Here is a 57,081-nt window from a genome sequence, read left to right as displayed (position 1 = left end):
GTTATCGTTTCCGTATGCGAGACAGGCAACGGCACTCAGCCCGCTGAGTTCAACGCACAGCTGGAAAAGATGGCTAAGAAGCTTGGCTGCAAATACGCAGACATCACCTCCGCTTCTGCTGACCGTATGCCCTGCGTAAAGGCGTTCAGCCTGCTCAAGAGATTTATGCGCAGCCAGCTCACATTTACCGATGCAATGACAATGGTAAATTATTAAGCAACTTTCCCAAACCAATTCCAACTTCCTTCATATATAAAAGCCCTCAGAAAAGAAAGCAGGTTCTGAGGGCTTTTTATTGCTTTTTTACGACAGTTATGCTATAATATCAGTAATTCGGACGTGTAAGGAGCGCTTTTATGAAAAAATCTGTGTTTTATCATCACATGGCAGAGGCTGCCTCTCAGAAAGGCATGGCAATACAGGATATTATCAGGCAGGTACATTCTCTCGGTATCGGCTGGGCAGAGGTTGATCTTGCCGACCTTAAAAGGGATAATTCTATTGCGGATATACTGAAAAATGAGGGCATGGGAATATCATCTATCTACGGATTTTATGATTTTGGCAGCTCACAGAATGGCTCCGCAGGCTTTGAGCACGTTCAGCTTGCAAAAAAGCTCGGCTGTGAAAAAGTAATGATAATTCCGGGCTTTTACGCCTCCGATGACAAGGCACAGAGTGAGAATGAGCGAAAGAAAATGCTTGCCGCTATGAAGCAAATGTGCGAATATGCGCAGTCAGAGGGTATAATTCCCACTATCGAGGATTTTGACGACTGCAAAAGCCCTATTGCAACGGCGGAGCAGATGATGTGGTTTGCAGAACGCATACCTCAGCTGATGATAACCTTTGACACAGGCAATTTTATGTACAGCGGTCAGTCTGAGCTTGATGCCTTTGAACTGCTGAAAGACAGGATAGTCCACGTTCACTGCAAAGACCGTTCACTTATCGAAAAGCCCCAATGCGAAATGAAAATGACCGTTGACGGCAAGGCAATGTATCCTGCTCCCGTGGGCAGCGGCTGCATAAAAATGAAAGAGATAATAGCCTCTCTTGAAGCACGGGGATATGACGGCATTTACACCATTGAGCACTTTGGTGCGGAAGACCAGCTTATGTACATTAAACGATCGGCAGAATTTTTAGATGGAGTGATCTGATGACAAAAAAGAAAAAGGCAGTGGCAATAGTTTTATCCGCTGTGGCAGCTGTTATAGTGCTGACATTGCTGTATGATATGATTTTTCCCAAACTTTATGTCAGGGCAAAATATCCCGATATGACCGTTACAGCTATCGAAAAGGAAAAAGGCTCATGGTCACTTTTCGGCATAAGTGACCCCGAAATGCGTTACCTTTATTACAAAATGTATGACCCGAAAAATGATCTCAGCTTTACGCAGCAGTTCAGCTACAGCATATTTTTGCCCGTTTATTCCGCAGGCGCTGACCAATACGAAGAAACGCTAAGGAAGCATAATATCAGCATAATGGCAGAAGAGGGCTTCAGAGAAATCGCAGATGAATTCTGCTCTGATTACATTTTTATGGATAATCCCTTTAACGGCGAGGATCACACAGGCTATCTGCTTTTTATAAACGAGCGTGACCCAAAGCTCATAAAGGCGCTGGCTGACAGCCTTGACGGATATGTGGAAGATTTTTTCAGAAAGAAGCAATACGATTACATCACTTACAGCATATACATCTGCACGGATGATGAGACTTATGAAAAGCTGAAAGCTGCGTCAACTAAGGGCGATTTTTCCGCAGGCTTTATTGGTCAGGCGCATTTTACCGATATTATCCCCCAAATGCTTGACTGCAAAGCTACTCGCATAACTGCCGCCAATGACGGCTTTTCGGAGCGAATATTTACCGATATGGGGGATAAATCGGACGACGAATATCAACCACCCGAAAGTTTTGACACGGTGATGTTCTGGTACGACAGCGAGCCGAATGCGGCTTACAGCGGTCATTTTTACCTTTTCGGACTTGATTTTAACGGAGGAAATAACTGATGATAAGAGTTACAGTATGGAACGAATATGTTCATGAACGTGAATATGAGGGCATTGCAAAGGTATATCCCAAGGGAATACACGGCTGCATTGCGGATTTTCTCGGTGTGGAGGATGATATCACTGTCACCTGCGCCACCCTTGATATGGAAAATCAGGGAATAAGCGAGGAGCTGCTGAAAAATACCGACGTGCTTATCTGGTGGAGCCACGCCCGTCAGGAGGACATCACAGATGAAAATGTAAAGCTCATACAGAATAATGTGCTTCAGGGCATGGGCTTTATAGGTCTGCACTCCGCCCATTTCAGCAAGCCGATGAAGGCTCTGCTCGGCACCAGCATGACCCTTAAATGGAGAAATGACGACAGCGAAAAGCTGTGGTGCACTGCTCCCTATCACCCTATTGCTCAGGGTATTGACAGCTGCATAGATATCCCCACAGAAGAGATGTACGGCGAGTTTTTCGATATTCCGAAGCCCGATGATGTGGTCTTTACAGGCTGGTTCAAGGGCGGAGAGGTGTTCCGCAGCGGCTGCACCTTTACCCGTGGCATGGGCAAGATATTTTATTTCCAGCCGGGACATGAGGAATATCCCATATACCATATGCCGCAGATACAAAGGATCATCACCAATGCGGTAAGGTGGGCTGCTCCCACGTCAAGGCTCGGTGAACCGCCTCAGTGCGTAAATCAGTTGCTGTGATAATATATAATTCAATATATATAATTCAAAAGGCTTCCGATATCATTTCCGGAAGCCTTTTTGTTATAGTCTTTGTCCGCTGCGAAACTGTTTGGGAGTCAGTCCCGACTTCTGCTTGAATGTTTTTATAAGGTGGCTGCAATCGGAAAAGCCTGTTTCCTGACTTATATAGGTGAGGTCAAAATCGGTAAAGAGCAGAAATTCTCTTGCCTTGATGTATCGCAGCTCCTCCATATATTCCTTGCAGGTCTTGCCGTATATCCGCAGGAATTTCTTGGCAAAATTGGAATAGCTCATACGGCACATATCCGAAATGTCAGTGACCTTTATGCCCTTGCCAAGATTTTCTTCGATATACTCGGTTATGTTGTAGATATCGTAAACGCCGTCGTCCGCAAAGACCTCGCTGTCGATAGTAAATTTGCTTTCCTGCCACAGCCTCAGCACACCCACCAACAGACAGGATATATCCGAGCGGATAATATCGTTATAGCCGTAACGCCGCACCTGCATTTCTTTTATGCAGTTTTCAAATATGCGTGATGCTTCTATTGCTTCGGTCTGGGAATTGTCAAAATATATGCTCATTCCACGCTGCTCCGCAAAGCTGAAAATGCTCCTGAACTTGGGGGCGTAGTCAGCGGTCATATTTATACAATTTATATCAAGCTTGATAACGCCGTATCTCAGATCATCGGGCGAGTCGGAGGATATGGAATGAACGGCTTTGGGGTGAAAAAGTGCCATGTCTCCCCTGCCTGCCGATATGACCGTACTGCCTGAACGCACCTCAGCATGGCCCTCAAATATGTAGATTATCTCCATAAAATAATGCCAGTGGGGCTTTATGGGGAAGCTGCATCTTGAACCGTAATCCATAAAGCATTCTATCGGCGAATTAAGACTGTCGCTTTTTTCATAAAGAGTATTCATGTCATTTCCCCCTGTGATAGATTTTTACAACTTTAAGATGTATATATTATATCATTTCCAAAATTAAAATGCTATACTTTGTAATAAATTTTTTTGAAAGCTTTACGCTTTGGAAAAGAGGTATTTATGAAAAAGGCAGCTATTTTTACAGATCTTATAGGATATGAAACTATCGGCAGGAAAACTGCTGTTTTAACATCTCAAGCACAGGATTTTACACTTAACGATATAAACGGAAACAGCGTGTTTGCAGGAAAAGTGACACATTTCGGCATGGATAAGCTTTCGGGCGATGATGTTTATATCGCTGATTTCTCTGGCTTTGAGGACGAGGGCGAATATTACATCACTGCCGACAATGGTGCTGTTTCCGAGCGTTTTTTCATCGGCAAAAGCGTTCACAGCAAGGTGCTGGACGACATGACTAAGGCATTTTATTATCTTCGCTGCGGCTGCGGACTTGACGAAAAGCATGCAGGAAAGTTCTCTCACGGCAGATGTCACACTGAACCTGCCATGCTCTGGGAAGATCACTCCGTTTCGCTTGACGTAAGCGGCGGCTGGCACGATGCGGGAGATTACGGCAGATATGTTACCGCAGGAGCCTGCGCACTGGCTCACCTGCTTTATGCTTATGAAATGTTTCCACGGACATTTGACAGGCAGAACATCAACATTCCCGAAAGCGGCGGAGTTTTGCCCGATATTCTTGCGGAATGCAAGGTCGAGCTTGACTGGCTGCTCAAAATGCAGAGGGCGGACGGCGCTGTTTACCATAAGGCGACAACGGCACATCACGCAGCCTTCATCATGCCCGAGGAAGATACTGCGCAGATGTATGTGCTCCCCATTTCTTCCATGGCAACCGCCGATCATGCAGCAGTTTGCGCTCTGGCGGCAAGAATTTATAAGAAATTTGAAGAAGAATATTCCGCAAAGCTGCTTTCCGCTGCCGAAAAATCAGCGCAGTGGCTTATAAACAATCCCGATTTTTACTTTGATAATCCCAAGGAATGCAAAACAGGCACATACGGCGAGGACTCGGACAAAGATAACCGTTTCTGGGCGTGGTCGGAGCTTTTTACCGCTACAGGCAATGAAAAATATCATGACCTTATGAAAACGGCGCTGAAGGACAGCTTCCCCATTACAGCTCTGGGCTATGGCTCTGTCGGAGGTCTGGGTGCGCTGGGGTATTTGCTTTACAGCGGCAACAAAGACGCTGCATTGTCCGACACATTCAAAAAAGCCTTTTCCGATGAAGCCCACCGCCTGAAAACTATTGCGGACAGCTGCGGATACGGTGCTGCCATGGACGAAAAAAGCTACTGCTGGGGCAGCAGCATGAACCTGATGAAGCATGCAATGATATTTGCCATTTCCGACAAGATTTGCGGCGAAAGGAAGTTTTACGACTATGCGGCACAGCAGCTCCATGTTCTTTTGGGGCTTAATGCGCTGGGCTTTTCATACGTATCGGGTGAGGGTGAAAACAGCATGAAAAATCCCCATATGCGCCCCACCGCTGCGGACGGCATTGACGAGTGTATCCCCGGACTTGTAAGCGGCGGCCCTAACAGATATCCATCTGATGAAGCTGCTCGAAAGCTTATCAAAAAGGGCACTCCGCCAATGAAGTGCTATGCCGACGATGTGGGAGCGTATTCTCTCAACGAGATAACCATTTACTGGAACTCCCCTGCTGTTTTCACGGCGGCATATATCATTGACAGTGAAGAATAAAAATATAAAAGCTCTGCGATACATAGCGAACGCAGAGCTTTTTTCATAAGTATAATTCTTTTCGTCTAATACTAAGCACCAATTAAAAACTATACAAAAAATTGAGCATGATCTTGCGTATATGGATTATGCGATGATTTTTTATCTATAGTTTTATTGGTGATTAGTATAAGTGATGTATATGGCTTTTCAGCCCTTATTTCGGAGGCCGATGACATATCTATATCCGCATAAAGCAGCTGCTCGGAATCATCGGCATGAGCTGTGATATTTCCCAACGGGTCAATAACCACAGAACCGCCGCAGAAATCCATGCCCTCCACAGCAGCAAAGACTATCTTTACGCCGCTGTCGAGAACTTCCTTATGAACCTTAAACTCCATTATTTTTGCTGTTCCTGCCTCTGATAGTGTGCAGCGGATCCTTTATGAGAAGATATATGACCCAAACTGTCAGCGCCAGAGCTGTTACCGAAAGCCCGAGGAAACCATCGTTCAGCATATCCTGAGCGGAGGGAACGAAAAATTCCACACCCGCTTCAAGATACTCAACAACAGCATCTACCAGCCACATAAGGGACGCTCCCCAGAACATATACATAAGCAGACTTATCTTCATATTTCTTGCCTTTTCCGATACATACCAGACAAGTGTTGATATGACCGCCGCAAATACGGTTATAAGCAGGGTCATGCGCCTGCCCCCGATCTTGCGGTATCGGTGTCTCTGCTCTTTGATCTTGCCGAAATAAGCACATACACTGCCCATACAGCAGTTACAAGCAGAGCCATTGCCGTTCCGGAAACTGCCATCTCGTGGAGCATTTCCGCTGTCTGTGCAGGGTCGGAAGCGGCTGTAAGGAACGGGAACGAGGGTATTATCTCGCCGTGCCATACGTGCTCGAAAGCGAGCAGACCAGAGCCGCCCCAGAGCAGACCGTTCAGCACACTGAGCTTTTCGGAAAATCTTGATGTCTTTTCCGTGCCGTTATTATCTTCTTTTCTTTTTACTATTTTCTGTACAGCGGTGGTAACTATTGCCTCCGCTGCGGGAACTATAAAGCAAGCCATATTTATAACCTTTTCCTTTTATATTTTTATTTATCCCAGCCAAGAGCCTTTCTCTTTGCCTTCATGTCGGCAACTATCTTTTCGCCCAGCTTTACAGGATCGGTATCAACGTTCATTGTAGAGCCGAGAGTTTCAAGTGTGCCGTATTTAAGAAACTCTATTACGTTCTTTGAGCCGTATATCTGAGCCTCAACACAGTGATAGGAACTGATACCGTTAAGACGGAAGCCCAAAGCTGCATCAATGCCTTTTTCATTGCCCCACTCAGGTGAGCTGAATGCAAAGGGAAGCTCGTACATCTTATGACCGAGAGCACCTGCAATTCCTGCGAATATTCCGCTGGATCTTGTGTTGTCGATACACTCGCCGACGTGCCATACAGGAGGAAGATCAGGCTCCAGGAACTCACGAAGGGACTCCCCTGCCTTTTCCTTGCCAGAGATCGCACAGTAGCCAAGCTTCATAAGCGGGAAGGAAGCACAGCCGTTTGAAAGGATAAGAACGTTGTTTTTCAGCAGAACATCTGCCACGTCAACAATACACTTCTCGTAAAGCACCTTGGGGTTATTGCAGCCGACCATGTTTACGATACCGAGTATCCTGCCGTCTCTTAAAGCGTCTGCAAGGGGCTTCATACTGCCGAAGCGCTTACAGATATATTCTACAGAGAAGCCGACTTCTGCCTCTACCTCATAGGGCGGGATATAAACGGGAATGCCCTTTCTCTGCTCGAAGCTTTCTATTGCACGGCGGACTATCTTTTCAGCCAGCGCCTTTGTTTCGTCAATGTTGGAGTGGTGATGATCGTACTCATATCGCTCCGCACCGGGAAGCCTTGCGGATTCGCTGGTGGTGACAACTGTGGTCTTGAAGCAGTGAGCAACCTCCATGATAGAGGGGAAAACGTCCTGAACATCTGCAACCCACAGGTCAAGTGCACCTGTGCCAAGTACCAGCTCGGCAGATACGGCGTTTGAAAGAGGTATTACGCCTGCATAGCGGTACATTGCGGAAAGACCCGAGCAGCAGATGCCGTAAAATCTTATGCCCTTTGCACCCTTGGACTTTGCAAGCTCGATAAGATCCTCACGCTTGCCCGCCTCAACTATCTGGCTTACCAGCAGAGGAAGATGACCGTGAACGGCAATATTTACATAGCCCTTTTCAAGAGCGCCGATATTTACCTTTGAGGTAACACGGTCGCCTACGCCGAAAAGGCTGTCGGTTGCGATGGAAGCGCCTACTACGCCTGAGAACGTGAACGCAAGTCCGCAGCGCAGGAACTGCTGCATTACCGATTTCCAGTCGCCGTCAGTGGCGCAGCCGGATTTATGATATGCTTCAAATACCTCGTGATATGCGCTGACAGGGAGGATATCAAGATCCTTCCATACCTGCTGTCTTTCGGGAGCAGCGCAGGCGGAAATGGTCTTGTATTCATCGGGAACAGTTCTTGAAAGGTCTTCAAGAAGAGCGTCAGCCAGGTCTCTTGCAACGTTTTTCAGCTGACGGTTCTTCTGCTTGATGCCGAAAGCCTCGGCAGTCGAACGTATCTTCTGCTCGCCCAGGATAGGCACATCAAGCTTGCCCTCAGCAGCCCATTTAAGAGCCAGCATTACTTCTCTTGCGTGCATACCGTGCTGTGCAGCACCTGCGGCAGCTGAACGGAGCAGATTTCTTGCAACGATAAGGTCAGCGTCAGCACCGCAGACACCCTTGGGAGACTTTGCAGTAATACGGCAGGGACCCATATTGCATATCTTACAGCAAATTCCCGCCAGTCCGAAATTACACTGGGGCTTCTGCTGGTCAAATCTGTCAAAGCAGGTATCTATTCCCAGCTGATCCATTCTGAGCAGCATTTCACGCACTGCGGGGTCGGGGGTCTGGTCAATAACGTCCTGCTTGGAGGGATATGTTTTGCGGTATCTGGAAACTGCGTTCATGTAGTCCCTGATAAATGCCTGAGGATCGTCCTCTTCTCCCTCGCCGTGGCTTGCCTTAAGGATTACGGTAGGGATACCGTTTTCATCAAAGCCGATTATATTTCTGTGGGAATGTATATGTGCTGGACCGTGGTCATGGTCATGATGATGCTCATGCTGGTGGTCATGATGCTCATGTTCCTGACATCGCTCGTGTTCATGATCGTGTGTATGTGTATGCTCGCTCATTATATATCCTCCTGAATTTGGTATTAAATGTAGTACTCAATATAGGTATCAGCCTTCATATTGAACAGCTCGAATATCTTGTCACGTACATAGAAGAAATCCTCGGCTGTTCTATCACGGTGAGAGCCCAGAGGGACCTTGACAACGCTTTTTATTTTTCCGGGATTTGCCATCATGACAACAATTCTGTCTGCCAGAAAAACGGCTTCCTCAATATCGTGAGTAACAAATATGATAGTTTTCTTTTCTTCTCTGGATATCCTGAGGATATCCTCCTGGAGCTTCATTCTTGTGATAGCGTCCAGAGCTCCGAAGGGTTCGTCCATGAAAATTATATCGGGGTCAACTGCCAGACCTCTTGCAATGGCAACTCTCTGCTGCTGACCGCCCGAAAGCTGACGGGGGTGACGCTCCTCGAAGCCTTTGAGACCAACAAGGTCGATATACTTGCGTGCGATATCTGCACGCTCTTCCTTGGGTATCTTCTTGGATTCAAGACCAAGCTCCACATTTTTGAGAACATTTCTCCATGGGAGCAGTCCGTAATTCTGGAAAATGGTGATATTGTTGATGGACGGCTCTGTAACTTCCTTGCCGTCGATCTTAACGCTGCCGCTGTTTACCCTGTCAAAGCCGGCAAGGGCATTGAGAAGTGTGCTTTTACCGCAGCCTGAGGGTCCCAGCAGGCAGATGAACTCGCCCTTTTCGATATCAAGGGAAACATGGTCAAGAGCCACAAATTCTTTTCCGTCCTGAACGAACCTTTTGCAGGCGTCCTTTACTTCAATATACATCAGTGAACGCCTCCCCATGATTTAAGTATCTGCTTCTCGATGAGCTTAAGAAGTCCGTCGAGAAGTATTCCTATAACGCCGATAACGAATATGGTCGCAAGCAGGATATCCGCACGGATATTGTTTCTTGCGTCGATTATCTGGTAGCCGAGACCCGACTGAGCGCCGACCATCTCACCTGCTACCAGGAATATCCATGCAGTTCCCAGAGCAAGGTGGATACCGTTTGCTATCTGGGGAAATGCTGCGGGAAGTATTACCTTCCAGGTAAGCTCGGGCTGCTTTATGCCGAAGTTCTTTGCGACTTTAAGATAGATAGGGTCAATGTTTGCCACAGCCCCAACAGTTGAAAGCAGAACAGGAAAAAATGCCGCAATAAAAATGATAACGACAGCAGGCATATCACCGATACCGAAAAGAAGCACTATAAAAGGCATCCATGCTGTGGGAGAAATGGGTCTGAGAAGCTGAACGGCAGGATTTATGTACTGGAACACCTTTGGAAGCCTGCCAAGGATAAGTCCCAGCACCACTGCCACCGCTACAGAGCTTATATATCCCGCAGCAAAGCGGAACATACTTGTTTTGATATTCTCAAACAGTTTGCCGTTCTGTATCATCTCGATAAGAGCGTCAAGCGCCATTTTCGGCGAGGGGAAAAGTGCCGCATCAAAGCTGCTTACCATAAAAAGCAGCTGCCATATCAGAATAAGAATGGCTACGGATATGATCACATTTTTTACTGAAAGCAATTTTTTCATGTTATCACGCCTTATCAGAAATCAGTCTTAACAAAATCGGAATATGCGGGAGGATCATCGGACAGACCGTATTCCTTTACCCTTTCTACAAGCTGGCCATAGGTCTCTTCGGTTATATCAAGGTCGTTGTAGGATATCCACTGAAGAGAGATGTCAAGAACATCATCAGTCTGGCTGAGATATTTCTTTGCAACTTCCTTTGCTTTTTCCTTGTCAAGATTGTTGCCCGCTGCCTTGTAGCTCTGAACGAATTCCTTAGCCTGCTCGGGACGCTCCTCAATGAATTTATCGGTGAGGACAAGTCCGCAGCAGAGAGAATCGGGCCACAGCTCTTCTGAGCTGTAAAGCACCTTTCCTGCGCCAAGTGATACGCCCATTGCTCCGAAAGGCTCCGCAACGCAGTAGCCGTCTATCTGACCGCTGGCAAGTGCGGAAGGCATTTCTGTAGGTGCAAGCTCGGTAACATTTACATCGTCAACGGTAAGACCTGCTGTCGCAAGTGTTTCATTGAGCAGAATATTGTGGGAGGACTGCCTGTGAGGGATAGCAAAGGTCTTTCCCTTAAGATCGGCTGCGGTGTTGATATCGTTTGAAACGATGACCACGTTGCCGTCACGGTGACCAAGTGCCACTGCCTTTAAGCCTATGCCCTCCTGCTTTGATTTCATCGCAAGCTCGATAAGAACGGATGCTCCGTCAACTCTTCCGGTGTTAAGAGCGTCCAGAAGCTCGGGCCATGAGCCGTATTTTACCAGCTCTACCTTGATGCCGTCACCTGTCTCCAGCTCATCGGCCTCTTCAAGAGCGGCCAGTGAATGGGTTATAGGCAGGTATGCTATTTTTACGACATTTTCATCATTGCTGTCGGCCTTGCTTCCGCAGGCTGTGGCAGAAAGTGCCAGTGCAAGTGATAATGTCAATGCGGTTATTTTACGGTTCATAACTCTCATCCTTTCCATCAGCAAATATAGAATTACTGTTTAAAATTCTTAATTACAAGTAATCATATAAATTTACTATGTTTTAGATTATACATCTCTTATCCTACAATGTCAATAGGAATTGAGAAGTTTGAGTAAAAACCGTGTTTATGTATAAATCATATATATAAAACCGCCGCATACATTGTGCATTATCAATAGCAAAATTTACCAAAAAACCTCATTGGAATGATCAGACCTGCTGTTTTACCCCTGCATTCTGCTTATATTCGGTGCCCCATCTTGCCATAGCGTCAAGTATTGGCGACATACTTCTGCCAAGCTCCGTAAGGGTGTATTCCACTCTTGGCGGAACTTCGGGGAATACCTCACGGGAAAGCAGTCCGTTTTCCTCCATATCCCTGAGATTTGACGTAAGCACCTTCTGAGAAATTCTGCTGACTGATTTTTTCAGCTCGCCGAAACGCTTTGTGCCACTCATAAGGTCACGGAGGATAAGCACCTTCCACTTATCGCCAATGAGCATAAGAGTAGTTTCCACAGGGCAGGCGGGAAGCTCAGAGCTGTTTATCATTATAACACCACCTTTCACAGTATCAAATCAGCTGTTAGTTTCCGCAAGATACATTTTAGCACACAGCCGCAAAACTGTCAAGCAAAGCATCTTCATAAAATGTTTACATTTGTTTTTGATACACTCCGATGGCGCAGCTGCGCATTAGTTACCCTGCGGAAACTATAGCACAAAAAAGTGCCTTCTTTACAAGCGCAGACATATGTGATATCATAAAATCACAGAAAGAGATCAGGCGCCCGAATCTCCCGAAAGAATAATACTAATCACCAATAAAACTATAGACAAAAAATCATCGCATAATCCATATACGCAAGATTATGCTCAATTTTTTGTATAGTTTTTAATTGGTGATTAGTATGAATTACAATGACGACAACTGCCGTGCAAATCTTGAGATGAACGACGATTCCGCAAGACCCGCCATTTCAGGCGATATGACCGCTCTTACCGAATATGATACCGTATTTATTGGATATCCTATCTGGTGGGGAACGGCTCCCAGGATCATTGACACGTTCTTTGAAAGCTTTGATATGAGTGGAAAGACCGTTTACACCTTCTGCACATCAGGCGGAAACGGCAAAACCAACTCCGAGCTTGAGCCTTCCTGCAAGGGTGCTGTTCTCAAAGAGGGAAAGCGCTTTGCAGCAAATGCAGGTGAAGACGAGCTGAGAAAATGGGCTGAACAGTTTATAAAGTAATATCCCACACAAAATACAGAAACCCCGTGAATGTCCAAAAGTCGGATGTTCACGGGGTTTTTCTATTATTTTTATATTATTTGTCGTTGTATTCGGAGCAAATCTTATCAAAATCAAGGCAGCCGCCGAAAATATCCAGCGCACTTCCCACAGTAAAATCAATGCGTCCTCTGCCGAGAGCTTTCAGCTTCCGGATATCTTCGTAAGAGCCGATCCCTCCCGCATATGTGGCTGTAATGCCGTCAATGCTGCCAAGAAGAGAAACGATATCGCTTTCAATGCCGTGCTGCTTGCCCTCAACGTCAACAGCATGGATAAGGAATTCATCGCAGTAGCCACGGAGCGTTTCAATGCTTTCGGCTGTGACCTCGGTATCGGTAAACTTCTGCCACCTGTCGGTAACTATGTAATATTTTCCGTCACGCCTGCGGCAAGAAAGGTCAAGGACTACCCTGTCCTTTCCCACAGCCGAGCAAAGCTTTTCGAGGCGCTCAAAGCTAATTTTTCCGTACTTGAACACATAGGAAGTTACAATTACATGGGAAGCTCCATGGCTGATATACTCAGCCGCATTGTCCACATTCACTCCGCCGCCTATCTGCAGCCCCATTGGGTACTTTTCCAGCGCCGAAAAAGCCTGCCTGCGGTCAGCCTCGTAATATTCCGAGCCTGCGGGATTTAAAATAATGATATGTCCCCCTGATAATCCCCTGCTTTTATAAAGCTCCGCATAATATCCGCCGCCGTATTCTGAAACGAAATTCTCATCGGCAGCGGAATTTTTATCCGCCAGGCTTCCGCCCACTATCTGCTTTACGCAGCCGTTGTGTATATCTATACATGGTCTGAATTTCATATTATCAGCCTTTCATCAGTTATTTCCATACCGCCCCATTCTGACTGAGTCGGCTATTTCCTTGAAAACAGGACCGCAGGTAACATTTCCCGAAATGCCCTCTTCTATCATTACCGTGACAGCGTACTGCGGCTCATCGGCAGGGAAAAATCCCGTGAACCAGCAGTTGAGCTTTTCATTGCCGTATTCATCATATGTCCACGTCTGAGCGGTGGAGGTCTTTCCACCTGCTGTGGTAAACTCGGGCACAGCCATGGAATTTTCCTTGTAAACCGTATCTATCATATAGCTTTTCAGCTTATCGGCAGTGGAGCCTTTCATTACTCTGGTAAATCTTGGCGGAGCTGCCGCTGCCTGAACTCCGTTGATGCTGTCCGACGCACCGTGCACCAGTATCGGCTCGGGCATCTGACCGCCGTTCGCTATGGCAGCTGTCATTCGGGTTATCTGCAAGGGAGTGGCAGTGAGCTTTCCTTGACCGAAAGCAAAATTCGCCTTTTCCGCAGGGACAAGCAGCTCGGAATATGAGGTAAGATATCCCGACGATGAGGATATGCCTGCCGTAAGGCGGTTTTCCTTGCCCAAACAAAGCCTCTCCGCAAAGCTGTGAAGAAAATCCGTAGGAATATCTTGGGCAAGGCAGATGAAGTAAGGATTGCAGGATTCCACAATAGCTTTTCGCATATCAAGCTCGCCGTGTCCGCCGAAACGATGGCAGTCAAATTCCTGACCGTTTACTGTTATTGAACCGTCACAGTTATAGGTATATTCATCGGAAATACCATATTCCAGTGCTGCCCCTGCGGTAACAAGCTTGAAAACAGACCCTACGCTGTATGCGGAAAAGGCTCTGTTCACAAAGGGAGAATTATCCGAATCAAGGCTGTTTTCAGGGTGAGAGGGGTCATAGCCGGGCTTGCTCACCACAGCGCATATCTCACCTGTGGAGATGTCCATTACCACGGCTGCGCCCTTTTCCACGTTCCGCATGGCTTTTTCACAAACAGACTGCATGCCGTAGTCAATGGAAGTGCGTATGCCTGTGCGGAAGCTGTCCTCCCAGTGCATGGTCACACCCTGACCTTCAAGCAGTCCGCCGCCTGCGTCAACGCTGTAGCTCAGAGTAACGGAGCTTTTAGGCTGCCTCAGGATATCATCATAGGCACCCTCAAGCCCGCACACTCCGCCGTTTTCTCCGATATATCCGATAATGTGGGTGCAAAGACTGTTATCATAACGCTGACTTACGGGTATCACCGTAACTGAGGGAATCTTATCGCAGTCAATACCGCAGAGGAAAAGTGCATCACCGTCAATACAGCTCTCATACTTTTCCGTGTCGGTGATATGCGGCTCAATTACCTCTCTGTTTACTGCCTTGGGATTTATGACCGCAAGATACTTTTCACTGCGGTTAACAAGCTTGACACCGTTCCTGTCGTAAATATCGCCATAGGAACAGACCACAGTCACCTTTCTGGGAACGGAAACGTCATACCCCAGATAAAAGCTGCGGTTCAGGTGGATATAAAAAAGCCTCCCCATCAGCCCCACGCCGAATATGGCAATAACGGCTGCCGTTATGATTATTCTTCTCCCGATGATCTGCATAGCTATCCCCTCCGCCGTAATTATGGGCAGGATAAGGGATCTTTATACTGTATCAGGCTTATTTTCTGCCCGTGCGCTTCTCCTCTTCTTCAAGGATACGGCGGCGATAGGCAAGGGCTGCCTGCTCGCTCTTGTTCTCGCCGAAATGGTAATACACCCTGTCCTTGATAGGGTCGGGCAGATACTGCTGCTTAACATAATGATTGGGATAGTCGTGGGGATAAAGGTAATGCTGACCCTTGACCTGTGCGTCCTCACCATCGCAGTGCTTGTTCTGGAGATGACGTGGAAAGTCGCCGCATTCTTTGGTACGCACGTCCTCAAGGGCGGAATTTATCGCCATATAGCCCGAATTTGACTTTGGCGCAGTGGCAAGAAGCACCACCGCATCTCCCAGAGGAATACGTGCTTCGGGAAGCCCCAGCTGCATTGCGCTGTCAACGCAGGCTTTTACTATGGGTATCGCCTGAGGGTAGGCAAGTCCCACGTCCTCCGCCGCTATAACAAGGAGCCGCCTTGAAAGGGAGATAATGTCCCCTGCTTCGATAAGGCGTGCGGCATAATGCACCGCAGCATTTTCATCGGAACCACGAATGGACTTTTGCAGCGCCGACAGAATATCATAATGCTGATCGCCGTCACGGTCATAGTGCATATTGCTGCGCTGAGTAAGAGATTTTGCCTCTTCAAGAGTTATCCTTGCTTCCTCGCCGTTATTTTCCGCACCTAAAAAGCACAGCTCGCACACGCTGACAGACTTTCTCACATCGCCGCCGCAGCCACGGGCAATATATTCGCACACGCCCTTTTCTGTTTTTATCTTAACGCCAGACTCCTGAGAGAGAAATCTGAACGCCCTTTCAACGGCAGGGACGATATCTTCTGCCGTAACTGGCTTGAACTCAAAAACGGCGCTTCGGCTGAGTATGGCATTATAAACGTAGAAATATGGATTTTCGGTAGTAGAAGCTATGAGCGTTATCTGCCCGTTCTCGATATATTCAAGCAAGGACTGCTGCTGCTTTTTGTTAAGATACTGTATCTCATCAAGGTACAGCAGAACGCCGTTCATGCCGTCAATGGTGTCCGTATCGGCAATAACGTCCTTGATGTCGGATATTCCCGCTGAGGTTCCGTTGAGCTTGTGGAGCTTCATTCCCGAATTTTCAGCAATAATGCGGGCAACAGTGGTCTTGCCCACTCCAGAGGGACCGTAAAATATCATATTGGGGATATTTCCGCCGTCGATTATTCTCCGCAGATATTTTCCTTTATCCAGCAGATGGCGCTGTCCCACCACCTCGTCAAGAGTTTTGGGGCGTATTCTGTCTGCAAGAGGTGCGGACATTTTCATCACTTCCTTTTACGATATTAAACGTGCCATTTATCAAGTATAGTGGCAAGAGTATCCTTTCTCGCCTGCTCACATTCCTCTGGAAAGTGCTTTTCACGGGGCAGGAACTTTATGCCATGTGTTACTTTCTTGCGTCATAATAAAATTTGTCGGCAGCCTCACGGTCTTTTCCCGTAAAAATAGCCTTTGTAAGGCTGCGGTTCTTTACGAGATACCAGTCACCGAACCGGTCAAACTTTCTGCTGGAGGTAACGATATATGACTTTTTAAGCACGCCGTATTTCTTCCCGCAGCTGTCTCCCAGCTGTTTTAAGCGTATGGCAAAGTCCATATCCTCAACGCTTACCATGCTTTCGTCAAAGCCGCCCAGCTTTTCAAAATCCTCACGATAGCACCAGAACATTCCGCCCATAAGAGCCGTCTTGTGCTTTTTCATTATTGGGATTATCTGCGTGGCGATATAAGCGGAGCTTACTATTATGCCAAGGGACATTCTGTCGAATTTTGCCCGTGTTCCGCCGCCTATAAACTCACCTGATGAGAGCATTTCACGAATTTCAGTTAAGGAACCTTCGGACATACAGCTGTCGGCATCTATAAAAATAAGTATCCTGCCCTTTGCAAGAGCAGCACCCTGATTTCTTACAGCGCTTATACATCTGACAGTGTTTTCGCATACCTCTGCGCCCATTCTGCGTGATATTGCCACTGTTTCATCGGTACAGCGATTGGCGGAAACTATTATCTGAACCGCTTCCTTATCAAAATGAGCGGAGGCTGCTCTTATTGCTTCAATACATTTGCCTATGTATTTCTCTTCATTGTGTGCGGGAATTACTATTGTGAATATGGGAGCGTTCATATGATCTGTCCTCATTTCTGTATATTGTTTATGTTACTGCATCACGATGTCACTTATTTCCATTCCCTGAGCAGGCAGCCGTCATAATTTAAGGCATAATGACAGCCCTGCCAGTCGCACAGCAATATTTCGTCCTTTGTCATCTCAAAGCAGCATTCATTATTGCAGGAAACAAAAATGTCATAACCTGAAAAGGACCATATTTTATTAAAGTCTCTATTAAGTCCGATGATCTCCATCTCGCCGTAAATTATCCAGCCGTTCTCTGCTTTGCACAGCTCAAAGGAACAGCCATAAAGCTCGATTTCCCTGCGGAGAATAATTTCAAGATCATCAAGCCGCAGCTTATATAAATAACAGTCGCACAGAATAACGATCATATCATCTTCCAAAACGGCAGACGGCGTTCCTCCTGCGTAATTATTTGTTATAAGCAAAGCCGTCCTCGGCATATCGCCATAAACCGTAATGCTAAGACATATGCAGTCATTGGGGCGTCTGAGCTGCTCGGGATTGAGCACAATATCATAATTCCTGTTATCAACAGAGCCGAGAGTATATGTATTATCTATTTGAAGATCCACCGTATATCTGTCGCCGCAAAGTGTCATATCATACCTCAAAAAAGAGGCAGGAGACAAACTGCCTCCTGCCTCCGAAATATTCTTATTCGTAAAGAGGGTGCTTCTTGCAGATCTCTGTAACGCCTGCACGGATATTTTCAACATTGCCGTCGAAATCCTTAGCTGCAAGGTACATAAATTCTGCGATCTTCTCCATATCGGAGGTGTCCAGACCTCTTGTTGTAACTGCGGGAGTACCTACTCTTACGCCGCTTGTAACGAAGGGCTTCTGAGGGTCGTTGGGGATAGCGTTCTTGTTGACGGTGATATAAACCTCATCAAGACGGCGCTCGAATTCCTTACCGGTAAGGTCAAAGGGACGAAGGTCAACCAGCATAAGGTGATTGTCTGTACCGCCGGATACAAGGTCAAAGCCCCTGTCAAGAAGACCCTTTGCAAGAGCCTGTGCATTCTCAACGATCTTTCTGCCGTACTCCTTGAACTCAGGCTTGAGAGCCTCGCCGAAGCATACAGCCTTACCTGCGATAACGTGCATAAGAGGTCCGCCCTGTGTACCTGGGAAGATAGCGGAATTGATCTTCTTTGCAAGATACTCGTTATTTGTAAGGATAAGACCGCCTCTGGGGCCTCTGAGGGTCTTGTGAGTAGTTGTTGTAACGATATCGGCATAAGGAACGGGAGACTGATGCTGACCTGCTGCAACAAGACCTGCGATGTGAGCCATATCTACCATAAGATATGCGCCTACAGCTCTTGAGATCTCGGAGAGCTTTTCAAAATCAATAGCTCTGGGGTATGCGGAAGCACCTGCAACGATAAGCTTGGGCTTGCACTTGTTAGCTTCCTTGTAAAGAGCCTCATAGTCTATATAGCCCTCATCATTTGTGCCATAGGGAACAAAGTTGAAGTATTTTCCGGAAATATTTACGGGAGAACCGTGAGTAAGGTGGCCGCCGTGAGCAAGGCTCATGCCCATTACAGTATCACCGGGTGTAAGGAGAGCCACATAAACAGCTGTATTTGCCTGTGCGCCCGAATGAGCCTGAACGTTTGCATACTTTGCTCCGAAAAGCTTCTTGGCTCTTTCGATAGCAATGGTCTCAACGATATCAACGTCCTCGCAGCCGCCGTAATATCTCTTTCCGGGGTAGCCCTCAGCATACTTGTTGGTAAGAACGCTGCCCATAGCAGCCATTACTGCGGGGGAAACGATGTTTTCACTGGCGATAAGCTCAAGGTTTCTCTTCTGACGTGCAAGCTCCTTTGCCATAGCGTCGCCAACTTCGGGGTCAGCCTGCTGAACAAAGCCGATAGTATCAATGATATTCTCGTACATTTTTAACTCTCCTTTGAATTAAGTTTGATGCAGCAGCTCTTTTCCCGTGCCGCTGCGTATAACGATGGTACTATTATACAATATTTCCGAAAAAAATGCAACCGTTTTTGAAAATTTTCTGATGTACCCAAAAATAAAAAGGACTGCACATATAACAGGCAGTCCGAATATTACTTTATTTTGTCACATTCAAGCTCATATATAACGATATCGCCCTTTTCAAAGGTCTTTTTCAGGTCGATTATCCTCTGGTTTTCCGAGCCTCTGAACGCAAGGCTGATGTTCTTCTTTTCCTCTACAAATTCGCCGTCAACAAGAACATCAATGTATGACAGCAACTCATCGGTACACTCGCACCTTGCACGGCTCTCCTCTGTCAGCTCCTCAAAGGTATAACCCGAATAGCACCAAATGTCCTTTTCGGGGAAAAGCAGCTTTACACGCTTGACCAGCGAAAGCAGCGCACGCTGATTATCAGGCTCCATAGGCTCGCCGCCCAGAAGAGTAAGTCCGTTTATATATGACGGACGGAGCATATCGGTAATGCTCTCCTCCGTCTCTGTGGTATAAGGCATACCATAATCAAAATCCCATGTATCGGGATTGAAGCAACCCTTGCAGTGATGGGTACAGCCCGAGACGAAGAGCGTTACTCTTACGCCCTCGCCGTTGGCTATATCACAGTTTTTTATTTCACCGTACCTCATTACAGATGAAGCACCCTCTCCTTGATCTCCTGAGTTCTTCCCTGATTCCAGAACTGGGTGCCAATGTATCCGCAGGTACGTCTGGCAACGTTCATCTTGTCCTGATTACGGTTTCCGCACTGAGGGCACTCCCATACCAGCTTGCCGTCGTCCTCGACGATCTTTATCTCGCCGTCGTAGCCGCATACCTGGCAGTAGTCGCTCTTGGTGTTGAGCTCGGCATACATGATATTGTCATAGATAAATCTGATGACCTGCATTACAGCAGAAATGTTGTGGAGCATATTTGGCACCTCAACATAGCTGATAGCTCCTCCGGGAGAAAGCGCCTGGAACTCGGATTCAAGCTTCAGCTTTGTGAAAGCGTCCACAGGCTCGGTAACGTGAACGTGATAGCTGTTTGTGATGTAATTCTTATCGGTAACGCCCTTTACGATGCCAAAGCGCTTCTGGAGGCACTTTGCAAACTCGTAGGTGGTGGATTCGAGAGGAGTTCCGTAGATACTGTAGTCGATGTTTTCCTCGTCCTTCCACTTAGCGCAGTACTCATTGAGCTTGCGCATTATCTCAAGTCCGAGCTCCTTGCCCTCAGGCTCGGTGAGCTTCTTGCCGATAAGGCTGTAAACGCACTCCCAGAGACCTGCATAGCCAAGGGAAATGGTGGAATATCCATCGTAAAGCAGCCTGTCTATCTCCTCGCCCTTTTTCAGTCGGGCAAGAGCGCCGTACTGCCAGAGGATAGGCGCAACATCGGAAAGAGTACCCTTGAGACGTTCGTGGCGGCATCTGAGTGCTCTGTGGCAAAGATCCATTCTTTCGTCGAATATCGACCAGAACTTGTTCATATCCTTGCCTGCGCTGAGTCCGATATCCACCAGATTGATGGTAACAACGCCCTGATTGAAGCGTCCGTAATATTTATGCTCGCCTTCCTTGTAGTTTCCTGCATTTGCAAGGTTGCCCTTCTTGTAAGAACGGTCGGCGGTAAGGAATGAACGGCAGCCCATGCAGGTGTAAACGTCACCTTTAAGCTCCTTCATCTTCTTTTCGGAAATATAGTCGGGAACCATTCTCTTTGCGGTGCATTTAGCCGCAAGCTCGGTCAGATAATAATACTCGGAGCCTTCGTCAACGTTATCGTCCTCAAGCACATAAATAAGCTTGGGGAATGCGGGAGTTACCCACACGCCTGACTCGTTCTTTACGCCCTGGTATCTCTGCCTGAGAGTTTCCTCGATTATCATTGCAAGGTCTTTCTTCTCACGCTCGTTCTTTGCTTCGTTAAGGTACATGAATACGGTAACAAAGGGAGCCTGTCCGTTGGTGGTCAAAAGAGTTACGACCTGATACTGGATAGTCTGAACGCCTCTTGTTATCTCCTTGCGCAGGCGATCCTCAACTATTCTTGCTCTTGTTTCCTCATCGGGATCACAACCCAGCTCCTTGACCTCGGCATCAAACTCACGCTTTATCTTCTCACGGGATATCTGAACGAAAGGAGCCAGATGTGCAAGGCTGATACTCTGACCGCCGTACTGGTTGGAAGCAACCTGTGCGATTATCTGAGTAGCGATGTTGCAGGCTGTGGAAAAGCTGTGGGGCTTTTCAATAAGAGTCTCGCTGATAACAGTGCCGTTCTGGAGCATATCCTCCAGATTTACAAGGTCACAGTTGTGCATATGCTGAGCAAAATAATCCGCATCATGGAAGTGGATTATGCCCTGCTCGTGAGCTTCTATAATATCCTGAGGGAGCAGCAGTCTCTTTGTAAGGTCACGGCTGACCTCGCCTGCCATATAGTCACGCTGAACGCTGTTGACTGTAGGGTTCTTGTTGGAGTTTTCCTGCTTGACCTCTTCATTGCTGCACTCGATAAGGGTAAGTATCTTATTGTCGGTAGTGTTGGCTTTACGGATAAGGGAACGGGTATAGCGATATCTTACATATCTTCTTGCCAGCTCAAAAGCGCCCTTTGCCATAAGCTGATTTTCCACCATATCCTGGATCTCCTCCACGGATACGGCTCTGTTCATCTTATTGCACTTATATTCAACGTAATCGGCAACGTCCTCTATTTCCTCTGCGGAAATAGCTCCCTTTTCGCACGCCTTGTTAGCCTTTGCAACGGCAGCGGAGATCTTTGAAACGTCAAAATTCTCTTCCGATCCGTTTCTTTTGATAATCTTCATTAAATCTACTCATCCTTTCAAAGCCCTGCCTTCCGATCAGCCCGAGAAGCAGCATAACCCCGTCTCCTTTGATATCGTTCAAGCCTGAACGACATGAATTTCAACTCATTTTATGTCTTGATATATGTTTTGCGTAAAAAAAATCCTGTGTATATCTGCCGTCCCGTTCTTAGGCGGAACACTATATACACGGGTCTGTCATCTGCAAAACCACTATATCTAGTATTATACAACCTTTTTCTATATTTGGCAAGTGTAATTTTTCATACTATTGACGTGCGTTTATTATGCAATCCTACAATTTTTTACAAATAGCTTGACAGGATCTGCGGCTTAAAAAAGCGACTTTTAACAACTGCATAAAAACGTTTTCAATTTGCAGCGAATTTTTGTTGATTATCGCTTAATGCCAAAAGTGATATGTATATAACCGCATATTGGCGCAAAAATAACCTGCACCTGTGCCCACAATATGCACAGATGCAGAATTATATCAGTAATATCCGCTCAGGAAACTTACGCTCCGTAAGCCATTTTCTCAAATTCAGCCAGAGGGACAGGCTTTGAATACAAAAAGCCTTGAACCGTATCGCAGCCGCACTGGGAAAGAAAGCTTGCCTGCTCCTTTGTCTCAACGCCCTCAGCCACCATATCAAGACCGATGTCCTTTGACATTGCAATAGTGTGGGCGATTATCTTCTTGCCCCTTTCGGAAAGCATAAATTCGCTGAAAAACGCCCTGTCTATCTTGATAACGTCAAAAGGAGTGCTTTTGAGAGTATTGAGGGAGGAATATCCCGAACCAAAATCGTCCATCAGCAGCACATAGCCGTTGTCTTTAAGCTCACACACCGCATTTTCCGTTCTGGGATTTTCCACTGTTTCGGTTATTTCCGTCTCAATATACTTCTGGGGAATATCATACTTTTTGATAAGCGCATTGAGCTTGCCGATAAAGTCACCGCTGTCAAGATGCACCCTTGAAATATTTATGGAAATAGTCACAGGTTCACGGACCATATCTATCCACTTGCGCACAGCCTTGCACGCCTGCTCCCAGATGTATTCATCAAGCTTGATGATAAACCCGTTCTGCTCGAACACGGGAATAAAGACAGCAGGGGAAATAAGACCGTACTCGGGGTGCCGCCATCTTGCCAGCGCCTCAGCGCCAACTATCTTATTGGCTTCAATGCTGTACTTTGGCTGAAGATACATCTCAAACTCGTTATGCTCCAGCGCATAATACATTCTTTCCTCTATCTGCCTACGGAGGTTAAGCACATTTTCCTGATTTTTGGCGTAATAGCCCACATTTTTCAGTGCACTGCCCTTTACAGATTCCCTTGCCAGAGCCACACGGTCCATAAGTATGCGCACAGGAGCCGTCTTATCCACTTCATCGGCAAAATACACGCCGAACACAAGCTTATATTCAATGCTGCCGTATCGGCTGAGAAGCCTGTTTATATTTCCGATAAGAACATCTATTTCGTCACGGCTGTTATAAGCCGTGACTATAACAAAAATATCGGCGGCAAGACGAAAATGCACCTGCTTCTCGGCGCATATGACATCAAGGACGTTTCTTATGTGATCAAGTATGTCATTGCCTGTTTTTTCGCTGTATTCGGTGTTTATAAACCTGAATTTTTCAATATCGAACTGTACAAAAGCGGTGTTCGCTCCGCTTTCGAGAATGGAGCGAACTCTGTTTTCATAAACCTTGGGGTGAGTATCATTGGTGAAGCTGTCAACTATATCCTTATTGACAAGCTCCTCGGCGGTCATAATATGGATACAGCCGATAATGCTGTTTATATTGTCATTGCCGTCGCTGCGTGGGATAATATTCATTATCACCCACTCATATACAGGCGACTTTGCTTCCCCTGTATTGAGGCGGAAGCTTATGCTGAGACTGCCGTCACGCTCGGAGACACCTTTGGGCGCCAGCAGCTCGCCGCAGAACATTGACACCATTTCCCTGTCCGCAGGGTGAACGGCATCGCCCTTTTGCAGCTGCACTATGGGATTTATCCCCTCGACAAACACGCTTTTGAAATGCCCCGAGCTGTTTTCAATACTGAAAGTGCCGTCAGAAAGGTCGCAGACAAAGCCGAAGCATCTGTCGCTTTCGCTGATATATTCGCTGAACGCCTCCGCAAATGCCTTGCTCACCGTCTCCTACCTTCCTTCTGCCTTAATGAACGTTGGTATGCTCAAGCGACTTATGAAGCGCTGTTGTAAACGTTGGAATATTTATAACATGAAGTCCGCTCTTGTTGAGATATCCGTTTACCACCTTTTTATCCTTGAAAAAGTCGGCTGCGGAATTTGCCGAAAACTCAAACAGCTCGCCGGTGTTGCTTACAGCAGCATACATCACCGAATCAAAGGGCGACTTGTACTGATTGATAATATAGAATGCAGTAGAGTGCTTTCTCTCTTCATATGTAAGCTTTGCCAGAGCGTGCTTACTGTCGGTTATCTTTACAACAGAATTTTCAAGCTTTGCGTTGTATATCTCACGGTGAACTATTTTCTGGGTTATATCAGCGATATCATACTCGCTGACCGACATACTGTCCTCATCAAATACCACAAAAGATATCTTGCCCTGCTCATCAAGTACCTTGCATATCAGATATTCATTCATCAGCCTTTATCCTTTCTTTGTTGTAGCCAGATGAAACAGCTTAGTACATTTTGTTATACAGCTGCTCATACCATATCCATTTATTATATAATAATAACATAAAAGGCTCTATTTTTCAAGAGCGTTTATGTATTTTTATACAAATTAAATAAAAAATGCCGGTATTTTTTCTATAAAGCTTATTATTGAGGTCTGCTCATGTATAAATGTATATGTGAATATGAATAATTTTATATTTTACAAACAGCATTTTGTGTGATAAAATAAGGCTATGAGGTAATATTTTTGGTGAATATTACAAATATAGTTATCTGCAAATAAATAAGGAGGTTTATTTTATGGCAAGATTTACATTACCGAGAGATATTTACCACGGAAAGGGTTGCCTTGAAACTCTGAAGACTCTCGAAGGAAAGAGAGCTATGATCTGCGTGGGCGGCGGCTCAATGAAGAGAAACGGTTTTCTCGACCGAGCTGTGGAATACCTCAAGGAAGCAGGCATGGAGGTTCAGCTTTATGAAGGCATCGAGCCTGACCCCTCAGTTGAAACTGTTATGAAGGGCGCTGACGCTATGCTCAAGTTCCAGCCTGACTGGATAATTGCTATGGGCGGCGGCTCACCTATCGACGCTGCAAAGGCTATGTGGATAAAGTACGAATATCCCGATGTAACATTTGAGGATATGTGCAAGGTATTCGGTCTTCCCAAGCTGCGCAAGAAGGCTCATTTCTGCGCTATCCCCTCTACATCGGGCACAGCTACCGAGGTAACTGCTTTCTCTATCATCACCGACTACAGCAAGGGAATAAAGTATCCTATCGCTGACTTTGAGATCACCCCCGATGTTGCTATCGTTGACCCTGACCTGGCTGAAACAATGCCCAAGAAGCTTGTTGCTCACACAGGTATGGACGCTATGACACACGCAATCGAGGCATATGTTTCCACAGCACACTGTGATTACTCCGACCCTCTCGCTCTCCACGCTATCAAGATGATCGAGCATGACCTTATCGATTCCTACAACGGCGATATGGCTAAGAGAGATTCTATGCACAACGCACAGTGCCTGGCAGGTATGGCATTCTCCAATGCTCTTCTGGGTATCGTTCACTCCATGGCTCACAAGACAGGCGCAGCTTTTGCCGATTACGGCTCTCACATTATCCACGGTGCCGCAAACGCAATGTATCTGCCCAAGGTAATTGCATACAACGCAAAGAATCCCGAGGCAGCAGACCGTTACGCTGAGATCTCCGACTTTATGAGTCTGGGCGGAAACAGCAAGGAAGAAAAGATACAGCTTCTCATTACATACCTCAGAGGCATGAATGACAAGCTGAACATTCCTCACAGCATCAACCACTACGGTGCTGACAGCTATCCCGCAGAGCAGGGCTTCGTTCCCGAGAACGTATTCCTGGAGAGACTTCCCGAGATCGCAAAGAACGCCATTGCAGATGCGTGCACAGGCTCCAACCCCCGTCAGCCTTCTCAGGAAGAGATGGAAAAGCTTCTTAAGTGCTGCTACTACGACACTGAAGTTGATTTCTGATAAAACAGTTCTGAAATGAATAAAAAAAGCCGCCGCTTCCGAAATAAAACAGAAGCGGCGGCTTTTATTGTTATAACCGATTCATTTATCCTCCAAAAAAAGGGGGGAGCATTATATGTAAAAAGCAGCGAAATGATCTCTGATCGTTTAAACTTATTGCCCCTAAAAGCTCTTTCCGCTTATCAGAAGCTAATGTCAAATATTATAATGACAAAAGGGATTTTTATTGGCAAATAAAAGAATTATTCAATCAGAATTTTCTTCAAACACCTTTTCTATCTTGCTGCGTATCTTTATAAATTCATCTACAAGCTCGGGTTCAAAGTGGCTTCCCGATGATTCTTTCAGAATATCAATGGCCTTATCCACAGAAAATGCGTCCTTATAAACTCTTTTGCTGGTAAGCGCATCAAAAACATCGACTACAGCCATTATCCTTGCGCACAAGGGTATCTGCTCACCCGCAAGCCCCATAGGATAGCCTGTGCCGTTCCACTTTTCATGGTGGTAGAGCGCCATCTGCTCGGCTGTTTCTATATAATCATTGTTTTCAATATTCCTGAGCGTCTGCTCGATTATCTTTGCACCCTCGATAGTGTGGGTCTTGATAACATCAAACTCCTCGGGAGTAAGCCTTCCGGGCTTGTTAAGGATACTGTCAGATATCTTTATCTTGCCGATATCATGCAATGGAGCCGCCTTGTACATCAGCTGCCTGTACTCATCGCTCAGAACCTCGGAATACTCAGGCAGACCTGCAAGATGGGAGCTGAATACTTTGAGATACTCCCCTGTCCGCTTGACGTGCTTGCCTGTGAACTTGTCCCTTGACTCAACCATATCCGCAAAGCTGGAAATGATATTGTTCTGGATATCATTGAGCCTGTCATTTGACATACGAAGCGTTCTCTGCTGAACATACGTGCTCATGCTGGTGTTGAGAGACGCAATGAACCTTTGTGCGTTTCTGATAGACTGAGAGAAATACTCCCTGCGCTCATTGACCGCAAACAATATCATATAGCCGTAAATATTGCTCCTGTCATGCAGCGGCATAAAAAACGGGAGCGAATCCGTGCCTGCAAGCATATCCTTGTCGGGGAACAAATCATTTCTGAGATATCTTCCTGTTTCAACGTTATTCGTGCCATAAAAATATTTGCTGTATATCATATCATCGGTGAACGGTGAATTGCTATAGGTATGCTCCGTATCGTTCATATCATGGAAATCCTTGTTCACACAGACATATGTATTGCAGTTCATGTAGGATTTTAATATCCTTCGTATCTGCTCAATGTCGGTAACATTGGCAAGCTTTGCCATCATATTGTTCATGGAACGGCTGATGCGGTAATCGTCATTTATTCTGTCAAACATCAGATTAAGGGATTTGTTCACATGAGCCTCGGAAATTTCCTTACAGCCGCAGGATTCGGAATAGTCAACGGTGTATGGAAATTTATAGCAGCTTTCGGTCTGACCGCCGTCAAAAAGCTTTTTGAGGATATCCGCTATCATTTGGGCAAACTTGTCCATATCACGGCGGCAGGTGGAAATTCTTGGAAAATTGTACTTTTCCTGCTCAATGCCGTCAAATCCTGTGACAGCTACCTGCTCCGGAACCTTTATCCCTCTCTCGCTGAGCATTTCGCAGACAGTTATTGCCATAGAATCGTTTATGCAGACTATTGCTTCGGGAAGACCGTCGGGGTCATCAAGAAAGCCCTGCATTACCTGCTTGGTGGGATAGGAATAGAAGCAGCCGTAGCCGAAACGCTTTTCCTCAAACGGAATGCCATGCTCAGCCAGCACCTGCTTGTATATTGCCTCACGCCTTTCGGAAATGCTGTTGCCCTTTATGCCCGCAATGCAGTTTATCTTAGTAAAATGGTGCTTTTCCGCCAGATGATCTACCAGCTTATAAAAAGCGTCGGACTCATCAAAAAGCACATTTGTGCAGCCCTCATGCTTCCTGCTGTCATCTACAACAATAACGGGACATGACCTTTTGGCTGCACATTTTATGATATCGTCTATGTAAAAATCATTTTTGAGCGTATTTGCAAATAAAACAACAGCGTCAATCATATTGGAGTCGATAAGCCTGAATATGCCAGCCTCGCCCTTGTCAAACAGATTATTTTCGTACAGATCTGTGGTAGTTGCCAGAACAAGATCCTTATATCCGTTCTTATCCAGTGCCAGATGGAGCGGGTACAGATAGCTCTGAACATCGTCTTCATGGACCTTTGCAGCACAAACGGCAATTATTTTCTGACCGCCTATCACATTAACCCCTCGCTTCCGCACAATATGCAAAACTCATTGCATATATACAATAATTACATTGCTCAGATATTAAATATAGTATAGCAAATTATAGTATGCACGTCAACCGACATATTGTAAATAAAAGGCAATATTTTGCACGCTAATATGAAAAAGTGCTTAACACTTCACGAATGTTAAGCACTTGAAACATCATATCAGGCTTATTTGCCTGCTGCGATATCGGATATTACCTTGTTGATAAGCTTTCCATCAGCCTTGCCTTTAAGCTCAGCCATAACAGCCTTCATATAAGCGCCCTTATTGCCGGAAGCGATAAGCTCGCCGAATTTTCCCTTAATAATGGGATAAAGCTCTTCCTCGCTCATCTGTGCGGGAGCAAAGCTCTTGATTATATCATACTTGCGCCTGTACTCATCGAGCTGCTCGGCATACTCGGCAGGGCAGGTATCCACCTGTTCCTTTGCCACCTTCAGTTCCTTGAGGATAACGCCGTCAACCAGTTCAGATGTGATATTATCCCTTGTGCCTGCGTCGATAGCTGCTTTTTTTACAGCAGCGATAAGGGTCTGCACAGCTTCCTTTCTGTCAGTATCTCTTGCTTTCATAGCGTCCTTGAGGGCGTTCTGCAAATCAGTAAATTCCATAAAAACAATCACCTTTCCGAGAACATTTCGGCCTTTTTGCCGTTGATATAATTATACCACAGTAATTTTCCGCTGTCAATCACAAGTTGATTTTTGCGGCACTGCGCCGAACTGATTTTCATATGCAAATTTATTCTCCTCAAACAGTTGAAAAAAACAAATCAGTATGATATAATAAAATATTATTTTACAAAGGAGCTTCACATAATGAGCGAAGAGAATTTGCCCGCAGTCGATAATGAGGACGAGGGCCGCCCTCCCGTTGACCCGAAAAACAAACTTTATACCGTTATCTCCCTGCTGATATTTGCTGTTCTGTATGCGGGCTGGTACTTTATCAAGGATAATTTTACACTCACATATGCACTTTATGCCGATTCTCTGACCGAGTCTCAGATGGCTCAGGTTATGAATGAGCTGGAGCTTACTGAGCTTCCCGAGGGCGCAGAGCTGAGCTATGCCCGTATGCACAGGAATTTCGATTCAGATACGCTTTACGCAGAGTTTCGCCTGCCGGACGGCTTCACCGAGGACGAGGATTTTACCGAAGTCCTTATCCCCTACGAATATGGAAATATAGCCGAGGACGAGCGCTTCACTGTTTATCCCACGCCCGACATGACCGCAGACTTTGTATATGGCGACAGCTATGTATGTATCGACAATCCCATGAAAAGCTGCCTTATCTATGAGGGCGATGACGGCACATATGCACTGTTCCGCACAGATGACTGTGACCCGTCAGTAAAAACCGCTTTCAAGGACGGAGTAAAGATACCTGTCAAATTCTCTAACCAAAATCTCGGCAGATAATGCCATCGGAAAGGATAGTCCCAAGTAATGCTCAGAAAAATCGGAACGCTTGCTGTTATGCTGGTAATATCCGCAGTATCAGGCACATTCGGAGCCGTATGCTCCGCTGATGACAGAACAGATTTCGGATATCATGCCGACAGCAGCGGTCTGTCAGTTTATATAAAAGACTATGACCCATCACAGCAGTACAGCATAAGCCTCAACGGCGGCAAGGGCTTTATCCCTGTTTACGGAAAAAGCGGCGTGCATTTCACCTCTCTTCCCGAAGGCACATATCAGCTGTGCGCCATGGTAACGGGAAAGCGCTCCACTCTATCCGACACAAAGGCTGTATGTCTGGGCGACAGTGGCATAAATCATGACAAAGAGATTCTCATCAACGTAACAGGCATAAGCGAAGAGCATTACAAAGGCGGAAGCATCAGCATTGATATCGAAAACTATTCTCCATCGGAAGAATACATGATTTCGGTAAACGGCGGCAAAAACTGGCTGAAAGCCGACGGCAAGACAACGGTAAAAAGCGGATTTATTGCAGGAAACTACACCGTTGCAGTAAAAAGCAGGAACGACAGCTCAAAAATATCAAGAAATGTCGAAATAACCGTACCCGTAAAAAATTATGCCCCGGCAGGTCATGTAAGAGCGCCCATGATAAAGCAGCTTCCCGAGCTTCCCACAGGCTGCGAGGTCACTTCCCTTGCAATGGCGCTGAATTTCTATGATCTGAACATAAAGCACACTTCTCTTGCGGACAGCTTTCTTGAAAAAGGCGCATACCGTGAGAGCGATTACCGAAAAGTATTTGTGGGCGACCCCAGAGTTTACAGGTCATACGGCTGCTATGCGGAAGTTATCGTGAACACGGCGGAAAAATTTCTGAAAACCGTTCCCGACAGGAGCTTCAAGGTATATGACCTTACGGGCTGCGAGCCTGACAGGCTGTATTCATACATTGATATGGGCTACCCTGTGATAGTCTGGGCAACAAGCAAGATGATGCCCACCACAAAGGGAGCCACATGGACGGACAGATCCACAGGCAAGACTATCAAATGGATAGGCAATGAGCACTGCCTGCTGCTTACGGGATATGACACTGAAAACAATCTGGTTTTCGTAAATGACCCTCAGGCAGGCACGGGAACATATAAGCTCGACCTTTTTGAAGAGCGCTTTTTTGACCTTGGAAAGCAGGCTGTGGTCATCATCGAGACTACGTAAATTTCTCCTGAAAACTGCACAAAATTTACATAAAATTTTATATTACATATGTTTATTTTAAAATATACTTGCATTATTTCAGAGAATGTGTTATAATGAATTATCAATATGCGCAGCTATGCCATGGCAGCTGCGGAAAAGAACCGGAGGAACTATTTTAATGAAAACATACGGAATCATCTGCGAATACAATCCTTTCCATAACGGACACATTTACCAGATAGAAGAAACCAAGAAGCAGACAGGTGCTACTCACATCGTTGCAATTATGAGCGGTAACTACGTTCAGCGTGGCGAGCCTGCTCTTATGGACAAGTTCAAGAGAGCTGAGATCGCTGTAAAGAACGGCGTTGACCTTGTTATTGAAATGCCCGTTCAGTACTGCCTTGCAAATGCTGAGCTTTTTGCACGCTGCGGTGTTATGCTCCTCGGCTCCCTCAGATGCGTTGAAGGTATCTCTTTCGGCAGCGAAAGCGGCAGCATCGACCAGCTCAAGGAATGTGCAGACGCTGTTATGGCTGTCACCACCCCCGAGAACCTCAAGCCTCTGCTTGAACAGGGTATGCCTTTCCCCGACGCTGTTCATCAGCTGGTAACTTATAAGTATGGCCCCCTGGTAGGCGACGTGCTCAACTCCCCCAACAATATTCTTGCTGTTGAATATCTCAAATCACTGAAAATTCTCGGTCTTATGGATAAGATACAGCCCTTTACCGTTAAGCGTGAGGGTGCTGCTCATGACGGCGAGGAGCACAGCGGAAACATCGCAAGCGGCGAATATATCCGCAGACTTATCGACGACGGCGAGGACTTCTCTGCATTCGTTCCCAAGGACACTGCCGACGCTATCAACGAGTACGATGACAAGGAGCTTCTCTGCTGGTTCGAGAACTTTGAAAGAATACTTATGTACCGCCTGAGAACCATTTCTCCTCAGGAACTGGCAACAGTTCCCGACGTAGGTCAGGGTCTTGAAAACAGGATCTTCCAGGCTGCAAGAATGTCAGGCACACTCGAGCAGCTGCTCAACGCCATCAAGGTAAAGCGTTACCCCATGGCTCGTATCAAGAGAATACTTCTCAACACACTTTTCGGCATCAAGTCCGAAGACCTGAAGGCTCCTCCTATGTACGGAAGAATCCTTGCCCTCAACGACAGAGGAACAGAGATACTCAAAATGGCCGGTTCTCTCCCCGAGGACAAGTTCTCCATTCCTTTCAGCTCCTCTCTCAAGGATTTTGTTGACAGCAACAAGGAAAATCCCAGAGCTATGCGCTCTATCGGCATGACCACCGTTTCCAGTGATATTTACACACTCGGCGCAAGAAATATCCGTCCCAGCGGCATGGATTTCACCGCCAAGATAGCATATGAAAAGCTTGAAGGCTTTGTATCCGAACTTCCCGCTGACCTTAAGACCACTGCTCATGCAGGCACTGTTGAGCAGGTAAACAAGGAAAGAGCTGCTGAGGCTGCTGCCAAGAAGGCTGCCGAAGAAGCAAAGAAGGACGACTCCGCCGAGAAATCAAAGGAGAACTGATTTTATGACACAGGATAAGATCAACCGCATCAATGAGCTTGCTCACAAAGAAAATCTTACTGATGAAGAGAAAGCTGAACAGGCTGCTCTCAGGGACGAGTACCGCAAGAGCGTTATCAGCAATCTGAAAAGTCAGCTTGACAATGTTAAGATAGTTGATGAAGAAGCCGTTGAAGAAGAGCTTGAAAAAGAAGAAAAGACTGACAAGTGATATCATGCTCCGTCCTTGCGGCGGAGCATTTTTTTTCAGAAAGGAGCTTCCAAAATGATGGACTTTGATATAAATTCGCTGAAAACGCCCTGCTATGTCACCGATGAACGGCTGCTTGAAAAGAACATGAAAATTCTCCGCAGCGTTTCCGAAAAGACAGGCTGCAAGGTGCTGCTGGCTCAGAAGGCTTTCTCAATGTACAGCACATATCCCCTAATGGCAAAATATCTTGACGGCACAACTGCCAGCGGACTGTATGAAGCAAAGCTGGGATACGAGGAAATGCCGGGAAAGGAAGTACACATCTTCTCCCCTGCCTATCGCCCCGATCACTTTGAAGAGATAACACAGATATGCGGTCACATTATCTTCAACAGCTTTAACCAGTGGAAGCGCTTCCGCCCCATGGTAAACAAGGCGATATCCGACGGCAGGCACATTGAATGCGGCATCCGTGTTAATCCCGAGTATTCCGAAATAGCAACGGATATCTATAACCCCTGCGCAGGAAATTCCCGTCTGGGAGTTCGTGCTTCCGACTTTGAGGAATCCGAGCTGGAAGGCATCAGCGGTCTGCATTTTCATACCATGTGCGAGCAGAACAGTGACGTTCTGGAGCGCACTATCCCCCATTTTGAGGAGAAATTCGGCAAGTACCTTTCAAAAATGAAGTGGGTAAACTTCGGCGGCGGTCATCACGTCACCAGAGATGATTATGATGTTGACAAGCTTTGCAAGGTCATCAGCTGCATTCATGATAAATACGATGTTCAGGTATATATTGAACCTGGTGAGGCAGCGGCTCTTAATGCAGGCTGGCTTATATCGGAAGTGCTTGAAGTGTTTGAAAGCGGCGAAGTGAGCCATGCCATAATCGACGCATCGGCTGCCTGCCATATGCCCGATGTGCTGGAAATGCCATATCGCCCCAACATCATAGGCAGCGGAAAGGCAGGCGAAAAGCCTTACACCTATCGTCTCGGAGCCGCTACCTGTCTGGCCGGAGATATCATCGGCGACTATTCCTTTGACAAGCCCCTTTCCGTAGGCGACAGGCTTATTTTCTGCGACATGGCAATATACACCATGTGCAAAAACAACACCTTTAACGGCATCGGACTTCCTGCTATTTACCGCATAGACACTGACGGGAAAATCCATCTTGAACATGAGTTTGGATATGAGGATTTCAAGTGCAGGCTTTGATTTAACCGAATATAAACAAAAAAGCTTATGTGCCAAAGTTGATTGGTACATAAGCTTTTGTTTTATTTCATTAAAATTATTTAAGTGCCATCATTGCTCTCTTGCCGATATCGTGACGGTAGTGAGCATTTTCAAAGGATATCTTATCCACTGCCGCATAGGACTTTTCAAGTGCCTCGGGAAGTGTAGCGCCGGTTGCGGTCACGCCAATAACACGTCCGCCGTTGGTGTAGAACTTGCCGTTCTCATACTTGGTGCCCGCATGATAAACAAATGCGCCCTCGACCTGACCCTTATCGTCAAGTCCGTGCATTTCCAGTCCCTTGGGATAAGACTTGGGATATCCGCCCGATGCCATAACAACGCAGGTGCAGTATTCCTTTTTCCACTTGATGTCAACATCTGCAAGAGTGCCGTTGTAAATAGCCTCGAATATCTCGCAGAGGTCGCCGTCCAGCAGAGGAAGAACTACCTGTGTCTCGGGATCGCCGAAACGGCAGTTATACTCAATAACTCTGGGGCCCTTGGGGGTTATCATAAGACCGAAGTAAAGGCAGCCCTTAAAGGTGCGTCCCTCGGCGTTCATAGCGTTGATGGTAGGCAGGAAGATCTTCTCCATGCACTCCTTAGCCACCTCATCGGTGTAATAAGGGTTGGGAGCAACTGTGCCCATTCCGCCTGTGTTAAGTCCCTCGTCATTATCATAAGCACGCTTGTGATCCATGGAGGATATCATAGGAACTACAGTCTTGCCGTCTGTAAAGGAAAGAACTGATACCTCAGGGCCCGTAAGAAATTCCTCGATAACTACAGTTGCGCTGCTTTCGCCGAACTGCTTGTCATCTATCATGGACTTTACAGCCTCAACAGCCTCTTCCTCGTTCTGAGCGATTATAACGCCCTTGCCCAAAGCAAGTCCGTCAGCCTTGATAACTGCGGGATATGTGTTCTGCTCCTTAAGATATGCGATAGCGGAAGCACTGTCGGAAAATACTTCATATCCTGCTGTGGGGATATTGTACTTCTTCATCAGGTGCTTGGAAAATACCTTGCTTCCCTCAATAATAGCAGCAGCCTTGTTGGGACCGAAGGTCATGATTCCCTCTGCATTGAGAGCATCTACCATTCCCAGAACCAGAGGATCATCGGGAGCAACTGCAACCATATCGACCTTGAGCTTCTTTGCAAGAGCCACAACGCCCCCGATATCGGTTGCCTTAACGTCAAAGCACTCGGCATAGCGGGAAATTCCGCCGTTTCCGGGTGTGCAGTAAAGCTTGTTAACACGTGGACTTTCGGCAAGCTTCATTATAATAGCGTGCTCACGTCCGCCGCCGCCTACTACCAGTATATCCATTTTTTTCATCCTTTCAGAAAGTTTTAGTCGATTGTAAAGGAATCTATTATCGCCTGAGCTTCCGACTGTGCGGAATCGAACTGCTCCTCTGCTGCTGTAAGTATTATGCTGTAAAGGCAGCTGTCATCAACAGTGACGATATGCTTTGTGCAGAGAGTCATTCCCTCAGCTTCACGCTTTATCGTAACAAAATAGCCGTCACAGCTTCCTGCCGTGCAGGCACCGCTGTCAGCAACGGTATAGTCAGCCATGCTATTGTACTGCTCTTCCAGAAGAGCGCCTATCTCAGCAACTGAGCTTCCGCCCGTGCCCTCGTTCACCTGAAATATGAGCAGTGTTGCGGCTTCGGTGTCGTTATGAGGATATGCAGGCTGCAATGCGCAGTCGATACCCTCCTGCTGAACATCAGATTTTTTCCATGTATCGGGTATCTCAATGGAATATCCGCTGCCGCTGTATATCACAGGTTCAGCCGCTTCAAAAGCAGAGGTCTCTATCATCACATCGGGATCATCGGCAACAGAGCTGTCAGCCGCACCGCACGCAGTAAGCGCCAGTGCCAGCGACAGCATAATGATAATTTTTTTCATCATTAGTGGTGGAAGAGACGGATTCCTGTAAATGCCATTGCGATATCGTACTTGTTGCAGGTCTCGATAACGTTGTCGTCACGGATAGAGCCGCCGGGCTGTGCGATATACTTAACGCCTGACTTATGAGCACGCTCGATATTGTCGCCGAAGGGGAAGAAAGCGTCGGAACCGAGGCAAACATCGGTGTTCTTAGCGATCCATGCCTTCTTTTCCTCAACAGTGAGGACTTCGGGCTTCTCGGTGAATACCTTCTGCCACTCACCGTCTCTCAGAACGTCCTCATACTCATCGCCGATATAAACGTCGATAGCGTTGTCACGGTCTGCACGTCTTACGTCAGCCTTGAAAGGAAGAGCCATTACCTTGGGGTTCTGTCTCAGCCACCAGTTGTCAGCCTTCTGACCTGCAAGACGTGTGCAGTGGATTCTTGACTGCTGACCTGCGCCGATGCCTATTGCCTGGCCGTCCTTTACGTAGCAAACGGAGTTGGACTGGGTATATTTAAGGGTGATAAGGGAAATGAGAAGATCATTCTTCTTGTCATCGGGGATATTCTTGTTATCGGTAACGATGTTTGCAAGCAGCTCAGTGTTGATATCCAGCTCGTTTCTGCCCTGCTCGAATGTAACGCCGTAAACCTGCTTTCTCTCGATAGGAGCGGGAACATAGCTCTCGTCTATCTTGATGATATTGTAAGTGCCCTTTCTCTTGGACTTGAGAATTTCAAGAGCCTCATCAGTGTAGCCGGGAGCGATAACACCGTCGGAAACCTCTCTCTGGATCATCTTTGCGGTGCAAACGTCGCACACATCGGAAAGAGCGATGAAATCGCCGTAGGAGGACATTCTGTCAGCGCCTCTTGCTCTTGCATATGCGCAAGCCAGAGGAGAAAGTTCGCCCAGATCATCTACCCAGTAGATCTTCTTGAGAGTGTCGGAAAGAGGCTTGCCTACTGCTGCGCCTGCGGGAGAAACGTGCTTGAAAGAGGTCGCTGCGCAAAGACCAGTTGCCTTTTTAAGCTCCTTTACAAGCTGCCAGCCGTTGAAAGCGTCCAGGAGATTGATATATCCGGGCTTGCCGTTGAGAACTTCAATGGGAAGCTCGCTGCCGTCTGCCATAAAAATTCTTGAAGGCTTCTGATTGGGGTTGCATCCATATTTAAGCTGCATTTCGTTTGCCATGATTATTACTTCCTTTCAAAATCATTCGCACTTGGCGTACTTGTTGATGATCCTTGACTCGCACTTGCCTGTTGCGATGTCGATATATCTTACAAAAAGGGATACCTTGTTATCTTCATTAAGAGCGTTCCAAACCTTTGAAGCAAACTCGTCAATGCTGTCATTGCCAAGCTCTACCTTCTTAGGCTCGCCCTCAAAGCTGGGAAGAGGATTGCCATCGCCCATATAGGTGTGGATAAAATGACCAACACCGTTTACAGGTGTACTGTAAGCAAAGGTAAATCTCTCGCAGGAATCGGGGTTGCCGTCTGCAGACTTGAGGATAGACATTGCGTAGTTGTACTCGCCGTTCTCAACGTGCATGATGCCTGAAATTCTGGGGGTGAAGTTGGGAGCGTCGTCCTCGTACTCTCTTGTTCTGAGAGACTGCTCAAAGGTCTGCTGCTTGTCCATAAGCTCGTAGATGGTATCGGTCTGGTCGCCGTTGGTAACGATGGTCTTGTTGCCAAGAACTCTTACGGGAGAGTAGATGATAAGATGGGGATCGGACAGCTTTGAAGGGTCAGCAGCCTCGGTCTTGATGCCGTCAGCTGTTTCAGTGAAAACTCTGTTGCGGGAGTTTACGCTTCTACCCATGATAAAATATGCGGTAACAGCAGTCTTGCCGTCTGCCGATCTGCCTATAACGATTCCTCTGCCGGGATATGCGTTGGAATTAAGCTCGTTTTCAAGTGATAATGTTTTCATTGCTCAATCGTCCTTTCGGTGTTTTATGTGACCAAGATAACAGGTCGTTCTGTATGGTATTGTGACCTTTCCGCCCTTTTCGTATCTTGAAAAAATATCTGTAAGCGCTTGGCGGATATATCCATGCCCCTCCTGCCCCTCATTGGGAACATAGGAACGGGAAAAGTTATCCCCCAGAAAACGCTCAAGGTCATATTCTTCCTCAAAGAAATATTCGGTATATTCACAGTCGGTAAGGAAATCATTCCTTAAAAACCTGTCCCCGTCGCCTGTTGACATAAGCCCTGCATGACCGCCCTTGTAATTGGGACAGGCACGCTTCATAAGCTCATCTCTTTCGTCGATCATGGGGCAGCTTACACGGTCATTGAATATGATCGCTGCAAGCTTTTTATCGGTAAGTATCCTCTCGCACTCTTTTGAAAAGCTCGGGGGATCGAACCAGTGAAAAGCAGTTGCCGCCGCAACAAGTCCCACTGAATTGTCGGGAAGCCCTGTATGCTCGGCAGTGCCGTTTATCACGCTGATGTCCTTATGGGATAATATCTTTCGGAGCATATCTGCGTTGGGTTCAACAGCAGTGACCCTCCATGGCTTGTTCATAAGCAGTCTGGTGAAAATTCCCGTGCCTGCGCCAATATCCGCAGCAGAATCGGTCTGAGCCGTTTCATAAAGATATTCGATAAGCTCCGTGGGATATGACGGGCGGTACCTGGCATAATCGTCAGCCTTGCCCGAAAATTTACCGATATTATTCGGTGACATATGCCACGCCGTCTTTTACCTGCACCTTGTCCTGGCAAAGAAGTGAAACAGCGTGAGGAAGTATCTTCCATTCAGCCTGCTCCATAACTCTTCTCTGGAGTACCTCGGGGGTATCGCCGTTCTTGACTTCAACGGCTTTCTGGAGAATGATAGGTCCGCCGTCGCAAACTTCCGTAACAAAATGAACTGTAGCTCCCGTTACCTTTACTCCCCTTTTGAGAGCTTCCTCATGGACTTTAAGACCATAGTAGCCCTTTCCGCAGAATGAGGGTATAAGTGCAGGATGAACGTTCACCATCTTATAAGGATATGCCTTGCAGACCTGCTCATCAAGAATGGTCATAAAGCCTGCATATACGATGATATCAGCCTTTTCAGCCCGCAGAGTTTCAAGCATCGCCTTGCTGTACTCGTGGCTGTCGGCATAGTCCTTTCTGGGAAGAACAATACCCTTTATGTCGTTCTGAGCAGCTCTTTCAAGAGCATATGCGCCCTCCTTTGAGGAGATAACGCAGGTTATCTTTCCACCCTGAAGCTCTCCACGCTTTTCGGCATCTATCAGAGCCTGAAGATTTGTTCCGCCGCCTGATACAAGCACGACTATATTTTTCATAAGCCTTGTCCTTTCAGGATCTATTCAAAAAATCCATTGTTCTGAGAATCCGATTTTTCAGCTGCTTTTCCGCCCTTGTAGCTTGAAACGGCAGCCGCAATGTACAGTCCGTCGCCTACAAGAGAAAATGCCGCCATGCCGTTGAGCAAATTTGTCATTGCGTTGTGTGAAACGCCCGCAGCCTCGCCCACGAAACTGAACATTCCGCCTGCAAACAAAAGTACGATCGCAAAAAGAATACTTATAACAGTAGCGGCGATATACATTCCCGTTGAAACGTAAGCCATATTTTTTTTGGAATTGCTGTAGGCTATCCACGACACGATAACAGCGATAACTCCGAAAAGGTTGACGGAGGGTATCGTCCAGATAAGCGCTATAGTTCCCAGTATCATTGCTTTTTTCAGCTTGGTGTTATTCATTGTCCTGTTCCTCTTCCAATGTAAAAACATACGGCTGTACAAATTTTTATACAGCCGTATTGTGATGTACTCAGCAGATGATAACGCCCTCATCGCTCTTTACAAGCTCGCCCATAACGTAAGCTTCCTCGCCTGCGTTTCTTACAGCCTCAACAGCCTTGTCAGCGTCGTTCTTGTCAACAACAACGACCATACCAACACCCATATTGAAGGTGTTGAACATATCTCTCTCGGGGATCTTTCCTGTCTTTGCGATAAGGTCGAAGATAGGAAGCACCTGAACTGCGCTTCTGTCGATCTTAGCGGAAATTCCTGCAGGAAGAGAACGGGGAATATTCTCATAGAATCCGCCGCCTGTGATGTGGCTGAGGGACTTTACCTTAACGGAATCAAGCAGGCTCATTACAGCCTTTACGTATATCTTTGTGGGAGTCAGCAGGCACTCGCCGAGGGTAGTGCCAAGGTCTGACTGATGACGGTGAAGGTTCTGCTCGTTAATAGCAAATACCTTTCTTACCAGTGAGAAGCCGTTGGAATGAACACCGCTGGACTTGATAGCGATAACAACATCGCCCTCCTTCTGCTGGGAAGGATCTATGATCTTGTTCTTATCAACAACACCAACGGAGAAACCAGCCAGATCGTACTCGTCCTCAGGCATAAGACCCGGGTGCTCAGCAGTCTCGCCGCCGATAAGTGCGCAGCCTGCCTGAACGCAGCCCTCTGCAACGCCTGATACGATGAAAGCTATCTTTTCGGGAATGTTCTTTCCGCAGGCAATGTAGTCGAGAAAGAACTGGGGCTTAGCGCCGCAGCAGATGATATCGTTGACGCACATTGCAACGCAGTCGATACCGACAGTGTCGTGCTTATCCATTATAAAAGCAAGCTTGACTTTGGTACCTACGCCGTCTGTTCCCGAAACAAGAACAGGGTGCTCGATGCCCTTGAGATCAAGCTCAAACAGTCCGCCGAAGCCGCCGATGCCTGAAAGAACGCCGTTTGTCATGGTTCTGGCAACATGAGCCTTCATAAGCTCTACAGCCTTGTAGCCCGCTGTTACGTCAACGCCGGCTTCCTTGTAGCTTTCAGAAAAACTTTTCATTATCTAATCCAATCCTTTCACCGCAGTCAGGCTGCGGGCTGTTATGAATACGCAGTACCATCTATTTTGTTATTTAACTGCCTTTTTTATTTTTGATTCAAATTTATCCTTGGGTATCTCCTTAGGAACTTCTGACGGATATACACCTGTGAAGCAGCCGTCGCAGAAATCGCAGTCGGAATCAACTGCAAGCTTTTTAACAGAATCCACACTGAGGTAGCCAAGACTGTCAGCACCTATCTCCTTGCATATCTCGGGGATAGTCATGCGGCAGGCAATAAGATTTTCCTTGCTGTCGATATCTGTGCCGAAGTAGCAGGGATTTGTAAATGGCGGGCAGGATATTCTCATATGTATCTCCTTGGCACCCGCTTCCCTGATGAGATTAACTATTCTCTGAGAAGTGGTTCCACGGACAATACTGTCGTCAATGAGAACGACTCTCTTGCCACGGACAGTTTCCCTTATAACATTGAGCTTTATCTTTACGGAGTTGGTTCGCTCTGCCTGAGAGGGCTGAATGAACGTCCTTCCCACATATCTGTTCTTGATAAAGCCTATGCCGTAAGGAATGCCAGATGCTCTGGAAAAGCCCAGCGCCGCATCAAGTCCGCTGTCGGGGACGCCGATAACAACATCAGCGTCAACAGGGTGCTCCTTCCAGAGGTACTCGCCTGCTTTAAGGCGTGCATGATGAACGCACGAACCCTCGATAACGGAATCGGGACGTGCGAAATAAACATACTCAAACACGCAGAGATGAGGCTTGGGAGTGATATGTGTCTCAATGGAACGCAGACCGTTCTCATCAATAACGATTATCTCGCCTGGACGGACATCTCTTACAAATTCAGCACCGATACTGTCAAATGCGCAGGTCTCGGAAGCGACAACATAGGAATTGCCAAGCTTGCCGATGGAAAGAGGTCTGTAGCCGATGGGGTCTCTTGCAGCAATAAGCTTCTGCGGAGACATTACCACCAGCGAATAAGCGCCCTTTATCCTGAGCATTGCCTTTTCGACTGCTTCCTCTATTGAGGAACAGACAAGCCTCTGCTCGGTTATAGCGTAGGAAATGACCTCGGTATCGTTAGTGCTGTGGAAAATTGCGCCTTTAAGCTCAAATTCCGTTCTCAGCTCATATGCGTTGGTCAGATTTCCGTTGTGTGCGATAGCAAGAGGACCTTTCACATGGCGCACTACCAGAGGCTGTGCGTTGGAACGGTTTGAATTGCCTGTTGTAGAGTATCTTACGTGACCGATGGAGATGTTGCCCTCTCCCAGTGCATGGAGCCTGTCCTTATTAAAGACCTCATGAACCAGTCCGAGATCCTTATAGTAGCTGAATACGCCTGCATCGTTAACAACGATTCCGCAGGACTCCTGTCCTCTGTGCTGCAAAGCATACAGACCAAGGTATGTCTGCATTGCAACGTCGGAAGTTTCGGGACTGTATATACCGAAGACTCCGCACTCCTCGTGAATACCGTTAAACATTCGGATCAACCCTTTCCATTCCAGCAATAGCTGCACAGCTTGCAGCCGGGGATGCCCACAGCACGCTCTGTGCCTTCAAGAGACTGAAACTCAAGAGAAGTAAGCTTGAGTCTCGAACAGATCTCAGCCCTGAGCTTCTTTCCACGCTCTGTGTTGGTATTGCTGTACTCTTCGATATATTTAACGCCTTCTGCGCCTTCAAGCTCGTCAATAATTTTTCTTGCGATAAGATCAAGCTCAGATGTGCTTCTGGAGAAGTTCAGGTACTTGCAGCCGTACATGATAGGCGGACATGCAGAACGCATATGAACTTCCTTGGCACCGTTTGAATAAAGGAATTCAACGGTCTCTCTGAGCTGTGTTCCTCTTACGATACTGTCATCCACAAAGAGGAGCTTCTTGCCCTCGATAAGCTCGTGAACAGGCACAAGCTTCATCTTAGCCACCTGATTTCTCATGGACTGGTTCTGAGGCATAAAGCTTCTGGGCCATGTGGGTGTGTATTTGATAAAAGGACGTGCAAAGGGAATGCCGCTTCGGTTGGAATATCCGATAGCATGGGGAATACCCGAATCGGGAACGCCGCAGATATAATCAACATCGGGAAGACATCCGTTCTTGATATCTGCCTCTGCCATTATCTCGCCGTTGCGCATTCTCATAGCCTCAACGTTTACCCCCTCATAAATGGAGTTGGGATAGCCGTAATATGTCCAGAGGAATGTGCAGATGCTCATTTCATCTGTTCCTGGGCTGAGAGTTTCGCAGGAGGTGGGAGTGATCTTCACGATCTCTCCGGGCTTCAGTTCCTTGTAGATCTCATATCCCAGCTTCTGGAAAGCAAAGGACTCAAATGAGTAGCAGTAGCCGTCATCTCTCTTGCCCACGATAATGGGAAGCTTTCCTGCCTTGTCTCTGGCAGCGATTATGCCGTCCTCGGTGAGCACCATGAGTGAAACCGTACCCTTTATCTTCTCCTGAGCATTCCTGATACCGTCAACGAAATTATCCTTCTGAGAAATGAGTGCACCTATAAGCGAGCTGGAATTAACCTTTCCGCTGCTCATGGACTCAAAGCTTGCAAAACAGTCGTTGAGTATCTCGTCTCTTATCTCAGCTGCGTTGTTGATTATACCGATGTTGCATACGGCATAAAGACCAAGCTTTGAGCGGAGAAGAATGGGCTGAGGGTCTGTATCACTTATGCAGCCGATACAGAGATTGCCCTTCATTGTTTCGATATCCTTTTCAAACTTAGTTCTGAAAGGAGAATTTTCTATGCTGTGAATACTTCTCTGGAAGCCAAGCTCGGGAGAGTATGCAGTCATACCTCCACGCTTGGTGCCCAGATGCGAATGATAGTCAGTGCCGAAAAATACATCATTTATGCAGTCATTCAGTGACGCTGCGCCGAAAAAGCCGCCCATTGATTATTCTCCGAAAATACGCTTCATCATTTCCTGATAAGCTTCTTCTACGCCGCCCATATCTCTGCGGAAACGGTCCTTGTCAAGCTTCTCGTGGGTTGTGCTGTCCCAGAAGCGGCAAGTGTCGGGAGAGATCTCATCAGCGAGAATGACCTGACCATGGTATCTGCCGAACTCGATCTTGAAGTCGATAAGGTCGATGTTGTGCTCCTTGAAGAACTTGAGCATAAAGCTGTTTACAGCAAAAGCATACTTGGAGATAGTGTCGATCTCTTCCTGAGTAGCAAGACCAAGACCCAGTGCATAGTAGCTGTTGATGAAAGGATCGCCCAGATCATCGTTCTTGTAGCTGAATTCGAGAGTAGGCTGCTTGAGAGGAGTACCCTCAGCAATGCCGAGCTTCTTGGAGAAACTGCCTGCTGCAACGTTTCTTACGATAACTTCCAGAGGAACGATCTCAACCTTCTTAACGATGGTCTCACGGTCGTTGATCTCCTTAACAAGGTGAGTAGGAATGCCTTCCTTTTCAAGCAGGCCGAACATATAGTTGGTCATCTTGTTGTTAACAACGCCCTTGCCTCTGATAGTGCCCTTCTTTTCGCCGTTGAAAGCGGTAGCGTCATCCTTGTAGTCAACGATAACGTAATCGGGGTTGTTGGTAGCGAATACTTTCTTTGCCTTGCCCTCATAGAGCTGCTCGGTTTTTACAATGTTTTCCATGGTATTTATCCTCCTAATTTTCAAACGGTCTTTCGTGCCGTAAAGATTTTTGATTTATATGTGCAAGCCCTGATATGTAATATCAAAGCTCGTCAACCATTTTCTGAAGCTTTTCGTTCTTTGCGATAACGCCGTCGATCATATCCTTCTTGGACTTTTCCAGCTTAGCGGAAAGCTCCTCGTCGGAAAGTGCCAGCATCTGAACAGCAAGAACAGCCGCATTTTTTGCTCCGTTTACCGCTACAGTTGCAACAGGGATACCCGAAGGCATCTGAACGGTAGCCAGAAGTGCATCAAGTCCCTCGAAAGATGACCTGATGGGAATACCGATAACAGGCAGTGTTGTATGACCTGCAATAACACCTGCAAGATGAGCAGCCATGCCCGCAGCGCAGATTATAACGCCGAAGCCCTCTGCCTTTGCCTTTGAAGCAAACTCGGAAGCAAGTCCCGGAGTGCGGTGGGCAGACATTACCTTTGCCTCAACGGGAACGCCGTATTTCTTCAGCTCAGCGATGCAATCCTTAACAACAGGAAAATCACTGTCCGAGCCCATGATAACAGCAACCTTTTTCAAAACCAATCCATCCTTTCGCAATTTGGCGATACAAACAAAAAACTGCGGCGGTGCCGTTAAGGCTATACCCTGCCACAGTTAAAAAAGAGTGCAGAAATCCCGCTGCACTCGGATCTTCCGACCTGAGCGCTGTGATTATTACCAAACCCATAAGTGCTATGTAACATCACGAAATTCCTCCACTGCATACTTACGCATAATGCGACATATATATTGTAACTGATTTGAAACCAAATTTCAAGTGTTTGGGGAAATTTTTTTTGGAAATAAAAAAATTAACAATTACCTCTTGCTTTTTTTAGATTATATGATAAAATATATGTATAAGGTGAAATGGCTCTATACATATCCGTTTCGCAAAAAATTAGGAGGTACTTACTATGGCTTACAAAATTTCCGACGCTTGCATCAGCTGCGGCGCTTGCGCAGCAGAATGTCCCGTTTCAGCAATCTCTGAGGGTGACGGTCAGTACGTTATCGACGCTGATACCTGCATTGACTGCGGTTCCTGCGCAGACGTATGTCCCGTTTCAGCTCCTGCTGCTGAATAATCAACATACTTAATAAAAAAATAACGGATCTCCTTGCGGGGTCCGTTATTTTTTTGTGCTTATTCACTTATTCGGATAATATATAGTTTTTTGCCGAGCTTGCCGCATTTGCTCCGTCGGAGCAGGCAGTAACTATCTGCCTGAGGGGCTTTGTGCGGATATCTCCTGCCGCAAAAATGCCCTCTGCCGAGGTAACACAGTCCTCCTCCGCTTCAATGCAGCCCTTTTCGTCAAGCTTCACGATATCATTTATAAGTTTGGTCGAGGGCGCCATGCCCACAGCCGCAAAAACTCCGCTGCACTCTGTCCTGCGGCGCTCACCGTTCTGCTCGATGATAATGCCCGTAACACTGCTTTCACCGCATATCTCACGGCATACAGCACTGCGGATAATTTCAATATTGTCCGTCTGTTCGCATTTGCTGAGCTTGTCCGCACTGCCTCTGAAACTGTCCCTGCGGTGGATAAGATACACCTTTCGGCATATGGCAGAAAGATACAATGCGTCCTTGAGAGCCGTATCCCCTCCGCCGATAACTGCAATATCCTTTTCTCTGAAAAATCCGCCGTCACACACAGCACAGTAGGAAACTCCCCTGCCTGCGAATTTATCTTCGCCCTGTACTCCAAGCTTTTTATGCTCAGCTCCGCAGGCGATTATCAGGGTCTTTGCCTGGTATTCCTTTCCGCCTGCAAGTACAGCTTTTGGCTTGCCGTCAGCTATGCGTGTGACCTCCGCAGTTATAAACTCGGCACCCGCTTCTTCCGCCTGAGCTTTGAGATTTTTTGCTATCTCTGAGCCATAGGAGGGGACATATGCGGGAAAATTTGCGATAACATCGGTGAGAAGCATCTGCCCGCCCGTCAAGGGGTATCTCTCGATAACAAGCGTTTTGAGCATCGACCTTGCGCTGTAAGCGGCAGCCGTAAGTCCCGCAGGCCCCGCACCGATAATTATCACATCATACATAGCTATTCTCCGTTATATCTTTTTCTTTCCCATCATAAAGATACCTGCGCCGAATGCCAGGATCTCGGCAGGTGCAAGCCTTACTGCTATGTCAAGAAGCTTGACGGGCAGTGTGGGAAGTATCATAAGCTTATTTTCCCTCATTTTTTTCAAAGCATACACAGCGCACTTCCTGGGAGTTATTCCCTTGGAAATAATGTTTTCAATGCCTGCACGCTTATTGAACTCGGTCTGTACAGGTCCGGGGCAGAGGACTGAAACGTGAACATGGCTCTTTTTCCTGCGAAGCTCTTCATACACAGCCTGGGTCTGGCGGATAACATAGCTCTTGGAGGAATAATATGCACTCATATGAGGCCCTGGAAGCAGTCCTGCTGAAGAACCTACATTCAGGATATATCCCCTGTCCTTCTTCACAAAATCCTTGGTATAGAGCTTGAAAAGTGTGTGCATCGCCTTGATATTTACGTCTATCATCTCCAGCTCCTTGCTGAGAGATGTTTCGGTAAAGTCACCGAAAACTCCGAAGCCTGCATTGTTTATAAGGATATCGGGGTCATACTTTTTGGTCTTTGCATAAAGGTCAATGCAGTTTTTGGTGCTGGTAAGGTCAGCGGGAATAACAGTGCATCTGTCCTTGCCAATCTCATCTCTCAGCTTGTTGAGGGCATCTTCATTCCTGCCTGAGAGGATAACAAAAGTCCCTCTTTTGCTGAGTATGCGTGCAAATTCCGCACCTATGCCTGAGCTTGCGCCTGTGATAACTGCACAGTGCTTACGTCCTATTGCGAAGAAATCTTTTCTCATGGAGCATCTTCCTTTCATTTTTCTTGTATTCCTTTACTGCCGCAAAAGCTTCGCTGTATGCCGCAGTTACAGTCTGTTTGTCGCTGTCATCTGCCTGAGAGCCGCCGTAGGAGCATTTTTCAAGTATGAACACAGCCTTGCTGATGTCGCAGCCTGTGAGCTTTTCAAGTGCCTCCGCAAATTCATAAGGTGTAAGTGACTCATGCTCGGGAATAAGCTTTGCGCATATCCTGCAGCTGAGACGCATATATACCATAACGGCGCTGTCACCTGCCGATGCCTTTTCCAGCCTGCTCATAAACAGCTTTTCGGATATGGCGGGAGCGCAGATAATCACTATCAGAGCAATTATAAACACAATGGCAGCTATCACGCAAAGTACGAAAACAAGGTTATAATCCACCTTGAAGTTTACGCCGCCCTGCGCAGTATCGCTCTCCAATTCGTTATAGCCTGAGGGCACGGTAGGCTCAAACACCGCCCAGCCCATGTTCTGGATATACACCTCGGGATATGCGTGTGAACAGCTGTCGCTTATGGCAAAAACGCTGTCACGGGAGGTAACATCGGGCGAATAGCCCTCCGCATACCTGGCTGTAAGTCCCACAGAACGTGCCATCAGCACAAATGCCGCCGCATAGTCCGAACAGCTTCCACGCTTGCTGTCAAAGAGGAAATACTCAACGCTTGGATCGGGCGCCACATAGTTCAGGTCATAGGCATAGTTATTCTGAATGAAATAATTCTGCAAAGCAGATGCCTTTTCCCAGTCATATGTCAGTCCTGCGGTTATCTGCTGAGCAAGCTCACGCACTCTGTCGGGTATAAGCAGGTCATTTTCCCGGTAGATAGACTTATAGTCCATTGCGTCATTATATACCTGCAAAAATGCTTCCGCAGTGTCAGCCAGATCGTCACGGTTCTGCATAAGCACGGTGTAAAGCTCGTTCAGCATCTCGCCGCACTTTTCATCATCAATATCCGCACCGCCCAGAGCAAACCATCTGTATCGGGTGTAATATTCATCGTAAAATGTAACGGTATATGGCATACCCGCCGCATGGGGCTGCTCACGGTTCCTGAAAACACCGCTTCTTGTTACATATATCTGCTCGGACTGCCCCACGGGAGTTACTGAAACTGCTCTTACAGGAGCAATATAATACACAGCACCGAAATTTTCAGGCTGAATAGTGACTGAAATATAGTCGTCCGTTATCTGCTCATAGTCGGACAGCCCTGACATACCGTACTTTGCCGAAAATCCGCTTTCGTAGCCGTCAGCCGCCTTTATGGCTTTCTGAAGCTGAGCAAGGGAAAGCTTTCCCGCCTGAGCCGTCCACTCATAATCAGTATAATACGGCTCGGAATAACTGTCGTCCGCATACCAGCGGTCATTCTCAAAATCATAGTAATCAAAGGTCTGGCGCTTGAAATATGGGTCCTGAGGGCCGTAAACCGTGTACATACGTCGGTTGGAGAAGCCTCTGAACGAATCTGCGCCGCCGGAAAACTCGCTGAAATAGGTATAATCGGAAAAGAGCCTGTTATTGTTGGAGGTATCCATGAACAGCTCTTCAAATCTGTCATAATACCGTGCATTTTCTTCCTTGGGTATGGCTGCGGAGATTATCAGCAGCACAAAGGTAAATACCGCCGCCGACATCATCGATGCACCCTTGCCCACCACCATTCTGCCGTTTTCACGCTTCTGCCGCACGCTGCTCATCAGTATCGCCACATTAAGCAGGGCAATGAGGGCAACATACACGTTGTCGATATCGGAAAGTACCTTTACATAGACCGCACAAGGTATCAGGCTGATAAGCGTGAGGAATGACATTCGGTAAAGTATCATGGAAAAATAGTAAACCGTCACCGCAAAGAAGGGCACGAAGCTTACCATCAGCGCCAGAAGATAACTTGTCTTTGTCTGCACCTTGTCGGCACCTGTCAGGAACCACTGCTGGAAGGTCTGACCGTAGTCATTGCCTGCAATCAGCACCATAAACCAGTACAGTGCAAACATCAGCACCACTACAAATATCGCTCCGCCGATGAAATGGTGCTTGTCGATGAACCGACAGAACAGGAACATCACCGCAGTGACAAGTATTATACCCAGCGTCCATACGGAAAACAGATTTATGCTGTAAACCGAATAAAGCGCAGAGCTAAGCACCACCGAAAGAATCAGAGGAAGAACAGCGGTCAGGCTGTTCTGAAAGAAATCTGATCTTTTCTTATCCATTCACAGCCGCCTCCTTTCCTTTGACTGTAACATCGGGAGCCACAGCTGCGGCAGACATAACGATGGTCAGTCCGCCCTTGCCATCGGAAGTTCCGCTGAGGTCTGTGGTGTCAGAAAGTGCCTTGTCAAGGTACGGCGTGCAGAGTATAGCCACCGAGCAGGACTTCTGCGCAAGCTCGTCATATGGAAAGCGTGACTTTCCGTATGCGCTTTCAAATTTATAGGAAGCAAGCTCAGTTCTGAGCATGGAAAGGTCATTGTCATCATTGGCAGGATATGATATCCAGCCGTCAGTTGTCATCATCACAAAGCTTACTGCACAGCCGCTTTCCATAAGGGTGCGGACTGTTCCGAGAGAGGTCTCCACCGCCGACTGTGCTATCATAGGAACAACGTCCTCAGCGGTACAGCCTGCAAACATCTCCTCGCCAAGGAATGCAGGCGGGAATATTTTGTCCGAAACGAATGTGCTGTCAAGCACCACCGATATAGCGGAGCAGGCAGTCTCATCATCAAGACGGACAAGCAATTTGCCCATTTTGGCAGACTGCTTCCAGTTCACTCTTTTAAGAGGGTCGCCGGGAACATACTCTCTGTTCTCAAAGCCCGGAAAGCCGCCGAAAGTGTTCATGGAAGCTTCCGTAGTTTCCTCGCTGTCATCGGCAAGCATAGAAGCTATAAGTGCGCTCTTTATCACGTTATCATCTGCCTGAACATCGGCAATATCAGTGATAACCGGCACTGATACAGACAGCTTTGACATATCCGCATTTTTAAGCGGAAAGCTGAACAGCCCGAAAAAATCTGTGACCCATATCTTCTTTACTCCGATATCCGCAGGGCCGCATATCCTTGCTGTAAAATCAAAGGAAACGCTTTCGGCAGAATAAGGCAATACGGATACGGAACAGCCCTTTTTGCCGCAAACCGCACGGGGTGAATCGGACGCATCTATCATCACAGGCGGAGAGGGCAGGAAAAAGTCATTTATGACCCTTATCTCGAACTGACAGCTCTCCCCTTTGCACAGCGCATGAAAATTATTATCACACTCTATGCTTAACCTTGTCATGCAAAGCTTTGTAAGCAGCACCGATATAATTGGGGCGCAGATGAACGCAATAGTTATGAACCAGCCCACACGTCCGCTCATATACAGTGCAAACACTACTGCCAGCGCCACCGCAGCGGCGTAATTTATAATACCGTTAAGTAAAACCTTTATTTTCATATTATTCCACAGGTACGTTTACAGTCTCAAGTATCTTGGCAACTGCTCCCTCGGAGCTTCCGCAGGCAGCCTTTCCCTTAGGGGTAAGGATTATTCTGTGAGCAAGGATATAAGGCGCAAGGAACTTTATATCATCGGGGATAACATACGCTCTGCCCGATATCATGGCATATGCCTTTGCGGTCTTATACAAAGCAATGCTTCCTCTGGGGCTGACACCCAGACTGATGTAATCGGCATTTCTGGTGGCATTTACTATATCAATGATGTACTGCTTGATATTCTCACTGCATCTGATAAGCTTCACCTTATCGCACAATGCGCAGATATCATCGCAGGAAATAACGGGAGTAAGCTCGGAAGATGATATGCTGTTCTCATTCCTGTCAAGTATCTCCAGCTCTTCCTTTGGGCTGGGATACCCCATGCTTATGCGCATGAGAAATCTGTCCATCTGAGCTTCGGGAAGATGATAGGTTCCGTAGGTCTCGACAGGGTTCTGTGTAGCAAGCACCATAAAGGGCTTTGGAAGCGGATATGTGTTTCCGTCAATGCTGACCTGACCCTCCTCCATTACTTCAAGGAGCGCCGACTGAGACTTGGGAGATGCACGGTTTATCTCGTCTGCCAGCAGGAAGTTGCAGAATGCGGCACCCTTTCTGAACTCGCTTTCATGAGTTACGGTGTTTATCATAGTAAAGCCTGTGATATCTGAGGGCATTACATCAGGTGTCAGCTGTATTCTTCCGAAAGCGCCGCCGCAGGAACGTGCAATGGCTGAAACCAGACGGGTCTTTCCCACTCCGGGAACGTCCTCTATAAGAATATGTCCGCCTGTGAGCATTGCGGCAATAACAAGCTCTATGGACTTTCTTTTGCCGACTATTACCTTTTCAACGCTCTCGATAAGCGCTTTTATCTTGTCATTTCTTTCTGCGGGTCTGTCAGTCATTTTCATACTTCCTTTCACAGCTTACTATAAGTACAGCAGCCCGTCTGAGCTGCTGTTTATTTTGATTATTGACGGAATATTCGGATAATAACCGACTACCCGTAAATAACAGTTATTTTTTCTTCTTGTTGTTTACGATAAGCAGAGTGATAGTAACCGCAAGCGCTGCGCAGAGAACTGCTATAACGATAACTGACACAGTGCTGAAGCCCTGGGAAGACTGTGCAGCTGCGGGAGCTGCTTCGGAAACCGCTGAATCGCTTTCAGTTTCAGACGCTGTATCACTTTCAGCATTGGTCTCTGCCGATGTATCTGATACAGTCTCTTCGGAAGATGCTTCTGTTTCATCTGCAGCTTCCTCGGTCTGAGCCTCAGTCTCGTAAACAGGGTCAGCGTCGGCAGACTTGGGAGCAATATACTTGCTGTCCTCGCTGAGATCATATGCAACAGTCACAAAATTGCTTGAAAGAGCGTCAAAGCCCTCTCCGCCGTCATAGGTATGGATAGTTACTTTAAGATTCTGGAAGGCGCTTTCATTGGCGGTGAAAGCGGTCTTGCCATAGTAATAGATATCCGCAAGGCTGTGGCAGTCGGAAAATGCTCCGTCGCCGATATGTGTGACCTGAGGGCCAAGATGAAGCTCAGTAAAGCTGCATTTTGAGAAGCAGTAGTCGGGTATCTCGGTAACAGCCTCGGGGACGGCAAATCCGGAAAGAGCCTTGCAGTCAGAAAAAGCGCCTGTGCCGATGGTCTCGACCTCGGCAGGGATAACAAAGTTCTCCACCTTTTCGCAGCCCTCAAAAGCATAATCGCCTATATTTCTGAGAGTTGAGGGAATGGATATCTTGAGCAGAACTCTGTTGCCTGAAAATGCCCTTGCTCCGATAGTAACGGTATTCTTGGGCAGACTTATGTACTGGAGCTGGTTTCTGGACTGAAGAGCATTCTCGGGGATAACGCCGTCCTCCGTCTCACAGCCAGCAAGCTCGATTATCTCGGTATTGGGATATCCGCAGAGAGCGCCGTAATCGGCAGAGTTAAGGGTTCCGCCCGAAACGGATATCTTCTTTATGAGGTTAAGGTCAGTGCCGTCCTTTGCTTTTTCAATGGCAGCGGAAAGAGCACCTGTATCAAATTCCGTAACGGTAACGGCGGTGTTATCTTCCTCGGCAGCAACGTCCATAGCCAGCGGAAGTATAACAAAGCTAAGTATCATAACGATCGACATAATGAACATTATAACACGTATAACATTTTTCTTGGAATCCTGCTTCATCTTTCTCATAATAAAATTGTCCTTTCTGTGTTATGCGTCTATTTCCGAAAAATGGCCTGCAATGTCTATCCCTGTGGAGCTGAAATGGAAAATGTCCGTAGTAAGCGGGTGAGAAGCCCAGCGGTACTCGCTGACTATCGCCGTTCCCAGCCGTTCAAGCACGTCGTTTGTGACCTCAGACAGCACCAGAAGCGTATTTTTTGAGGGAGCTGCCGCCAGAAAACGTGAGCCTATCTTGGACGAGATGAATTCTCTGAAATCGGAGCACATCATCAGAGCCACCGTAAAATCATTGCCCTCTGCCTTAAAATCAAGGCAGTTTATGTCAATGCCGCAGCTTATCTTTTTTTCGGTGTATTCCGCCTTGGCAAGCATTCGGCACATATTCCTGTCGGCAACGGAGAAAAGCACTTCCTTGGGAACGTCCCACTTTTTCATATAGCTTTCGTCCAGTATTCTTGCACTTACATTGTCGCCAGTGTAGCATATGACACGCCTGAGATTGCCCATAAAATTGTCATACACCATTCCCTTGCCTATCTCTTCACGGCGCATAACGGTATATCTTAAAAATTCCTGACCGTTTGTAAAGGAAATAAGCCGTTCAAGTATGTAAAACTCCCGCTTTATTCGCTCCATAAGCGTGTCGCAGGCGGCAAGATTCTTGTTTTTTATGTAATCGTACTTTTCCAAGGAAATGTCGAACCCCAGAGAATTTTTTCCGTCATTTATGATATAATAATCGCTTGAACCACGTTTTTCAATGATATATTTATTCTTTTTTATAAGATTTCTGAAAAGCCGATTGAATTTTTCATCGCTTTTAGAATCAATAAGCAGCTCGCTCAAATCGTCCATATGTATAATCGGTTGCTCCCTTCCGTATTTCCGCATCGGGCAGATAAACATATTATATCATATTTTTTCTTAGATGTACATACCTTTTTTAATATTATCACAAAATTATCATTAAAAAAGCGGCCCGAAGAATTATCCTCGGACCGCTTGTGATGCGTTTGATTATAATTTAGCAAGAGCAGCCATTTTGTCCTTTACAGCAGGATATATCTCGGTGTAAAGTCTGTAGAACTTTTCATACTGAGGAACATGGTCTGCCACAGGCTCCTGTACCTTATCAACGCCGCAGATCTGCTCGCAAGCCTCGGGAACGGATGCGTAAATGCCTGCCGCTACCATGGCAAGGATAGCAACGCCCAGTGCAGGGCCTTCCTTAGATGCAGATGTCTTTACGGGGCAGCCGTAAAGGTCAGCAAGCATCTGTCTCCACAGAGGTGAGCTTCCGCCGCCTCCGCACGCCATCATATCGGAAACGTTGATATTCATTTCACGGCATATCTCCATGCAGTCACGGAGAGAATATGCAACACCCTCCATAACTGCTCTGAGCATATCCTTTTTGGTGTGCATTGCGGAAAGTCCGAAGAACATTCCTCTTGCATCGGGGTCAAGGTGAGGGGTGCGCTCACCCATGAGGTAGGGAAGATAAAGAAGTCTGTTTGCACCGATAGGTACTGTCTCTGCTTCCTTGTCCATGAGGTAGTACTCGTCCACGCCCATGTACTTTGCGGTCTCCTTTTCCGCATTGCAGAAGTTGTCTCTGAACCATTTCAGAGAAAGTCCTGCGCCCTGTGTAACTCCCATGATGTGCCATGCACCTGGAACTGCTGCACAGCAGGTGTGAACTCTGCCCTTGGGGTCGATGGAGACCTTTGATGTATGAGCAAAAACAACTCCGCTTGTGCCGATAGTTGTGAACGCTCTGCCGTCGGTAACAACGCCTGTTCCAACAGCCGCAGCAGCATTGTCTCCTGCGCCGCCTGCAACAATAGTTCCAGCTTTAAGTCCCGTAAGCTCCGCTGCCTTTTCGGTGATAGTTCCCGTTACCTCGCAGGACTCGTAAACCTTTGCCAGCATGGACATATCAATACCCAGCTTGTCGCAGATCTCCTTGCTCCAGCAGCGGTTGGGAACGTCAAGAAGCTGCATTCCCGATGCGTCGGAGACCTCGGTAGCATACTCGCCTGTAAGCATAAACCTTATGTAATCCTTTGGGAGAAGGATATGGCGGCACTTTGCATAGTTCTCAGGCTCATTGTTCTTTACCCAGAGGATCTTTGCGGCAGTCCAGCCTGTGAGAGCAGGATTGGCAGTTATCTCAATGAGCTTTTCTCTGCCAACCTTTTCGTTCATTTCCTCAACTTCAGCGGCAGTTCTCTGGTCGCACCAGATAATGGACTTTCTGATGACCTCGTTGTTTTCGTCCAGCATTACAAGGCCGTGCATCTGTCCCGAAAGACCAACGCCCACGATATCCTCCTTGGAAACGCCGCTCTTTGCGATAACACCCTTTATGGTATTTACAGCCGCATTGTACCAGTCAGCAGGATCCTGCTCCGCATAGCCGTTCTTGGGCTGATACATGGGATATTCTATTGTCATTGAAGCGATAACAGTGCCCTTTTCATCAAAAAGAACAGTCTTTGTTCCGCTTGTTCCAAGGTCAACTCCTATTACATATCTCATTTTTTTCATTCCTTTCGATTATTGTGCTCGTCGGACTTTTTTACGATAAACAGCAGAAAATTCTCCCACAGTGCAGGCAAAATGAGCCTTAACAGGAACAGCGCCGCCATGACTATAAGAACAGCAGCCGCTATCTTTCCTGCATTGGGGATAATATATTCACTGAAAAATCCAACAATTATGTCAATGATTTTGCCGATATCCATTCATTATTCTCCGTACTTATATGCTGTAAAGAAAAGTCTGGGGAATTTGTAGATGACCTCTCCGTTTTTCTGCATGGGAAGCTCTTCTCTGAGCCTGCTGAGGATATCTTCGCAGAATTCTGCCTGCTTATCCTCGGAAAGCACTCTGAAATAAGGTCTCAGACCCGTTCCCTTATACCATTCTATGATATCATCATATGTTTTCATTCTGTGATAATATACCGTTTCCCATACATTGAAATCATCGGTAAGATTGGAAAGCATATCAAAATACACCTCAGGCTCAAGAGTTTTTATCTTCTCAACACCCTCAAAGCTGCCTTTCCACTTTTCATTGTTTTCAAGCTTCCTTACTATATCATAGATAACAAGCCTGTGGGAAAGAGGCAGCTGAATTGCCATAACTCCCCCGTCGTTTACCATATCAAATACCTTAGGTATCAGCCTTTTATGGTTGGGTATCCATTGCAGGCAGGCGTTGAAGAAAACAACATCATATCGCTTATCGACAGTCATATCGGGCGATATGTTCATCTGCTCAAAATGAAGCGATGTACCCTTATACTTTTCCCTTGCGCTTTCAAGCATATCCTCTGAACTGTCAACGCCAAGGATATCCGCCTCGTGGAAACGGTTAAGAAGATTTTCCGTACTGTTTCCGGGGCCGCAGCCAAGGTCAATAACAGTTTTGGGAGCTGCAAGCCTTATCTGCGCCGCCAGCTCTGCGGAGGGACGTGTCCTTTCATTCCCGAACCTCATATACTGATTACTGAAAACACTCCGTTTACAGCACTGCCCCTGTAAAACAGGGGCAGAAAATAAATGTGATCTTTGAATTAGAGGCTGAACATAATGTTGTTGAGGATAGACTCAAGCATTTCCTGTCTGCCGCTGGTAAGAGAAGCGGTAACTTCGCCCTTTTCAAGAGCGTACTTTTCAAGGTCAGCCATTGTTGCCTTGCCGCTGATGATGTCTGCGCCGATGCCTGTCTTCCAGGAAGCGTAACGATCTTCAACGAACTTGTCAATTCTGCCGTCCTCAATAAGCTTGAGAGCGATCTTGTAACCAAGTGCGAATGTATCCATACCTGCAATGTAGCTGTGGAAGATATCCTCACGGGTGTAGGAGCCTCTTCTTGCCTTTGCATCGAAGTTGAGACCACCGTTGGTGAAGCCGCCTGCCTTGATAACTTCATACATGCAGAGAGCTGCA

At 46.9% G+C, this 57,081-nt stretch carries 57 protein-coding genes and 1 pseudogene (1 of these 58 only partly in view); 14 read left to right on the top strand and 44 right to left on the bottom strand.

Annotated features, from left to right (window positions below):
• The 4 genes from OCV68_RS10230 to OCV68_RS10215 form a co-directional block, all read left to right on the top strand.
• Window positions 1-216 carry the 3' end of an SGNH/GDSL hydrolase family protein gene (locus tag OCV68_RS10230; protein WP_262572413.1) on the top strand. It extends 453 nt beyond the left edge of the window, so the window shows 216 of its 669 coding nt (coding positions 454-669); its start codon lies beyond the left edge, outside the window; its stop codon occupies window positions 214-216.
• A gap of 140 nt (window positions 217-356) precedes the next feature.
• Window positions 357-1,163: a sugar phosphate isomerase/epimerase family protein gene (locus tag OCV68_RS10225; protein ID WP_262572411.1), complete on the top strand. Its 807-nt coding sequence runs from the start codon at window positions 357-359 to the stop codon at window positions 1,161-1,163.
• Window positions 1,163-2,026: a hypothetical protein gene (locus OCV68_RS10220; RefSeq protein WP_262572409.1), complete on the top strand. Its 864-nt coding sequence runs from the start codon at window positions 1,163-1,165 to the stop codon at window positions 2,024-2,026. The genes OCV68_RS10225 and OCV68_RS10220 overlap by 1 nt, the downstream gene beginning before the upstream one ends.
• Window positions 2,026-2,733: a ThuA domain-containing protein gene (locus OCV68_RS10215; RefSeq protein WP_262572407.1), complete on the top strand. Its 708-nt coding sequence runs from the start codon at window positions 2,026-2,028 to the stop codon at window positions 2,731-2,733. Before OCV68_RS10220 ends, OCV68_RS10215 begins: the two co-directional genes overlap by 1 nt.
• Before the next feature lie 63 nt (window positions 2,734-2,796).
• Here the strand turns inward: OCV68_RS10215 and OCV68_RS10210 are convergent, their stop codons facing one another.
• On the bottom strand, window positions 2,797-3,666 hold the full coding sequence (locus OCV68_RS10210) for an AraC family transcriptional regulator (protein WP_022474565.1): 870 nt from the start codon (window positions 3,664-3,666) through the stop codon (window positions 2,797-2,799).
• A 126-nt stretch (window positions 3,667-3,792) separates the two neighbouring features.
• Between OCV68_RS10210 and OCV68_RS10205 the strand changes: the two genes are divergently transcribed.
• Complete coding sequence (locus OCV68_RS10205) at window positions 3,793-5,409, top strand: glycoside hydrolase family 9 protein (RefSeq protein WP_262572405.1); 1,617 nt, start codon at window positions 3,793-3,795, stop codon at window positions 5,407-5,409.
• Window positions 5,410-5,498: 89 nt separating this feature from the next.
• Here OCV68_RS10205 and OCV68_RS10200 read toward each other — a convergent pair whose 3' ends face one another.
• From OCV68_RS10200 to OCV68_RS10165, 8 genes are all read right to left on the bottom strand, one after another.
• Complete coding sequence (locus OCV68_RS10200) at window positions 5,499-5,792, bottom strand: nitrilase-related carbon-nitrogen hydrolase (RefSeq protein WP_262572403.1); 294 nt, start codon at window positions 5,790-5,792, stop codon at window positions 5,499-5,501.
• Window positions 5,782-6,102 carry a hypothetical protein gene (locus tag OCV68_RS10195; protein ID WP_022474562.1) on the bottom strand — a complete coding sequence of 107 codons (321 nt, stop codon included), beginning with the start codon at window positions 6,100-6,102 and terminating at the stop codon, window positions 5,782-5,784. The genes OCV68_RS10200 and OCV68_RS10195 overlap by 11 nt, the downstream gene beginning before the upstream one ends.
• The gene (locus tag OCV68_RS10190) at window positions 6,099-6,479 is read right to left on the bottom strand and encodes a hypothetical protein (RefSeq protein ID WP_262572402.1); all 381 of its coding nucleotides are present in this window, start codon (window positions 6,477-6,479) and stop codon (window positions 6,099-6,101) included. Before OCV68_RS10190 ends, OCV68_RS10195 begins: the two co-directional genes overlap by 4 nt.
• A 26-nt stretch (window positions 6,480-6,505) precedes the next feature.
• The gene (cooS, locus tag OCV68_RS10185) at window positions 6,506-8,653 is read right to left on the bottom strand and encodes an anaerobic carbon-monoxide dehydrogenase catalytic subunit (RefSeq protein ID WP_262572400.1); all 2,148 of its coding nucleotides are present in this window, start codon (window positions 8,651-8,653) and stop codon (window positions 6,506-6,508) included.
• A 23-nt stretch (window positions 8,654-8,676) separates the two neighbouring features.
• Window positions 8,677-9,447, bottom strand: a complete 771-nt coding sequence (locus OCV68_RS10180; protein ID WP_262572398.1) for an ABC transporter ATP-binding protein — start codon at window positions 9,445-9,447, stop codon at window positions 8,677-8,679.
• Window positions 9,447-10,208, bottom strand: a complete 762-nt coding sequence (locus OCV68_RS10175) for an ABC transporter permease (protein WP_022474558.1) — start codon at window positions 10,206-10,208, stop codon at window positions 9,447-9,449. Before OCV68_RS10175 ends, OCV68_RS10180 begins: the two co-directional genes overlap by 1 nt.
• A gap of 14 nt (window positions 10,209-10,222) precedes the next feature.
• A complete protein-coding gene (locus OCV68_RS10170) occupies window positions 10,223-11,149 on the bottom strand; it encodes an ABC transporter substrate-binding protein (protein WP_262572396.1) in 927 nt (308 codons plus the stop codon).
• A 232-nt stretch (window positions 11,150-11,381) separates the two neighbouring features.
• A complete protein-coding gene (locus OCV68_RS10165; RefSeq protein WP_147621604.1) occupies window positions 11,382-11,723 on the bottom strand; it encodes a winged helix-turn-helix transcriptional regulator in 342 nt (113 codons plus the stop codon).
• Between the two features lie 359 nt (window positions 11,724-12,082).
• Between OCV68_RS10165 and OCV68_RS10160 the strand changes: the two genes are divergently transcribed.
• Window positions 12,083-12,427 (top strand): flavodoxin, encoded by a 345-nt coding sequence (locus tag OCV68_RS10160; protein ID WP_262572394.1) that lies wholly within the window; start codon window positions 12,083-12,085, stop codon window positions 12,425-12,427.
• Window positions 12,428-12,503: 76 nt separating this feature from the next.
• On the opposite strand, the gene hisA is transcribed toward OCV68_RS10160, so the two are convergent.
• From hisA to OCV68_RS10110, 10 genes are all read right to left on the bottom strand, one after another.
• Entirely contained in the window at window positions 12,504-13,283 is a 780-nt protein-coding gene (hisA, locus tag OCV68_RS10155) for a phosphoribosylformimino-5-aminoimidazole carboxamide ribotide isomerase (RefSeq protein ID WP_262572392.1), read from the bottom strand.
• Window positions 13,284-13,298: 15 nt separating this feature from the next.
• Window positions 13,299-14,894, bottom strand: coding sequence for a peptidoglycan D,D-transpeptidase FtsI family protein (locus OCV68_RS10150; RefSeq protein WP_262572389.1), 1,596 nt, complete (start codon window positions 14,892-14,894; stop codon window positions 13,299-13,301).
• 58 nt (window positions 14,895-14,952) lie between these two features.
• Window positions 14,953-16,242, bottom strand: coding sequence for a replication-associated recombination protein A (locus OCV68_RS10145; RefSeq protein ID WP_147621841.1), 1,290 nt, complete (start codon window positions 16,240-16,242; stop codon window positions 14,953-14,955).
• A gap of 127 nt (window positions 16,243-16,369) precedes the next feature.
• Entirely contained in the window at window positions 16,370-17,110 is a 741-nt protein-coding gene (locus OCV68_RS10140) for a glycosyltransferase (RefSeq protein WP_262572387.1), read from the bottom strand.
• A gap of 53 nt (window positions 17,111-17,163) precedes the next feature.
• Window positions 17,164-17,721, bottom strand: a complete 558-nt coding sequence (locus OCV68_RS10135) for a hypothetical protein (protein WP_262572384.1) — start codon at window positions 17,719-17,721, stop codon at window positions 17,164-17,166.
• A gap of 55 nt (window positions 17,722-17,776) precedes the next feature.
• Window positions 17,777-19,030: a serine hydroxymethyltransferase gene (gene glyA, locus OCV68_RS10130; RefSeq protein ID WP_022474549.1), complete on the bottom strand. Its 1,254-nt coding sequence runs from the start codon at window positions 19,028-19,030 to the stop codon at window positions 17,777-17,779.
• A gap of 170 nt (window positions 19,031-19,200) precedes the next feature.
• Complete coding sequence (gene nrdG, locus OCV68_RS10125) at window positions 19,201-19,737, bottom strand: anaerobic ribonucleoside-triphosphate reductase activating protein (protein ID WP_147621612.1); 537 nt, start codon at window positions 19,735-19,737, stop codon at window positions 19,201-19,203.
• A complete protein-coding gene (gene nrdD / locus OCV68_RS10120) occupies window positions 19,737-21,926 on the bottom strand; it encodes an anaerobic ribonucleoside-triphosphate reductase (RefSeq protein WP_022474547.1) in 2,190 nt (729 codons plus the stop codon). The genes nrdG and nrdD overlap by 1 nt, the downstream gene beginning before the upstream one ends.
• A gap of 516 nt (window positions 21,927-22,442) precedes the next feature.
• On the bottom strand, window positions 22,443-24,107 hold the full coding sequence (locus tag OCV68_RS10115; protein ID WP_262572381.1) for a GGDEF domain-containing phosphodiesterase: 1,665 nt from the start codon (window positions 24,105-24,107) through the stop codon (window positions 22,443-22,445).
• Between the two features lie 22 nt (window positions 24,108-24,129).
• On the bottom strand, window positions 24,130-24,585 hold the full coding sequence (locus tag OCV68_RS10110) for a hypothetical protein (RefSeq protein WP_022474545.1): 456 nt from the start codon (window positions 24,583-24,585) through the stop codon (window positions 24,130-24,132).
• A 338-nt stretch (window positions 24,586-24,923) separates the two neighbouring features.
• Here OCV68_RS10110 and OCV68_RS10105 point away from each other — a divergent pair, with 338 nt between their 5' ends.
• Window positions 24,924-26,141 carry an iron-containing alcohol dehydrogenase gene (locus OCV68_RS10105; RefSeq protein ID WP_022474544.1) on the top strand — a complete coding sequence of 406 codons (1,218 nt, stop codon included), beginning with the start codon at window positions 24,924-24,926 and terminating at the stop codon, window positions 26,139-26,141.
• 15 nt (window positions 26,142-26,156) lie between these two features.
• Complete coding sequence (locus OCV68_RS10100; RefSeq protein WP_262572379.1) at window positions 26,157-26,378, top strand: hypothetical protein; 222 nt, start codon at window positions 26,157-26,159, stop codon at window positions 26,376-26,378.
• 9 nt (window positions 26,379-26,387) lie between these two features.
• Here the strand turns inward: OCV68_RS10100 and OCV68_RS10095 are convergent, their stop codons facing one another.
• A complete protein-coding gene (locus tag OCV68_RS10095) occupies window positions 26,388-28,433 on the bottom strand; it encodes an HD domain-containing phosphohydrolase (protein ID WP_262572377.1) in 2,046 nt (681 codons plus the stop codon).
• A 203-nt stretch (window positions 28,434-28,636) separates the two neighbouring features.
• Window positions 28,637-29,080 (bottom strand): GatB/YqeY domain-containing protein, encoded by a 444-nt coding sequence (locus OCV68_RS10090; protein ID WP_147621616.1) that lies wholly within the window; start codon window positions 29,078-29,080, stop codon window positions 28,637-28,639.
• A 207-nt stretch (window positions 29,081-29,287) separates the two neighbouring features.
• Between OCV68_RS10090 and OCV68_RS10085 the strand changes: the two genes are divergently transcribed.
• From OCV68_RS10085 to nspC, 5 genes are all read left to right on the top strand, one after another.
• Window positions 29,288-29,893: a hypothetical protein gene (locus OCV68_RS10085; protein ID WP_262572374.1), complete on the top strand. Its 606-nt coding sequence runs from the start codon at window positions 29,288-29,290 to the stop codon at window positions 29,891-29,893.
• A 27-nt stretch (window positions 29,894-29,920) separates the two neighbouring features.
• Window positions 29,921-31,120: a C39 family peptidase gene (locus tag OCV68_RS10080; protein WP_147621617.1), complete on the top strand. Its 1,200-nt coding sequence runs from the start codon at window positions 29,921-29,923 to the stop codon at window positions 31,118-31,120.
• Window positions 31,121-31,280: 160 nt separating this feature from the next.
• Window positions 31,281-32,660 carry a tRNA(Met) cytidine acetate ligase gene (locus OCV68_RS10075; protein WP_262572372.1) on the top strand — a complete coding sequence of 460 codons (1,380 nt, stop codon included), beginning with the start codon at window positions 31,281-31,283 and terminating at the stop codon, window positions 32,658-32,660.
• Between the two features lie 4 nt (window positions 32,661-32,664).
• Complete coding sequence (locus OCV68_RS10070) at window positions 32,665-32,871, top strand: DUF896 domain-containing protein (protein WP_262572370.1); 207 nt, start codon at window positions 32,665-32,667, stop codon at window positions 32,869-32,871.
• A gap of 54 nt (window positions 32,872-32,925) precedes the next feature.
• Entirely contained in the window at window positions 32,926-34,077 is a 1,152-nt protein-coding gene (nspC, locus tag OCV68_RS10065) for a carboxynorspermidine decarboxylase (RefSeq protein ID WP_262572368.1), read from the top strand.
• A 76-nt stretch (window positions 34,078-34,153) separates the two neighbouring features.
• On the opposite strand, the gene purD is transcribed toward nspC, so the two are convergent.
• The 12 genes from purD to purE all read right to left on the bottom strand — a co-directional run bounded on the left by purD (window position 34,154) and on the right by purE (window position 45,081).
• The gene (purD, locus tag OCV68_RS10060; RefSeq protein WP_022474536.1) at window positions 34,154-35,434 is read right to left on the bottom strand and encodes a phosphoribosylamine--glycine ligase; all 1,281 of its coding nucleotides are present in this window, start codon (window positions 35,432-35,434) and stop codon (window positions 34,154-34,156) included.
• Between the two features lie 23 nt (window positions 35,435-35,457).
• Entirely contained in the window at window positions 35,458-36,024 is a 567-nt protein-coding gene (locus tag OCV68_RS10055) for a photosystem II reaction center PsbP family protein (protein ID WP_262572367.1), read from the bottom strand.
• Between the two features lie 2 nt (window positions 36,025-36,026).
• Entirely contained in the window at window positions 36,027-37,208 is a 1,182-nt protein-coding gene (locus OCV68_RS10050; protein ID WP_022474534.1) for a phosphoribosylaminoimidazolecarboxamide formyltransferase, read from the bottom strand.
• A gap of 21 nt (window positions 37,209-37,229) precedes the next feature.
• Window positions 37,230-37,955 carry an IMP cyclohydrolase gene (locus OCV68_RS10045; RefSeq protein ID WP_147621621.1) on the bottom strand — a complete coding sequence of 242 codons (726 nt, stop codon included), beginning with the start codon at window positions 37,953-37,955 and terminating at the stop codon, window positions 37,230-37,232.
• A gap of 3 nt (window positions 37,956-37,958) precedes the next feature.
• Window positions 37,959-38,720 (bottom strand): class I SAM-dependent methyltransferase, encoded by a 762-nt coding sequence (locus OCV68_RS10040; RefSeq protein WP_262572364.1) that lies wholly within the window; start codon window positions 38,718-38,720, stop codon window positions 37,959-37,961.
• A complete protein-coding gene (purN, locus tag OCV68_RS10035) occupies window positions 38,707-39,333 on the bottom strand; it encodes a phosphoribosylglycinamide formyltransferase (protein ID WP_022474531.1) in 627 nt (208 codons plus the stop codon). Before purN ends, OCV68_RS10040 begins: the two co-directional genes overlap by 14 nt.
• Window positions 39,334-39,353: 20 nt before the next feature.
• Window positions 39,354-39,755 carry a hypothetical protein gene (locus OCV68_RS10030; protein ID WP_022474530.1) on the bottom strand — a complete coding sequence of 134 codons (402 nt, stop codon included), beginning with the start codon at window positions 39,753-39,755 and terminating at the stop codon, window positions 39,354-39,356.
• A gap of 70 nt (window positions 39,756-39,825) precedes the next feature.
• Window positions 39,826-40,860, bottom strand: a complete 1,035-nt coding sequence (gene purM, locus OCV68_RS10025; protein WP_262572357.1) for a phosphoribosylformylglycinamidine cyclo-ligase — start codon at window positions 40,858-40,860, stop codon at window positions 39,826-39,828.
• 69 nt (window positions 40,861-40,929) lie between these two features.
• Complete coding sequence (gene purF, locus OCV68_RS10020) at window positions 40,930-42,357, bottom strand: amidophosphoribosyltransferase (RefSeq protein WP_022474528.1); 1,428 nt, start codon at window positions 42,355-42,357, stop codon at window positions 40,930-40,932.
• A gap of 5 nt (window positions 42,358-42,362) precedes the next feature.
• Window positions 42,363-43,784, bottom strand: a complete 1,422-nt coding sequence (locus OCV68_RS10015) for an amidophosphoribosyltransferase (protein WP_262572355.1) — start codon at window positions 43,782-43,784, stop codon at window positions 42,363-42,365.
• A 3-nt stretch (window positions 43,785-43,787) separates the two neighbouring features.
• Complete coding sequence (gene purC / locus OCV68_RS10010) at window positions 43,788-44,504, bottom strand: phosphoribosylaminoimidazolesuccinocarboxamide synthase (RefSeq protein WP_317259211.1); 717 nt, start codon at window positions 44,502-44,504, stop codon at window positions 43,788-43,790.
• A gap of 82 nt (window positions 44,505-44,586) precedes the next feature.
• A complete protein-coding gene (purE, locus tag OCV68_RS10005) occupies window positions 44,587-45,081 on the bottom strand; it encodes a 5-(carboxyamino)imidazole ribonucleotide mutase (protein WP_022474525.1) in 495 nt (164 codons plus the stop codon).
• 380 nt (window positions 45,082-45,461) lie between these two features.
• On the opposite strand from purE, the gene OCV68_RS10000 reads away from it, so the two are divergent.
• Window positions 45,462-45,632, top strand: coding sequence for a DUF362 domain-containing protein (locus OCV68_RS10000; protein ID WP_262572353.1), 171 nt, complete (start codon window positions 45,462-45,464; stop codon window positions 45,630-45,632).
• 67 nt (window positions 45,633-45,699) lie between these two features.
• Here OCV68_RS10000 and OCV68_RS09995 read toward each other — a convergent pair whose 3' ends face one another.
• From OCV68_RS09995 to OCV68_RS09945, 11 genes and pseudogenes are all read right to left on the bottom strand, one after another.
• Window positions 45,700-46,602, bottom strand: a complete 903-nt coding sequence (locus OCV68_RS09995; RefSeq protein WP_262572351.1) for an NAD(P)/FAD-dependent oxidoreductase — start codon at window positions 46,600-46,602, stop codon at window positions 45,700-45,702.
• A 12-nt stretch (window positions 46,603-46,614) separates the two neighbouring features.
• Entirely contained in the window at window positions 46,615-47,409 is a 795-nt protein-coding gene (locus tag OCV68_RS09990) for an SDR family NAD(P)-dependent oxidoreductase (protein ID WP_022474522.1), read from the bottom strand.
• Complete coding sequence (locus tag OCV68_RS09985; RefSeq protein WP_262572348.1) at window positions 47,378-49,660, bottom strand: transglutaminase-like domain-containing protein; 2,283 nt, start codon at window positions 49,658-49,660, stop codon at window positions 47,378-47,380. The genes OCV68_RS09990 and OCV68_RS09985 overlap by 32 nt, the downstream gene beginning before the upstream one ends.
• Window positions 49,653-50,891: a DUF58 domain-containing protein gene (locus OCV68_RS09980; RefSeq protein ID WP_262572346.1), complete on the bottom strand. Its 1,239-nt coding sequence runs from the start codon at window positions 50,889-50,891 to the stop codon at window positions 49,653-49,655. Before OCV68_RS09980 ends, OCV68_RS09985 begins: the two co-directional genes overlap by 8 nt.
• 1 nt (window position 50,892) lies before the next feature.
• Entirely contained in the window at window positions 50,893-51,843 is a 951-nt protein-coding gene (locus OCV68_RS09975) for an AAA family ATPase (protein ID WP_262572343.1), read from the bottom strand.
• Between the two features lie 112 nt (window positions 51,844-51,955).
• Window positions 51,956-53,128, bottom strand: coding sequence for a leucine-rich repeat domain-containing protein (locus OCV68_RS09970; RefSeq protein ID WP_262572341.1), 1,173 nt, complete (start codon window positions 53,126-53,128; stop codon window positions 51,956-51,958).
• 21 nt (window positions 53,129-53,149) lie between these two features.
• Entirely contained in the window at window positions 53,150-53,977 is an 828-nt protein-coding gene (locus OCV68_RS09965; RefSeq protein ID WP_022474517.1) for a hypothetical protein, read from the bottom strand.
• 162 nt (window positions 53,978-54,139) lie between these two features.
• Window positions 54,140-55,663 (bottom strand): xylulokinase, encoded by a 1,524-nt coding sequence (xylB, locus tag OCV68_RS09960; protein WP_262572338.1) that lies wholly within the window; start codon window positions 55,661-55,663, stop codon window positions 54,140-54,142.
• 5 nt (window positions 55,664-55,668) lie between these two features.
• Complete coding sequence (locus OCV68_RS09955) at window positions 55,669-55,869, bottom strand: hypothetical protein (protein WP_147621633.1); 201 nt, start codon at window positions 55,867-55,869, stop codon at window positions 55,669-55,671.
• A 3-nt stretch (window positions 55,870-55,872) separates the two neighbouring features.
• A complete protein-coding gene (locus tag OCV68_RS09950; RefSeq protein ID WP_262572335.1) occupies window positions 55,873-56,628 on the bottom strand; it encodes a methyltransferase domain-containing protein in 756 nt (251 codons plus the stop codon).
• A 77-nt stretch (window positions 56,629-56,705) separates the two neighbouring features.
• Window positions 56,706-57,081 (bottom strand): annotated as a pseudogene (locus OCV68_RS09945) (xylose isomerase); the annotation flags it as partial.

The organism is Huintestinicola butyrica, from assembly GCF_025567215.1.
In the GTDB taxonomy this organism is placed as follows: domain Bacteria; phylum Bacillota; class Clostridia; order Oscillospirales; family Ruminococcaceae; genus Huintestinicola; species Huintestinicola butyrica.
The sequence above is the reverse complement of the archived record's forward strand: the minus strand, read 5'-3'. Positions and strand labels throughout refer to the sequence as shown.

What these genes read in the sequence shown, in the direction of transcription:
- OCV68_RS10145 (WP_147621841.1), bottom strand. Translation starts at nt 16,242, where the DNA reads ATGTCCGCACCTCTTGCAGACAGAATACGCCCCAAAACTCTTGACGAG.
- OCV68_RS09985 (WP_262572348.1), bottom strand. Translation starts at nt 49,660, where the DNA reads ATGGATAAGAAAAGATCAGATTTCTTTCAGAACAGCCTGACCGCTGTT.
- OCV68_RS10140 (WP_262572387.1), bottom strand. Translation starts at nt 17,110, where the DNA reads ATGAACGCTCCCATATTCACAATAGTAATTCCCGCACACAATGAAGAG.
- OCV68_RS10205 (WP_262572405.1), top strand. Translation starts at nt 3,793, where the DNA reads ATGAAAAAGGCAGCTATTTTTACAGATCTTATAGGATATGAAACTATC.
- purD (WP_022474536.1), bottom strand. Translation starts at nt 35,434, where the DNA reads ATGGATATACTGGTAGTAGGCGGCGGCGGACGTGAGCACGCTATTATA.
- OCV68_RS10085 (WP_262572374.1), top strand. Translation starts at nt 29,288, where the DNA reads ATGAGCGAAGAGAATTTGCCCGCAGTCGATAATGAGGACGAGGGCCGC.
- OCV68_RS09955 (WP_147621633.1), bottom strand. Translation starts at nt 55,869, where the DNA reads ATGGATATCGGCAAAATCATTGACATAATTGTTGGATTTTTCAGTGAA.
- OCV68_RS10175 (WP_022474558.1), bottom strand. Translation starts at nt 10,208, where the DNA reads ATGAAAAAATTGCTTTCAGTAAAAAATGTGATCATATCCGTAGCCATT.
- OCV68_RS09950 (WP_262572335.1), bottom strand. Translation starts at nt 56,628, where the DNA reads ATGAGGTTCGGGAATGAAAGGACACGTCCCTCCGCAGAGCTGGCGGCG.
- OCV68_RS10045 (WP_147621621.1), bottom strand. Translation starts at nt 37,955, where the DNA reads ATGAAAACATTATCACTTGAAAACGAGCTTAATTCCAACGCATATCCC.
- OCV68_RS10030 (WP_022474530.1), bottom strand. Translation starts at nt 39,755, where the DNA reads ATGAATAACACCAAGCTGAAAAAAGCAATGATACTGGGAACTATAGCG.
- xylB (WP_262572338.1), bottom strand. Translation starts at nt 55,663, where the DNA reads ATGAGATATGTAATAGGAGTTGACCTTGGAACAAGCGGAACAAAGACT.
- OCV68_RS10190 (WP_262572402.1), bottom strand. Translation starts at nt 6,479, where the DNA reads ATGGCTTGCTTTATAGTTCCCGCAGCGGAGGCAATAGTTACCACCGCT.
- nrdD (WP_022474547.1), bottom strand. Translation starts at nt 21,926, where the DNA reads ATGAAGATTATCAAAAGAAACGGATCGGAAGAGAATTTTGACGTTTCA.
- OCV68_RS09995 (WP_262572351.1), bottom strand. Translation starts at nt 46,602, where the DNA reads ATGTATGATGTGATAATTATCGGTGCGGGGCCTGCGGGACTTACGGCT.
- OCV68_RS10015 (WP_262572355.1), bottom strand. Translation starts at nt 43,784, where the DNA reads ATGGGCGGCTTTTTCGGCGCAGCGTCACTGAATGACTGCATAAATGAT.
- OCV68_RS10040 (WP_262572364.1), bottom strand. Translation starts at nt 38,720, where the DNA reads ATGTCACCGAATAATATCGGTAAATTTTCGGGCAAGGCTGACGATTAT.
- OCV68_RS09975 (WP_262572343.1), bottom strand. Translation starts at nt 51,843, where the DNA reads ATGACTGACAGACCCGCAGAAAGAAATGACAAGATAAAAGCGCTTATC.
- OCV68_RS10180 (WP_262572398.1), bottom strand. Translation starts at nt 9,447, where the DNA reads ATGTATATTGAAGTAAAGGACGCCTGCAAAAGGTTCGTTCAGGACGGA.
- OCV68_RS10110 (WP_022474545.1), bottom strand. Translation starts at nt 24,585, where the DNA reads ATGAATGAATATCTGATATGCAAGGTACTTGATGAGCAGGGCAAGATA.
- OCV68_RS10135 (WP_262572384.1), bottom strand. Translation starts at nt 17,721, where the DNA reads ATGACACTTTGCGGCGACAGATATACGGTGGATCTTCAAATAGATAAT.
- OCV68_RS10090 (WP_147621616.1), bottom strand. Translation starts at nt 29,080, where the DNA reads ATGGAATTTACTGATTTGCAGAACGCCCTCAAGGACGCTATGAAAGCA.
- OCV68_RS10150 (WP_262572389.1), bottom strand. Translation starts at nt 14,894, where the DNA reads ATGCAGATCATCGGGAGAAGAATAATCATAACGGCAGCCGTTATTGCC.
- OCV68_RS10075 (WP_262572372.1), top strand. Translation starts at nt 31,281, where the DNA reads ATGAAAACATACGGAATCATCTGCGAATACAATCCTTTCCATAACGGA.
- OCV68_RS10200 (WP_262572403.1), bottom strand. Translation starts at nt 5,792, where the DNA reads ATGGAGTTTAAGGTTCATAAGGAAGTTCTCGACAGCGGCGTAAAGATA.
- glyA (WP_022474549.1), bottom strand. Translation starts at nt 19,030, where the DNA reads ATGTACGAGAATATCATTGATACTATCGGCTTTGTTCAGCAGGCTGAC.
- OCV68_RS10080 (WP_147621617.1), top strand. Translation starts at nt 29,921, where the DNA reads ATGCTCAGAAAAATCGGAACGCTTGCTGTTATGCTGGTAATATCCGCA.
- OCV68_RS10170 (WP_262572396.1), bottom strand. Translation starts at nt 11,149, where the DNA reads ATGAACCGTAAAATAACCGCATTGACATTATCACTTGCACTGGCACTT.
- purM (WP_262572357.1), bottom strand. Translation starts at nt 40,860, where the DNA reads ATGAAAAGTTTTTCTGAAAGCTACAAGGAAGCCGGCGTTGACGTAACA.
- OCV68_RS10165 (WP_147621604.1), bottom strand. Translation starts at nt 11,723, where the DNA reads ATGATAAACAGCTCTGAGCTTCCCGCCTGCCCTGTGGAAACTACTCTT.
- OCV68_RS10195 (WP_022474562.1), bottom strand. Translation starts at nt 6,102, where the DNA reads ATGACCCTGCTTATAACCGTATTTGCGGCGGTCATATCAACACTTGTC.
- OCV68_RS10105 (WP_022474544.1), top strand. Translation starts at nt 24,924, where the DNA reads ATGGCAAGATTTACATTACCGAGAGATATTTACCACGGAAAGGGTTGC.
- OCV68_RS10210 (WP_022474565.1), bottom strand. Translation starts at nt 3,666, where the DNA reads ATGAATACTCTTTATGAAAAAAGCGACAGTCTTAATTCGCCGATAGAA.
- OCV68_RS10215 (WP_262572407.1), top strand. Translation starts at nt 2,026, where the DNA reads ATGATAAGAGTTACAGTATGGAACGAATATGTTCATGAACGTGAATAT.
- OCV68_RS10225 (WP_262572411.1), top strand. Translation starts at nt 357, where the DNA reads ATGAAAAAATCTGTGTTTTATCATCACATGGCAGAGGCTGCCTCTCAG.
- hisA (WP_262572392.1), bottom strand. Translation starts at nt 13,283, where the DNA reads ATGAAATTCAGACCATGTATAGATATACACAACGGCTGCGTAAAGCAG.
- OCV68_RS10220 (WP_262572409.1), top strand. Translation starts at nt 1,163, where the DNA reads ATGACAAAAAAGAAAAAGGCAGTGGCAATAGTTTTATCCGCTGTGGCA.
- OCV68_RS10000 (WP_262572353.1), top strand. Translation starts at nt 45,462, where the DNA reads ATGGCTTACAAAATTTCCGACGCTTGCATCAGCTGCGGCGCTTGCGCA.
- OCV68_RS10100 (WP_262572379.1), top strand. Translation starts at nt 26,157, where the DNA reads ATGAATAAAAAAAGCCGCCGCTTCCGAAATAAAACAGAAGCGGCGGCT.
- OCV68_RS10070 (WP_262572370.1), top strand. Translation starts at nt 32,665, where the DNA reads ATGACACAGGATAAGATCAACCGCATCAATGAGCTTGCTCACAAAGAA.
- purC (WP_317259211.1), bottom strand. Translation starts at nt 44,504, where the DNA reads ATGGAAAACATTGTAAAAACCGAGCAGCTCTATGAGGGCAAGGCAAAG.
- OCV68_RS10055 (WP_262572367.1), bottom strand. Translation starts at nt 36,024, where the DNA reads ATGAAAAAAATTATCATTATGCTGTCGCTGGCACTGGCGCTTACTGCG.
- OCV68_RS10050 (WP_022474534.1), bottom strand. Translation starts at nt 37,208, where the DNA reads ATGGCAAACGAAATGCAGCTTAAATATGGATGCAACCCCAATCAGAAG.
- nrdG (WP_147621612.1), bottom strand. Translation starts at nt 19,737, where the DNA reads ATGAGGTACGGTGAAATAAAAAACTGTGATATAGCCAACGGCGAGGGC.
- cooS (WP_262572400.1), bottom strand. Translation starts at nt 8,653, where the DNA reads ATGAGCGAGCATACACATACACACGATCATGAACACGAGCGATGTCAG.
- OCV68_RS09980 (WP_262572346.1), bottom strand. Translation starts at nt 50,891, where the DNA reads ATGAAAATAAAGGTTTTACTTAACGGTATTATAAATTACGCCGCTGCG.
- OCV68_RS09970 (WP_262572341.1), bottom strand. Translation starts at nt 53,128, where the DNA reads ATGAGAAAGATGAAGCAGGATTCCAAGAAAAATGTTATACGTGTTATA.
- purN (WP_022474531.1), bottom strand. Translation starts at nt 39,333, where the DNA reads ATGAAAAATATAGTCGTGCTTGTATCAGGCGGCGGAACAAATCTTCAG.
- OCV68_RS09990 (WP_022474522.1), bottom strand. Translation starts at nt 47,409, where the DNA reads ATGAGAAAAGATTTCTTCGCAATAGGACGTAAGCACTGTGCAGTTATC.
- nspC (WP_262572368.1), top strand. Translation starts at nt 32,926, where the DNA reads ATGATGGACTTTGATATAAATTCGCTGAAAACGCCCTGCTATGTCACC.
- purF (WP_022474528.1), bottom strand. Translation starts at nt 42,357, where the DNA reads ATGTTTAACGGTATTCACGAGGAGTGCGGAGTCTTCGGTATATACAGT.
- OCV68_RS09965 (WP_022474517.1), bottom strand. Translation starts at nt 53,977, where the DNA reads ATGGACGATTTGAGCGAGCTGCTTATTGATTCTAAAAGCGATGAAAAA.
- OCV68_RS10160 (WP_262572394.1), top strand. Translation starts at nt 12,083, where the DNA reads ATGAATTACAATGACGACAACTGCCGTGCAAATCTTGAGATGAACGAC.